Origin of the sequence: Corynebacterium sp. HMSC064E07 (assembly GCF_001815745.1) — a bacterium.
Taxonomy (GTDB): domain Bacteria; phylum Actinomycetota; class Actinomycetes; order Mycobacteriales; family Mycobacteriaceae; genus Corynebacterium; species Corynebacterium jeikeium_D.
Genome location: NZ_KV821828.1, coordinates 286,418 through 342,928 on the forward strand (window position 1 = coordinate 286,418; position 56,511 = coordinate 342,928).

Genomic DNA, 56,511 nt, shown 5'->3' on the forward strand with positions numbered 1-56,511 from the left:
TCGCCGACCGCGAGTGCCGTAGCCTCACCGTATCGGCAGCCGGTTCCCACAAGGAACAACACAAGGGAGGAGTAGCCCACCTGGTCGTTGTAACGGCTACGCCGCAGCTCCTCGGTAAACGAGGTGATTTGCTGGGGAGTCAAGATATTCTGCTGCTTGGCACGGGAACCACGACCACGCCACCGAAGCCCCCGCGCGGGGTTAGAGTCAACAGCCCCCGCCTCTCGCGCGTACTCCAACAGGTTGCCGAGAATACCGACTACATCTTTCGCAGACCCCTCGGTGAGGTCGTCGAGGAGACGGTCACGCCACATCACCACCTGTGGGGTTGTAATGGAGCTGCACAGCCGCGTGCCCCACTCCGGCTCAATCCGCTGCTTCCAGAACCGGAGATACTTCCGGCGGGTTTCCCCCGAGGTCGATAGGTCAGCCTCCCATTGGGAGTAGAAGTCGGCGACGGTCGCGCGAGGGATAGCTGACCCAGTAAGGCGAGCTTTGGTTTTTGGTAGCTCGTGGTCTCGCCAGGCGCGAGCCTCCGCCAGCGTGTCAAAGGGGTGCGGGCCGTACTGTGTCGCTCCTGCCGCCTTGTAAATAACGAGGTATCTAGCCTCGCGGGGCTTGTCCTTGGGAACCCATATGTAGATGTTGCGGTCTATGCGCGTCCTACCGGGCGGGTAGCGTTTTGCCATGTGCGACCTCCTGGGCGTGAGGTAAAAGTGGTGATTTTACCAGGTGTTGACACTTGTCAACAATACTGGGACGTTAAGGGTCACTGAAAACCTGCCCCCGGTAGAGGGTGTGCTTACTAAGATTGGCACAAGCTTTACCTAAGCGTTTATCAGGATTACCGCTTCCTGTGGCAGTGACCTGCGGAAACAGTGATTCTCCGTGAAGCAGGGTGCCCGGTCGTGCTTAGGGTCATATCCATGACAAAACGCAATGACAAAACAACTGGTTTACACGAGCGGCTACTCACTCCCGAGCAGGCAGCCGCGCACCTCCATCTCAACCCGCGGACGTTGGCGAACTGGCGCAGTCGCAGGCAAGGGCCGCCGTATATCCGCTGCGGGCGAATGTGCCTCTACGACCCTGCCGACCTGGACTCGTGGCTGTCGAGGCAGCGGGTCGGCACTGTTGCCTAGCCGCACGCCCGCAGCCAGGAGGCGCTAGACGGGTGAGAAATGCTAAACGCCCTACCTATGGACAGGTAGGGCGTTTGCTCTATATTTTGCAGGAGTTTACTTGTCGCGCGACTCGCTACCGTCGTCCGGCATTTTGTCGAGTGCAGAATCGACGATGAGTTTGATGGTCTCCATCTCACCCTTGTACTTCACGAAACCGAGCAGTTCCTTGACTACTTCTTGAGGAGCGCGCTCAATCTGGGCGAGGGCAGCTTCTGGGTCATTCTTGATAAGTTCTACAAATGTCATGCCTCAAAAATAAACGGCCACAGTGTGGCTGTCTAGGCCAGATGGAAAAAGCTTTGGCCTGGCCAAGTTATCCACAGGCACGCAGCCAGGCGGCAGTCTCCACACACGCGGCGGCATGTACCCCGGCCAGCGTGCCAGCGGGCACGCCGAGCAGCGACTCCGCCTCGGCGGTGGAAATGCCGCGCGCGGCAGTGTGGACACCGGCCAGCGGCGCGGTGCCAGCGAGAATACTGCGGAGCTGGGATAAATCTGCCATGAGGAGGTCTCCCCGCCCCGGGCGCGGGGGAGGGGGGGAGTGCGCCCGGGGCAAAACTGAATATAAAGCCAAGTGGGTCAGGCCGCCCGACGCGGCTTACAGTTCCCTCGGCTAAATCTACAACGTACATTGTGGTCTCCCTGGGCATAGAAAACTTGTGTCAAAACTCCCCTCCTATTCTACTATTAGTGCAGGTAAAATAGGGCGCATGACAGAGAAAATCGCAATCAATATCGACACCACACGACACGCCGCGGAGGAGACCCGCGCGATTGCCGCCGACCTCCGGCGGCTCGCCGACGACACTGTGACGGAAATGCTCGCCGCAGTGAAAGCCGACTTTTCGCAGGGCAGCCAGGACGGCGGAGTCTCGCCGCTGTTCGTCGAGCCGCTGGCTACCGTCGAGGCCGCCTTGGAACGGTGGCGCGCAGGCCACTACGCTTACGCGGACAACCTCGACCGAGCAGCAGCGGGGCTGGACGCTACTGCCAACGGGGCAGAGGCAGCCGAGACGGACGCGGTAGCTGCTGCCGGGCGCGTGGAGCCGGGCACGGCGACCAGCCCTGACCGTGGCCCCGACTACACGCACCTCGTCGAGAGTGCGGTCAGGGAGCCGGACAGGGGGCCTGACCTAACTCATCTCGTCGAGCACAGTGTGCGGGAGCCTGACCGTGGGCCTGACCTTACCCAGCAGGTCGAAAGCCGCGTGTGGGAGGACGCAGACCCCGACCACACAGCGGAGGCGGAGGGCGCAGTCCGCGGGCCACTGAAACCCGGCGACGACACCGCCCACGAGTGGGAAAACCCCGAGGCGCTAGCTGCTCACGCCCGACGCGGTGTAGACACGTCCGAGGCTGGTAGCCGCGTCGGGCCGACCATCGACGGCAACGGCGAGAGGGTAGAGCCGTCGCGTCGGGCCGTGTCCTGGACAGAGGACGCGTTCGCCGTGCCGCTGCACACGAACTAGCCACAGCCCCGCGTTACTTGGCGCGGGGCACGCTTAGGGGACAAGGAAATCGCAGGTCAGGGGAGTGGGGGAGTGGGCCGAGCAGCACGGGGGAGGGTGGGAAGAAGCCGCGCCTGTCTACGCGGCGCGGTGGGTGCGTGGGGGCGGGGAATACCGTCCGCGCCAACCGTGGTCAAAATTTGGACAGTTAACCAAGAACGGTCTGTGAGCTTCTGCGTAAGCGGCTGCACAGTGGACGGAAGAGCACTACATGGAATTAGTAACCCTGTTTAGGGGTAGCGAATATACCCGTTTACTGTGGCGCGGCTCACATTTTCACGGGTTGGTACATGTCTTTTATGCACACTTTATGCCGTGTCCGTCCCACTTGGCAAGCCTGCGGGGGTGCTGTGACCTACAACAAAATGTTGACACCCCATGTAAATGACGGAGGTCTCCCATGAAGTGTTGACACGTGTCAACACATTAAGAAGCAGGTCACGCGCGTATTTAGCTATTGCGTAAAGCGCGTAAAGCGCGTTAAGTTGTCGGTATGAAACGAACATGTAACGCCACCCCCGCAGGGTGGCTCACAGAACCAGAAGCGGCCGCCCGCATGGGGTTGGCCTCCGCAACACTCGCCACGCGCCGTCGTGAGGGCGGTGATGTGCCCCGCCACATCACCACGGGGGCGCGCCGCCACCTCTACCGTGAGACTGATGTAGAGCTATGGCTGGCCGCCCGCACCACCGACCCGGCAGCCGACACAGTGGCTTCACTTATCGAGGAGTCGCGTACGCCTCGCAGAGACGTGCCGACACACTCCGATACTGCGACGGTCGGGAGCTTCACGCTCACGGCAGGGTCATCTGCCGAGTTACAGACCGCGCTGACCATGTGCCCGGAGTCGCTGACCGCTCTCGACCTAGCTGTCGCGCTGGCGCAGACCCAGAGCCTCGGCACCGTGACCTGGGAGGGGCGCATGCCTCGGCTGGCACTCCGCGGTGTTAGTACCTCGCTGCTGGCACACATGAACCGTCACCCGGCCACAGCGGCCAGCGCTGCCGCGCTGGCCGCAACCTGCAGAATTCACACAGCGCTTATCAACGGCGCTAACAACGACCAGGCTGCATAGCCGCAACAGACAAGGAGAATTGACATGGAAAATCTGGCATGGAAGAAAAACTTCACTGACCTGCTTCGCGAGTTCGAGCAGAATGGGACTGTGGAAATCCCTACACATCGGTTTCGTCGCAGTGACACGGTTCGCTACGCGGGTGAAGCGGTCGGCGAACTGCTGCGTCTGGCCGTAGCTGACTATCCCGGCGAGACTGCGCAGGTGCGGGTACGCGACTTTGAGGCGCTCATGCGCCGCCATTCAGAGGTAGATACAACGGGCATTCGCACGGAGGCAATTGAAAACCCCAAGCATAAGGCAGCGCGGGAAAAGCGTAAGCACGAACACGTGGAGGCAAGCCGTGCTACCGAGGAGATGAAAGCGTACTGCGAAAAGTGTGGGGTTACTGCGACGCGCGCAGAGTCGTCCGCGGCTATCGACTACCCGGAACCGGGTAGTGCTGAGATGAACACCATCAATTCAGAGGAAGAATTTTTCGAGGTGACAATCACGCACCCGGAACGTGAGGACTGGGTAGCAACCGTCGCTGTGCCGGGCGACGACCTGGAAGTTGTAGCGGAATTCTGGGCCATGGAGAAAGAGCCGCTGGTGCCAGACCGCGCAGTGTGGCCGCTTGTACAGAAGCTCGATGAAGCGCTCGCCGCCGCTAGGTAGCGAAAAGTTGGCCACATAAAGCCCCGTGCCACGAGGCGCGGGGCTTTTGCCTGCTCAGGAGACAAGCGCAGGCCAGGGAGTGGGGCGGATAGCACGGGGAGGGTAGGGGAGTCAAAGCAAAATTGGGCGCGGGGGTGGCTGATGGTGACGTGCAGTAAAGTGTTGACACTGGTCAACGCATGAAAAGACCTTGCGAAGTGGCCAACTTTGGCCATATAATTCGGGGGTGGCTAGAACTCGACGAGGTTAGGAGCACCCCCATGAGTCACATCACAGAGGCAGAGGCCGCCACCCGGCTCGGCGTATCCCGCCGGACACTGCGACGCTGGCGCGCGGCAGGCCGCGACGTACCTGCCCACGCCCGCCTACATGGCCGCATTATCTACGACCGCGAGGACGTGGAAGCGTGGGCCGCCCGCCAATTCACCCCGCGGATTGCCGCCTAGACAAAGAAAGAGGCCCCGGGCGGTCATCCGAGGCCCCTCACACACAATGCTGAAAAGGATTTGAACCTATGAACACAACTGTATCAGACAACGCTCCTGTTGTCTGCACTATCGACGACCCTGCCGCCCACGGTGAGCAGGTAAAAGCCACCGCGCGCGAGCTAATTGCCGCAGGTTTCCGCGTCATGCTGATTGAGGCACCGCAGTCACTGGACACGCCGCAGCAGCACCGCCTCGCCAAGGTCGGCGCGGAGAAGAAGCCGGGTGAGCCAATCACCTGGCGCAGCAACACTGGCACGGACGACCTGGAGCTGATTCGCCGAGGAGTAGAGCTACGGGGCGGCTACGTTAACCTGGCCGCGGTTCCTACGCGACTGTCGGCAATCGGTGACATCGACGGCGGGGTAGAGCGCGAGACACTGCTGGAGGCACTGGGGCTGGACGAGTCGGCACTCTACGAGACGACTCCGGGCAGCCAGCAGTACGTCAATGAAAAAGGCAAACTGTGCGAGGCGCACGACCGAGGCGCACATATCCTGATTCGTTTTGACGAGTCGGACGAGGAGCTGCTGGAAGCCAAGGACGCATTAGGCACCAGCTGGAGCTGGGACTCGGGTACCGGAGTCAAAGTACTGTTCCGGTCACAGGAGGGTGGCTACGCGCTGACCTATCCAACCGTCCGAGCTAACGGACAATTCGACGACGGGCAGTATATCCGCACGGGGCGGGTAATCGGCTGTCCGCCAGCACTACGCGCCTACATCATGGAGGTAGGTGGCGCGGCGCTGGAGCGTAAGCGGGCAGCCGAGCAGAAGAAGTCCGAAGCCCAGAACACGTCCGTCCTCGTAGAGGAGATGGACGCGGACACCACGCCGCGAGGGTTCGGTCGAGTGGGCTGGGGCTACGGCGACAACAACGCGGCGTTCGTTGCGGCATGGGAGATGGAACATACGGTCGCGGACGTGCTGGCGGACGAGCGCATTCCCGAGGACTGGCGCTTTACCGACGCTGGCACCGACAGCAACGGCACGCAGCAGTGGACAGCACCAGGAGTCCACGCCAGCGACCGGTCAGCAGTCACCGGGTTCAGCGACACGACGGGCAACGAGCTGCTGAACATCTTTTCACCGAACGTTCCCGACGATGTGGTCGACGCGTTCTACAAGGCGACAGAGGGGAAGAAGCCCTACGACGCGGGGCAGTCCTACGGAGCGTGGCAGCTGGCCTGTGCGCTTATCTACCGCGGCGACTGGCAGGCCGCGCTGGTAGGCGAGGGCATGGAGATTCCGCGATTCCCCAAGGAGAAATACTACGGGGCAATCCTGCACGCGGATAAGACGCTTGCAGAAAACTCACATTGGCTGCAGACGCTGCGACGTATCTACCTGCAAGCGGCAGGTTTCGAGTGGGCGGCAGACTATCCTGCACCGACTCGGTACATCGACGCTGTAACTGTGGACGGTGCGACAACGGTCTACGTCGAGACGACTGTGGCAGGCAGCACGGAGCATGAGGAGCTGACCGTTGCTACGGGGGAGGAGGTAGCCGAAACTCCTGCAGACACTACGGAGGAGGTAGCGACCCTGTACGCGATACAGCTAGACCAACCGTCTGGGTTCCTAACGATGGACATGGGAACAGGCGCGCTAACCGCCGCCCCCGCAGCAACAGAGCTGCCTCCCGCAGAGTCGCCCGAAACGGTTACCGCCGCAACATCTACCCAGCCCCCGGCAGCAGTGGGGCAGCCACAGGCACAGACACAAGTACAGACACAGCCGCAACCGCAGGCGCAGGTGGTAGAGGAGCAGCCGCAGGAGGCTACACACGAGCGCCTGCTGCGTGAGGTGGAGGAGGCCCTGGACGAGTGGGTGCCCGAGATTGAGGCCTCCCTGGGGCGTGCGCTGACACCCGAGCAGCGCGACGCACTAGGCCACGCGTTCTACCCGTCGTTCCGCCGGGAGCGCCGAGACCAAACCGAGCTTTTCACCGTGGTGGGTGCGCCAGGCGCGGATAGGGGGCGGCGGTACCCTCACGGTAGCCCTGTAGACCCTGCGGTGGTGACCGCGCTGTTCAACTACAGCGAGATAACGCGAGGTCTCTACTGGACGCATGTAGACACGCAGAGTCCGGGCACCCCGCTAGGCATGCTCGTCAACGTCCTCCTGGCCACCGCACGTCGCATTGATACCCACACGTCCGCTTCACCGTTCGGTATCGTACGGCAACCTCTAAGCATGTTCACTGTCTGTGTGGGACGGTCAGGTATGGGTAAGTCGTCGTCGAACGCGTTGCCTCCGGGGATAGCGTTCGCAGCTCCAGGACATGCCGGGCCTATCGCAGGTAGTACCGACAACCTGCCGAACTACGACGGTGACGTGAAAGTTATCACCCCTAAGGGCCTAGGTATGCACATGTGTGATGAGGTCGAGGGGGAAGAGGGCGGCAAGAAGACCGTGCTCCGCCACAAGGCGCACCCAGTAGCACGCATTAAGAGCGACGAGCTGTCCGGCTTCCTCACGCAGCTTGCTAAGCAACCTGCTGGTGGGCTGGCTATGCTCGCCGAAGCATTCTCGGGTGAGAACTTTGTACCCGCGTCAGCGCAAAACGGCCTGATGGTCGCGCCAGATAACTACACAGTCACGCTGGAGGCGAACGTGCAGCCGAAAATGGCAAGCCAGCTGCTGGAGTCCTCGAAACTCGGCCTGCTGCAGCGTTTCGTGTTCTACCCTGCTGCGTGGCCGTGGGCAAGCGTGTTTGACGAGCGCGACATTGCGCGCCCCCAAAAGCCTTTGCAGGAGCAGGAGCGGATTACCCTACCTGTCGTCGGGAAGAGCTTCACCTGGTGCCCGGAGATGATTGCGGAGTACCACAGCCAGCGAGAAATGCAGGGCGCTGAAATCGTCCCGGATTGGGTCGAAGACCGCGCACACGAGTTCGTCCTGTGCTTCCGTGTCGCGTGTCTCTGTGCCGCGCTCCATGGGCGTGCGGAGGTCACCAGCGGCGACTGGGAATGGTCGCGTCTCCTGGTACGGGTGGTCAGCTCCCGCACCCTCGACGGGTTACGTGCCGACGCAAGGGAGCAGAAGAAGCAAGACCACCGCGAGGTGGGCGTAGGACGCGCCTACGAGAAGCTAGGAGCCGAGGAGGAGCTGGCCGCGCAACGCCTGAGCACTATGCGGGAAGTCCTTGACCGCCTCGTCGAAGAGCTTGACCGAAAAGAGGGTAAAGCGGTTACCGAGAGCCAGGTCACCCGCCGGTTCTCCCGGGGTAGGCACCCGGCGGTTAAGGAGGCGCTAGCCACGCTAGTAGAGATGGGGAAGCTACATATGGAGGTCACAATGGGGCCGCGGCCTGGAAAGGCGTACACACTGCTGGATACCCAGCTATAACCCCGCTCAAACCCCTACACCGTGTGTAGGGGTTTTCCTCTATCTTGAGCACGTTCAACAGGTAAGTTGCTGGCCGTACGTAGGGGTACCCCGTTGGCTACTACCGACGAAAGTTAAAAGCGACGCAAAAACGACGGTAAAAGCGACGGTGAAAACCTACTCTGACCTGCAAAAGCAGCAAAAGCGACAAAAACGACATTTTAGTCGGTGACCGTGGGTACCTGCAGGTGGCCTCGCGCGTATAGGGGTGACGCTAATTTAGTTATATTTTTATACATACTTCTACCCGTAAGGGTTCCTGTGAGTAGATTTACACCCTCTCGGAGCAAAACCGTCGTTTTTGTCGCTTTTGCTGCTTTTGCAGGTCAGGGCATGAAAACAACCGTCGCTTTTACCGTCGTTTTTGCGTCGCTTTTAACCTTGCGTCGCCTTTAATCGCTTCGGTGGTCGCCACCCTCGCCGCCTCGCACGTTGCCGCCCGCGTCCTCCTGCCTCCGCGTCGGGCCAGGGTGCCCTTTCCCGCGCCTGTAGCGCGTCCCATGCCGCCTGTAGCCTGCTGCCGTGCATATCTGCCTGGCGTGAGTCGCAGCGCGTCAGCGCAGGCTAGGGGCGCTTTTAGGGGTACATACTGAATTGAGTACAGAGTCTACTATCACAGTGTCCGTCCCGTGTCTAGCGATTGTGGCAAATTCGTCACCCAAAAGGGTGGACAAGAGTGTCCGGAGGGGTTTATATTTAAGTCAGAGAGTCCGACAAGCGGACACCTACGACAGGAGTAGAACCCTTGAGAACCGACGAACTCATAACCCAAACAGCGGCAGCTGCCGCCCTCGGTATTTCCCAGCGCACCATGCAGCGGTGGGCAGCAGAGGGGCGCGGGCCACGAGTCCACTACGTGCTGGGCCGCCCCGGCTACAAGCAGGCGGATATTGACGCTTACCTGCGAGGAGGCAGCCATGCCTAACGTCACTTTCTCCGTTTTCGAGGAGCTAGGCGCGGGTAGCAGCCTCATGGTGACCGCCCGCGACGACTACATGACGCTCGGTACCGCCGAGCTGGATACTCGGCGCGAGGGCAGCCTGGCGCGTGCGGCCTGGTCGCTGCGTGCCCTCAACATGAGCGAGCAGCAGGTCGGCGACCACATTTACGCCGCCGTGCGTCGTGCAGGCCGCAACCTCGACGAGTACGAGGCAGCCGAGGGTCTGCTGGCCCGACTGGGCCTCATGCTCGACCTGAACATGACAGAGCAGGCCGTCACTGTCATCAGCGGCAGCGAGGTCACCTGGTGCGGCTGGCGCATTCGTGGCGACCGTGTGGCACTGCTGATTGACGACACCCTGCGCGGGGAGGCGTGGACACTGCGCCAGGCTATCGACGCTGGCCTCATGGTGCGCTACACCCTGGCAGCCGGTGACGAGCACCTGGCGCGCGTTGCCCGCGCCCAGGTGCTCCTGGACGAGACCGCCCCGCTGGCGCAGGTGGTAGAGGCTAGCTGCACTGGCTCCTCGCCGCGTGCCGAGGTGCAGGCCTACCTGCAAGGGTGGGCTGACAATTACATCGACGAACTGCTGGAAGAAAGCCGCTACACGTACCCGGACGCGGTGTACCGCGACGGCACCTTGACCCTCGGCTCATGGTCAATCGAGGAGGAGCGCACCGAACTAGCGGACGTAATCGACGGCGTGGAGACCGGCGAGCTGGACTCGCTGGCCGCGGCACTGACCGCGCTGTACGACGGTGGCCTCACTCCCGTGTGCGGCGACCTGCCGCAGGAGCCAGCGCTGCGCCGCGCGGTAATCGCAACCGCCGACGAGCGGACAGCTACAGGCGACATGGAGCCGGTCACCGCGGCTATCACCGAGCTGCTGGCAGCGCAGGAGTAGCCCCCATGTTGGATTATTTTGCTGACCGTCCCGGGTATCAGGCCGACTGCCCCGTCACTCCTGCCTGGGACGGCTCCCGCGTTATCAACGGCATTGAGATTGTGACGGGTACGGGAGCCGCCGACGGTATGAAAAGGTTGCTGGCGCGCAACGCCCCTCTGGCGGCTGACTGCGAGACGACGGGAACTGAGCCGTGGCAGCGGCGGCAGGTGAAAGTCGTCGTGTTTGGGCACGCCGACGATTACAACGCGCCACTGGCGGTGGCACTTGACCCACGCGACCCGGAGCAGCTGCAGCTAATCCGGCAGGGGCTAGCGGAAGCGCCGCAGCTGCTTTTTCACAACGCGTCGTTCGACGCGCCAGCACTCTACGAGTCGGGTATCTGCACCGACCTGGAATGGATTGACCGGCTGTTCGACACAGTGGTGGCCGCCCGTCTCGTCCGCAGGTGGAATGAGACACAGACCAAAACGTTGGCGGCGGGCTTGGAGCAGTCCTTGCACACGTACCTGCAACTCGGCGACCCGAGCGCCCAGACTTTCGCCCGGGTCAAAAAGACGCACGGTTTCTCCTCCGACGCTGATTGGTTCGCTTCTGCCGACATTGACATTGCCGCCTACCTGGTAGGTGCCGCCGCCGACGTGGTACACCTGCCGCGACTGGCACACGTCGTCGGTCAGTACGTCGAGCGCATGCTGACTAGCGCTGACAGCGTATACACCAACCCCGCCGTGTGCTCGCCGGAGCAGGCAGCGCACCTCATGGAGCGCGAGCAGGTAGTCAACCGCGTTCTGCTACGCGCCAACTTGCGCGGTTTCGAGATTGACGTGGACTACGCCGAGCAGTACCTGGAGGCCGCCCGTATCCGACTAGCGGAGCTGGCGGAGTACCTGCTGTCACTGGGGTGGGTGCGAGACGCACGACCTGATAATGAGCCGTGGAAGCGGTACTCACTCGTGGGCGAAGCAATCACAAACACTTTGGTCACCGACGGGTGGATTGACCCTGCAACCTGGCCGAAAACCGGTAAGGGTAAAGGAAAAGGTAAAGGAAAAGGTAAGGGTAAGGGCAAGCTGTCACTTGAGAAGAAGCACCTCAAGAAGTGCTGCGACCCTAAGACGGGAGAGCTGGAGCCACGAGTAGCCGCCCTCATTGAGTTCAAGGAGCTTGCCAAGACCGCGAGTGACTACGTAGTTAAGTCGCTCGCGTCCATGCATACCGACGGACGTATCCGTCCTAGTACCTCGGTGCTGGGAGCAGTGACAGGTCGAATGTCGTATAGCGGTATCCCGCTGCAGCAGTTCGACAACGCCGCCCGAGGCATTATCGAAGCCAACAACTGGGTTTCACTTGACTGGACAGCAGTGGAGCCAGTGATTGCAGCCGCACTCGCAGGGCAGTGGGATTACGTAGAGAAAATTGAAAACGGGGCTGACCCCTACATTCCGATTGGTCGGGAGGCTGGAGTAATCCCCGCGGATATTCCTGATACCCCGCCGCCCGGCCTCACTGAAAAAGAGGCCGAAGAGTTTCCGTGCGCCAAGAACCACAAGGGCAGGAAACAAGCGAAAACCATTCTGCTGGGTCTCATGTACGGGCAGCAACTACCGTCGCTGGCGAAGTCACTGAACCTGGACATTGCCGAGGCAGAAGCGCTGCAGCGCAAGGTGTTCGAGGTCGTTCCCCGCATGGCGGAGTACCTACACGGGCGAAAAACCTATGCCGAGCAGCACGGGTTTGTGTGGTCGGCCAGTGGCCGCCTCATGCCCATCGAGCGAGGGTACAACGGGGAATGGAAAGGGTACCTCGGCCAGAACTATACGTGCCAAGGGTCGGCCTACGACATGCTGGCGGAGACCATATACGAAGCCGAGCGGCGGGGGCTGGGCGACGCTATCCACCTCGCCATGCACGACGAGCTGCTGGTGGACGCGGCAGCAGTCGCCGAGTTCCAAGACATTATGGAGGCCGCCATGCACAGTCTGGTGCGCGTCGCGCCCGAGGCAGTAAACCACAAGTTCGTTACAGATAATCACGCGCTCCCGGAGCGCTGGAGGTCAGTGTAATCATGCTGGGAGCAGAGTCACTTTTCATGCCGCTTATGACGGTGCGAGACAACACGGTAGAGGCCGTAGAGTTCGTCGCACACTCCATGGCGGTAAGCGGGGTAGCGACCGTCCTGCTAGACCCCGAGGGGCGAGCGGTGGTCGATGGGCGCACGAAACCCATGCAGAAGAAACGACCGTCGCCGGTGCTGGAGCCGGGCAACGGTCGCGCGGCACAGACTGCACGCGAAGCGGTTATCCGGTGGTCGGAGACTAACGACGGGGCAGTACCCCAGATAGCCGCCGTCGTCCGCGACACTGACCCCTTTATCTTTCTCACGGGGGCAGGGCTAGAGCAGTGGTGGCAGGTCACGGGTGGCGGCACATGTCCACCGAGGACATTCGGCAGGTACCTGGTGGTGGAGGGGATAACTGCAGGGCTATCGCGGGGCAATCAGCTACTACAAGTCGCGGGAGTGGGTTCCATCGTCCCGTTACCGCCTAGCGGTGACGTGTACATGGCCGCGGGCACGCTTAACGCACCGCCAGCCCTAGAGGCAGCACTCATGCGGCTGCCGCAGCTATAGGTGCCAGGCAGAGAGGAAAACCCATGCATATCACAGAGAACGACGACGGCACGGTGACCGCTACATGCAGCGCGCGCAGCGGTGTAGTCACGTCGGTAACGTTCGCTCCTGACACTGCCGCACGGGTCACTGCCGCAGCCGAGTGCCTACCGGGCGACCCGGAGCAGGCCGAGGACGACCTGTACCTGGCGCTGTCGCGGGTGTGCCGGACACCTGCTACCTACGTCGCGGCGCAGCAGCGGGTCGCTGATTTGCTCGACGAAATGAACGACGAAGTACACCCCGCCGAGGTCGAGCTATCCTCGCTGGGTGACTTCACCTGGCGACAGTGGTGGTTCCACGGAGCGGGCACCCGCCGCCTCTACCGGCTACTGACCAGTGACGTGCTGACCCTCGGCCAGCTGGTCGAGGAGGCGCACCGCACCGGCGTGGAGCTGACTTACTCGGACGTGTTGGACGACGTAGATGTGTACAGGGTCGCGCGCCTCGGTGACTATTATGCGGGGCCGCCTCACTGGGCAGACCGCGCTGTGACCCGCTACGTGGAGAACGCCCTGGTGGTCGGCTGCGGTAATCTCGCAGCAGACGCTCCACTCTTCGCGCGGAAGACGGCGTAGCTGTCACAACTGGTCTGGTGGCCACGGCTTTCCATCGGGGAAATACCGGTCATATTTCCAGCCCAGGCGAAAGGGGAGGACGTATTTCTGGGGACTGTTGTTTGCTTCCCACATCGACTTTGGTTTTGTTGCTCGCTCGGCTTCTTCCCGGTCGGTGTACACCCCGTAACAGATAGGGTCCCAGAAGTTGCTATCGGTGATTTCGAGAGTGGGTGTGCCGGTGAACACTCCGTAAAGGAGTTGGTCGCGGCTTTCGACCTCGACCTCGAAGTCTTCCCAGGTGCCCCTCATGTCGCCAGGTTGTGCGCGCCACCAGTTGTCAATCGCGAGGGCGGTTTGTTCAGATTCGACGAACCCGCCGAGCGGTTCAGTGTTATCCGGGTAGCGGGGATAAACGACGCAGACGACAATTTTCATAGTCATGGTTCTACACCCGGCATGGGAGGTTGGCCACAGAGGAGTAGCTTCGGGCGTAGTAAGTTTTTCCGTGGTAGACAATTGTTCCCAGGGTGACACCGATAAAACGGGTATCTACCTTGCCGTTGCATGTGAAGGCCACGTTCTTTTGAGTGAGGGTATTTGTATTGTAAGCAGAAGCATGTACCCCGCTTAGGGCAAGCCTCCAAGCGGTGTAGTACTTGTACCGTAGGTCCGAGCTGTGCTTAATGCTGCTGACAGGCACACGGCAGTTGGTGTGTGCCTTGAAGCCTATGGTCCCCCAGTTACCCGACTTGCGAAAATGAATGTTGTCGAGTTTCAGCGTGCATGGCCCGTACTCCTTGACGGCTCGAACAGCGGTGGTGTCCTCGCCGGGTGGGGTGTCAGATAGGACGTAGGGTATCGAGATTGACCCAAGGTTTTCTTCTACTTGAGCCTGGGCGGGTGCTGCAGTCCCTAGGCTGGCGACGCTGATTGCCACCGCTGTGAGTAGGGATATTGTGCGTGTGCGCATGGTTGGAGCCTTCCGTGAGCATGCTTGCCAATCCGATGGTGACAGTCTGCCCCTTTGCAATTTATTAGCTGGGCAACCGTCACTTATAGCTTGGTTCACTTCCTGCCTCGATGGAAGCTCTGCGACTTTCGGCTACCCCAAGCCGAGCTAATTTGTGTCTACTCCTCTAGACGCGAGCAGCTTGCTTCACGAGACTAGGCGCATGGCTACATACACAGCAAAAGTAAAGCGCTCCGGCGACTGGTGGGCCGTCACCGTTCCCCAGGTACCAGGACTCTTCACCCAGGGGCGCACCCTCGCTGAGGTAAAAGATATGGTGCGCCGGGCGCTAGAGCTGTACCCGGAGATAGAGCCAGACCCGGACACCGCCGAAGTGGTCGTTCAGCTGGACACTCCCGCAGGGGAGGAGGCAGCCGCAGCCGTCGCCCGTAACCGCGCCCTCGCCGAGGAAAAGGAAGCAGCCGCTGCTGCCACCGCTAGCGCGGCCCGGCACCTTGTAGCCCAGGGGCTGACATACCGCGACACGGCGGTACTGCTCGACATATCCCACCAGCGGGTCGCGCAGCTCGTCTCCGACTAGCTCGTCACCTATCTCACCACCCCGCCCGACGCGACTCTGCACTGTCTCATGCAGCAGTGCCCTCGCGCCGGGCGTTTCCTATGTCTGACCTAGGAAAATGAGCCGCGCCGCCGAAAATGTATCCGCTTCTGCACCCTAGCCGCTGTCGCACATACGTGTTAGGATATAGTCAAGTGTCCAGAGTTGATTTAAGGAGCGTACACAGTGGATACATCGTTTTTCGAGCGTCAGCAGGAAGCAATGGCGCGGGTAGCAGAGTCGCAGGAGACCTACGACCGTGCAGAAGAGGCGTACCAAGCAGCCGTCGCAGAGCGAACCGATACGTACGACGCGGTGAAAGCGGAGCGTGAGAGCCGCATGGCAGCACTTGAGGAGGAGCAGGCCCGTGCCCGCGCCGCACTTAACGAGGAGATGGACTCCGACTACGCGGAGACCTTGGCCGAGGCAGACCGCACCGTGAACGCGGCGGTGGAATCGGTCAACGCCGCACAGGACGCGTGGCGCGAGACAATCACCGCCGAGGTGGAGTCCAAGACAGTCACCCGCCCGCAGATTGAGATGGCCGGGCTGACGCTGCCGCAGCGTCGCCACACGCACCGAAAGGCTGTTGCGTAGCAGCCTGCAACTAGCCCCCAGGTGATTTCACCTGGGGGCTTTTTCGTGCGTCAAAACACCCACGCTGCGGGGCACTGTGGCAGGCTACACGGAGCAGGGAGCAGGCCGCCTGCGGCAGGCCGCAGGTGGCGGGCATACCGTGCCCTGCACCGGGTTCTAGACCACCGTCTAGACCAAGAAAAGTAGACCCTGTATGCGGGGAATAAGCATAGACGCGGAGCGTTAAAGCCCTAGACATTTAGGGTTAAAGTCCTAGACATTCAGCGACAGAAAATCCGCCCCGAGCCAGGTTTTCCCAGGTTCGAGGCGGGTTTTCGGGGTCTAGGCCCGGGGAATTAGAGGGTCTAGTGGTCTAGAGCCGGGTACAACCGCCAGTCGGGCGGACATTACAGCGTCCGAGGTGCCCATCAAGCGGGCCACATCGGCCACGGCTAGACCGGCCATGCGGCACGCGCCCAGCCCCTTGGTGATAGCCAGCCGGTCTAGCTCGGTCAGCTTCTCGCAGGCCAGCCAGGAGGTCACGTCGCCCGCGTCAAAATGAGACCTGTTTTGGCTGCTCTGTAGCCCCGCGATACGCGCCTGCTGGGTGAAGTTTAGCTGTGCCAGCGACTGCCGCATGAGGCGCGTTGCTGCCTCCGTAGGGGCAGGCGGAGCAGTCACTGGCACAGTTTTCAGTCCCGGGGCGCGAGTAGTTACGAACTTAGACAATCGGTTTTGCGACACGCCTGCGAGGGTCGCCACTGCGCGCTTCGGCACTCCTAAATCGAGCAGCGCACCTAATGCGTCACGGTGCCACTGCAACGTGCCGAGCTGTCCCGCGTCCTCTAGGTCGCGGAGCAGGGCGGGGGCTGCCGCCCACATCTCCGAGTCGTCGGCGGTACTCGCTGCGGCCTGTAGCCGGTGCTCTAGCTCCGCGCGTGCGCGCCCTGCTGCATTGTAAAGTTTCTTGGTATCTTTCATGTCTTGCTCCTAGTGGTAAGTAGTGTGTTCGTCGCCCGTGACGCGTGCCTCGTGGCCACGATAGGAGGCCGAAAGAACGTCGTATTCTGCTGCCCAGGGCAACGGTTTCCCGGCTAGCTGCGACTCGGTGACACGCACCCAGGGAAGCTGTGCAAGCTCGTCACACGTATAGTCCTGCCACCTCGGCGGCAGCTCCTCACCCTTTTTCCGTCCCGCAGGTTCCACCGCCGCGTCGAACATCGGAGCAAGTCGCGGAGTCACGCGGGGAATGGATTTGTAGACCCGCTCGACGGTATGCCACACCTTGCGCACGTCCGGGTTTTTCTCCCCGTCCAAGCGGCCAGGCACATAGCCATAGGGTGCCGCCACGCGCTGCGCGGTGACTTCTCCGCTCGGCAGGGAACTCATAGCGATACCCTGCCCCGGAGTGCCGTGAGGTATCGCCGCCGAGAGTTCTTTGGCTGCCTCTGCCGCGTCGCCCGCGACAATGCTGAGGGTGTGTGCCTCGGGCACACCGAGCGAAAGGCGAGCCTTTATGTTGCCCCTCATGTCGCCCGGGAAAGTGTCCACGTACAACGTCTGCGCCACGAAAAGCATGTGAATGCGAACGGCGCGGGCTTTCTGCAAAACAGTGGTGAGCTTCGCCTGCACACCTGCCCAACCTGCATTTTGCGGGTGACTTTTCACGTTGATGGACTTGGCGAACGCGCCATACTCGTCGAACAAAACCACCAGCGGGCGAGGCTCGTACACCTCCCCGGAAATGGCTGCCGCTGTCTGCTGCGAGTAGCGCTGCTCCATCTCGGCATGCACCCACTGGATAAGCCGCACGTGCTCCGCGTCGGTCGATGTGTACATGGCGACGTTAGGTAGGTGCTGGACAAGTGGCACGTAGTCCGAGCTACCTTTGCCGTCCGCTATCATGACATCTGCACCAGCCAGCACACAGCTGGTGAGCAGCCAGCTCGCCCAGAATGACTTACCCGAGCCGGTGCCGCCACCGACGAGTGCGTGAGGTGTTGTCGCCATGGCAGCCGACAACACCTCACCGTCGGCAGTGCGGCCCTGCACCCAGGACAGGCGCGGGTACGCGGCAATCGACGAGGCGTAGAACTCTTCCAGCGACTTAGTGCCAGTCACATGTAGCTGTTCGTCCGCGCCTGGCACCCACGGGGTCATGCGGGCAGCCCTCGGCGGGGTCACGATAGCCACGCGGTCAGCGGCGAGGCGGCGCAGTTCAACGTCGCACTTCACGACACCGCGCAGCTTTTCGACGGTGCGGTTCCACACATCAAAGCCGACAGTCGGCGGAGTTTTCACAACGAGGTACCCGCGACCGTCACCTGTCACGCCCCAGCCCTGCGGAGTCGGGCAGAGGTAGTTGGTCACGCCGTCCGCGCGTTTAGTTACGTAGGCTAAACCCAACTTGTGCATAGTCTGATTCCAGTGTGCCAGGGTCGTGGACTGCACCAGTTCCCACAGCTGCCGCGCGTCACGCTTTACCAGTTGGTAGCCGCGCGTGGCTTGCATATCGTGGCCCGCAACTTGTGCCGTGAGGCCGGTGCCAGTCACATCATAGAACCCGGCAGAGCGCAGAGCTTCCACCGCGTCGCCCGCGTCCAGTTCCAGAGTCAGCCCCACGCTGTCAGGCTCGAAACGCACCACGTGGTCGTGCCACGGTTGCGGAGAGAACACCGCTCCGTACACGCGCAGCAGGTCGCGCACCGAGTCGGCGGGGAGCTTGCCCACGCCCGGCTCATGGAAGCTGCCGCCCTTTACATGCTGCGCGAGTTCCGCGTACTTGCTGCGGTATGCTGCGAGGTCTGCGACAGCCTCCTCAATAAGCGCCGAGTCACAAAAACCCTCGTCGATACTGTCCGTCTCTGCCGCCTGCTCCGTGTCGCCGGTAACCTGCGGCATGAGGTCGTCACCGAGTCCGGCGAAGAAATCTTTAGCCATTTTTAACTCCTTAAACGTTCGTCCATGACTCTGTTGCGACCTCTGCGTCCGGGCGGTCAGCAGTGGTCATGGTGAAAACGAAATTTCCGTTCGCCTGGTCAATGTGGAAGTCGAAAAGGTCTTTGACATTGAGGCGGCGACGAATACGCTCCTCGTTTTTCTCCAGGTCACCCAGCTGGTACTGACTAGGCGCGTAGATACGTGCTTCAACGTCGCCTGTCTCTGCTATCGGTGTCAGCGCGACCGTGTAGCAGCCAGTCCGGAACGGCTTGCCGTTTTCGTCGTAAGTGGTTTTCGCCATGCCGCCCGCTTCCAGCGCCTCGTCCATATCGGCGAAGCGACCTCGCCCGGTTTTCTGGTCGAACACCACGGTGACGGCACTGCGGGGTGGTACTTGCAGCTCGTACCTGCGACCTTTGAACCATGCCACGAGCCACACGGCAATGGCCGCCACCGCCGTGTAACCTGCGGCGGCGTTGTGCAGCAGCACGGAGACGATATACAGCCCCGCGAGGATTGCCAGCCAGCGGAGCCACCGCCTGCGCCAGGTCGGCTGCCACAGCCACCGCGGGGTGTTGACACGCGGCAGACTCCACTGCGGGCGGGGCAGCCCCAGCCGGTCGAGCAGCCCGGCGCGGCTGTCCGTCTCCTGTGGCTGGGCAAAATCAATATCTGGGTCGGCGACCGGCTGCATAAGTGCGGTCTCGGTATCGTCTATCGGGTAGAAAGCGCGAGTTTCGTCAGTCATTGGAACCTCCACAAATCATGCCGTAGGCAATGAGATAGGTAGCGTACGGCTGTTTGACGCGCCCCTCGTCCAGCGCCTCGTTGTAAATCGAGTAGCGCTTTGAGTCGCTAACCTCACCACATACCCACGACTCTTGTGGCAGCTCCTCGCGCCAACCGGAGTCGCAGCCGTCGGGTACCAGATATGTGTCAGCGTCGGGGTCAGAGTTCACCTGGAACGCTGGCGGGGTGCCAGTGCCCAACCACTGGAAGCAGGCCTTGAGAATGTCCGGGCGATACGGGCGCACCTGCCCCAGGTCGTCTACCAGCTGCTGGCCGCGCTCATACGGCGACGAGGTGGTAGACGGCGACGGCTGGGGGTAGCGGAGCTAGTCACAGCTGGGCTAGCGGTCACCGCCTCGCGGCTGCCACTGGTGCCGTGGGGCAGCCACAGCCACACGGTGAGCAGCGCGAGCACGGTACAGGCGGCGTATGCCAGGCGCGATACATCACGCGGGTGCGGGCGAACCCCGCCGTACTTGGCCGTGACCGGCTCCGGGCCGGGCAGCGTCGAGGAGAACTCTTCAAACTCACGTTGCGCCCCGTCGCTGTGGAACGGCGGTACATCAAGAATGACCGACTTCACGGCGCTACCTCCAATCTAACTGTCACTGTGACAAATTGACGTGTGCTCACAGCAAGCCTCCCAACAGGCGGATTAGCTGCCAGGGGTCAACTCCCGCAGCCGCTCCGCCGCCACCGGCCAGCAGGAACCCGAGGGCAACATAGCTGAGTTTCTTTTTCATGCCCCTGCTCATTTCCCAGCCCCCAGCCCCAGCGCCTCGCGCAGCGGGCGGGCAGGCCACCGCAGCACGCGACCAACTTGCACGGCGACAATTTTCTTATCGCCCACGACGACGCGCCTGGCGCGTGTCAGTGTGCGCGGGTCAACGTGCAAGAGGTCGGCGACCTGCTCCGTGGACAGGGTGGAGGGGGTGGGTTTCGACATTTCCGTTTGCCTTTCACTACATTATCGGGTATCTGACTACATCTTACTACCGCCCGGGACGGTAAAGTCAAGTGTTTAGACTTAACTTTCTTGTTAAGAAACCAGGTGAGGTTTAGAATGGAGGCGTGGCAGGACATTTCCGCAGGTCACCGGCAAAACATGCAGGTAACAGTGGCGAGGTTCTGACACAGTGAAAATCAGCTAGAGACTTGGAGGTTTTGACTATGACCACGGGATTACCCCCGGTCACCTATGGCGACGACACGTTGCGCTATCTCCGCACAGCGCCGCCCGAGGCAGTGCAGCAGTGGGTACGCGAGCAGGCGGCAGTAATCCGCGACCTGGACTTGCCTAGTAATCAGCGCGGTTGGGTTATGGACGAGGGGCCAGTGCCGCTAGAGCTGGCACCTTACTGGGCCGTGCGTCGCGCGCTGCGAGGGCGTGGCCGCGACGAAGAAGTGACGCGGGCGCTCGACAGTCTGCGTCACCCCGCCGAGGAGGTGCCCGACGGTTACGGCACTGCGTTCGTGGCACGCTGCTCTATCTGCGGCAAGCCGCTGACCAGTCCGCGCAGCCTGGCGCGCGGTATAGGCGACGAGTGCTGGGGAAAGGTCGGTGTCAAGTGAGACCGCGACTGATTACCGAGGAGCGCACCGACCTGGTGCGGTGGCTCGACGAACGGGGAAAAACGACTGCGGAAATCGCGGACATTCTGCGCGTTAGCCCATCTACCGTGCAGCGAATGAAAAGGAGTCTTTAAAAAATGGAGAATTTCAACAAGCCACTTGCGGCAGTAATCGCACTGGTCGCAGTAACATGCCTCGCTATCGCGGGGCTGCTGACCGTCGTCGTGTACCAGGCGCAGGATACGGCGCTGCCGCCAGGCGCGGCGCGGGAGGTAGATACGAGCGGCGAGGACTACGTGACCGTTCCCGCGCAGGGTGTCGCACCCGACGACGCGGGGAGCCTGTAGCTGTAGCCACTGCCGAGTAGGGGCTGGGAAATTTCCCGGCCCCTTTTCTATGCGTGGAGTAGGGGAGACGGTCGCTGCAACCCCACTACAACCTCACTGCAACCTCGGGGTTGTAGTGGGAGTGATTGGCAGTGACCTAGAATGGGTATAAGCGCAGGTAAGTAAGGTTCTGTCACCCCGCACCTGGGGATATCGGGGAGTTCAAGTCTCCCCAGGCGCACACATAAATACCCCGTGACTATGCAGGTCACGGGGTATCTTCGTTCTCCACCCCGTCAGATTTTCCGCCCTCATTAGGCCGCGTGCCCAAAATCTGGCCCATTTCCCGCCCGAAGCTATTCCAAGGTCGCTAATCTCCCGTGCACGGTGTAGAACCATGACTATGAAAATTGTTGTCTGCGTCGTTTATCCCCGCTACCCAGATAACACTGAACCTCTCGGCGGGTTCGTCGAGTCTGAAGAAACCGCCCTCGCGATTGACAACTGGTGGCGCGCACAACCCGGCGACATGATTGGCACCTGGGAAGACTTCGAAGTCGAGGTTGAAAGCCGCGACCAGCTCCTCTACGGAGTGTTTAGTGGTACCCCCACTCTTGAAATCACCGATAGCAATTTCTGGGACCCCATCTGTCACGGGGTGTACACCGACCGCAAGGTGGCTGAACACGCGGCAAAACCCAAGACAATGTGGGAGGCCAACAACTGCCCGCCAAAGTTCGTGCTCCCCTTCCGTCTGGGCTGGAAATTTGACCGGTATTTCCCCGATGGAAAACCCTGGCCGCCAGACCAGTTGTAGACCTGCGACAGTCCTGCCTCTTTTAGCGGGAACGCAAGACGGGGCAGTCGCACAGCGCGCGTGAGTGCCATTCTGGGAAACCTTTGTTCGCTCATTCCACTGCGTAGGGCAATCGAATCTGTCGATACAATGACGCTGATCGAATCGTATCTTGAATCGTAAGGTGGAAGCAGGGAGGCAACATGAGCATCTCGATGCATCTGGATGAGTACATGGCGCGTCGTGGCATAGTTCCCGACGACACTGTGGTCAACGATGATCCCTGCGCAATCTTCGACGGCAAGGTCGAGCGCGATGGTAAGTCGCAGCAGGATCTTGAAGAGTCAGAGCGGCGCTTAGAAGAAGCGGAGTCCACAATTCTGGATATGCTAGGCGATTAATCGAGGAAAGATTGAGCGTTCTCGGCGCCCATTGACACGCATTCCGGGTGTGATGTTCATCACCGATTGGGCATAAATTGGCTCGGTCTTCCGCGTTTTATTTTCCACCGCCGGCGCTGCCAGGGTGGTGAAGCGCAAGCAACTTTTCGACAGGGGAACACTGTTTCCTACCTGCGAAGTTCTTGCGCTTTCGAAGCGTTGTACTCGCTGATTTCGCAGCCGTGTTCAGCCTCTCGTTTTGGGGCTGCAAATTATCTTCGCGTTGATGGCGCCGCGAAACTGCGCGAGAAAAACATGATGGATTCCTCATGATTTATGGCATAGTGTCCTGGCAAGGATTTGGAAACAAAAGATGTTTTCATTTCGTACTCCACAAGACAAGGACCTCAGCCACGTGAAATACGAAAAACTCGCCACTTTGCAGACCAACGTCGTAACTGCTCCAGACCTGGGCACTTTTGCAGTCACTTTCGCCGGTCAATCGCAACCATGGCTGGACACTCTCTCCAGCGTCATGGCCAGTGGCAACTCAAAGAAACTACGGGAAGTTTTCACTCGCGCTGAGGAACTGCTCACACCGCTTGACGACGATCTCATCGGCCAGCTTCCCGCAGGTTTCGACCCCTTTGGCTGGGCAATCTCACTCGTTACAGACGAGCCATTTACCGGAGATACAACCAACCCTGCGGTCAGCGTCCCGGGCATCGTCTTGGCACAGTTGGGCATTGTCGAGTTGCTGGAAAAGCAGGGAATTAATATCACCGAAGCGGTAGCGGTAACCGGTCATTCGCAAGGTGTTCTTGCCGCTGAGATTGTCGCTCGCCCAGAGAAGGCAGCAGAGCTTCTGGCGCTAGCTCGCCTCATCGGTGTGGCGTGTGCGCGCGGAAGCCGAGTAGCCGGATTTGGGCACGCGCCGATGATGAGTATCTCTGGCCTGACGGTCGAGGAGTTGGAGCCTTTCCTCCCCCAGGGCTGTGTCATCGGTCTGAAGAATACGCAGACTACCAGCGTAGTTATCGGCAAGCAGGATGAACTAGACCAGCTGGCAGAGCAGCTCACAACGCAGCAGCCGAAGGGTCGGAAAGTCGAATGTACAGTTCTGCCAGTTAGTGGCGCATTCCATCACCCAGCGCTGGTACCTGCTGTGGCATGGGTAGTGGAGCGAGCTGAGCGCATTGGGCTAGATGCGGAAACGGCGGACCGGCTTGCGCGTGCAATCTTGGTTGACCCCAGTGACTGGAGCGCCGAGGTACGGGGGCTCATCGACCAAGGAGCAACCACCATTTTGGATCTGGGGCCGAACACAGGCGTCGTCAAGCTGACAGAACGCAACGCTGAAGGCTATGGCGTGGCGGTGATTCCTGCGGCGACAGCTGCGGGGAGGGGCGTCCTGTCTGAGAGCGACATTGAGCACCCGACATCGTGGCTGGAGTTTGCGCCGCGTCTGGTCACTGGAGACAAGCCCCGTGTCGAGACGAAGTTCACCAAGTTGACCGGGCGCTCGCCAATTCTGCTCGGCGGTATGACCCCGACAACCGTTGACCCTGAAATTGTGGCGGCTGCTGCGAATGCGGGGTTCTGGGCGGAGCTGGCCGGTGGCGGCCAAGTCACGCCGGAAATCTTCGAGGCTAATGTGGCGCGACTCTCCGATCTGCTCGAGGAGGGCCGCAGTGCACAGTTCAACACCATGTTTTTGGATCCGTACCTGTGGGGTTTGCACATTGGAAGCCGCCGTTTGCTCCCGCGCGCAGTGGCAGCGGGGCGACCGATTGATGGCGTCACCATCTCCGCGGGAATCCCCGAGGTGGACGAGGCAGTTGAGCTAGTAAAGCAGCTGCGTGAGGGCGGGATTCCGCATATCTCCTTCAAACCGGGCACAATCGCTCAAATCGAGTCGGTGCTCGAAATTGCAGACACCTTGGCGCAGCAGGGCACGCCGTATCCAATCATCATGCAGGTTGAAGGTGGGCGTGCCGGTGGCCACCACTCCTGGGAAGATCTCGATGACCTGCTAATTAACACCTACGCAAAGATCCGCAAGCGAGATGTGGTGCTTGCTGTTGGCGGCGGTATCGGCAAGCCAGAGCAGGCCCGTGATTATCTGATGGGCACGTGGTCGACACGGTGCGGATTGGCGCCGATGCCGGTAGATGCTGTCATCATCGGCACAGCTGCGATGGCAGCAAAGGAGTCGACCGCCTCCGAGTCCGTGAAACAAATGTTGGTCGACACCGTCGGCACTGACAACTGGATTCCCGCTGGTAGCGCCATGGATGGCATGGCGTCGGGGCGCAGCCAGTTGGGTGCTGATATCCACGAAATTGATAACGCCGCAGCACGCGCAGGCAGATTGCTTGACGAAGTCGCAGGTGACCTCACTAAGGTGACTGAACGACGCGCAGAGATCATCGAGGCGATTAACGCCACCGCGAAGCCGTACTTCGGAGATGTCAGCACCATGACGTATGCCGAGGTGCTGAACCGCTATCTCGAACTGTGTGCGCCCGAAGGGACGTTCCTCGATCCAACGTGGTCGACGCGCTTCGTCGCACTCGTCGACCGCGTAGAGGCACGACTGAATGCAGTCGACGCGGGCACGTTTGACGCGCTTGCCGACGGCGACAGCTTGCACACCCAGCCGCAGAACGAAATCTCGCGACTGTCCGGCCTGCTGGATCTGGATACCCAGCTCCACCCAGCAGATGTCACCTTCTTTATCTCTGAGCTCTGCCGCACACCTGGCAAACCTGTGCCATTCGTTCCGGTTATCGATGATGAGGTTCGTCGCTGGTGGCGATCGGACTCCCTATGGCAGGCGCATGACTCTCGCTACGATGCGGATCAAGTCTGCATCATCCCAGGGCCGCAGGCTGTTTCGGGCATTACCCGCGCGAATGAGCCAGTAGCGGAAATTCTGGGTCGGTTTGAAAAAGCTACTGCACAGGCATTGACGGATACCGGCTACCTGCCGGAGGCACCTGTTGACGCCCTCAGCCGGATGCTCGCAGCACCTGTGATTTGGTGGGCTGGTCGACAGCAGCCGAATCCGGCGCTGGCACTTGGCGCGGAACATGAGTGGGTATGTGTATCTGACGCAAGTGATGTCTCTCGTTCACAACGCCTGGAGCACCCAGGTACTGGTGCCATTTTGGAGACCATTGGAGCTGATGGCAGCAATGATGAGGGCGGGGAGGAGCTCGTCTGGGCACAGCTGACCGTTCCGCTGCCCGATGCTGCGGGGGAGAATACGCAACTGCGAATTCGCCTGTGCCAGAGTGCAGCGGTGGGCGCAGTGCCCGTCGTCAAGCATGAGGATGCGGCAGCCGCGATGCGGGAGCTGACGCGAATCGCGGCTGGCGGTGAGCTTGCAAACATCGTCGATGGGGTCGCGGAGTGGGAATCCGTGTGGGATCCGATGGCGATGGCTGACTACGATGCGGTCACTATTGCAGCTGCCGGCGATGAGTCACAGGCGACGGTGCCGGACGCGTTGGTCGGGCATGCTTGGCCAGCGATTTTTGCGGCAGTCGCGCAGGCGCGTACTGAGACCGGCATTGATGTTGTTGAGGGCATGCTCGCGCTTGTTCACCTTGAGCATCACATTCGTATGATTGGAGCTCTGCCGCAGGAAACCACAACGTTGCGGATTAGTGCGCGTGTCGACGAGGCCGTTGATACGGACTTAGGGCGACTAGTTGTGGTGCGCGCGGAGGTTCGTGATGGCGATACGCTGCTCGCCACCTTGAGTGAACGCTTTGCCATTCGTGGCCGAAACGGCGGCGAGACAGCGCGGACCAATACTGTGCCATTTCCAACGGTCACGGATACGCCACGGAGTTTCCGCGGTGCCTTGACCGTGGAAGCGCCTAAGGCGATGGAGCCATTTAGCTGTGTCACGGGCGATCGCAATCCTATCCACGTCGATTCCCGGGCAGCAGCGCTAGCTGGTCTACCAGGGGTTATTGTCCATGGAATGTGGCTGTCGGCGATGGCCGAGCATGCGGCTGTTGCCACGTCGGATGCCGGCATTGGCAATCGGGTGATTGAGTTCACTGCGACTATGCTGAGTCCGGTTCTACCTGGTCAGGAAGTGAAATTCTCTGTCGAACGCCGTGGTTTTGATGACCGTCCAGGCGCCGGTGAAGTCCGTGAAGTCACGGCCACAGTAGAGGGCGAGCTGGTACTGACTGCCACTGCTGTAATTGCCGCACCGACGACTGCATATGTCTTCCCTGGCCAGGGGATTCAATCACAGGGGATGGGGCTGTCTGCCCGGACTCGCAGCGTAGCGGCCCGCCGCGTGTGGGACCAGGCGGATGCGATGACCCGAGAGAAGCTTGGCTTTTCCGTACTGGCTATTGTTCGGGACAACCCGGTAGAGGTGGTTGTGGATGGTGTGCGCTATTTCCACCCAGAAGGTGTCCTGAATCTGACTCAGTTCACCCAGGTTGCGATGGCGACGTTGGGGCTGGCGCAGGTTGCGGAGCTCCGTGAAGCAGGGCTGCTGGATGAAACAGCTCACTTTGCGGGACACTCTGTCGGTGAGTACAACGCGCTGGCGGCTTTCGCTGGTGCGCTTGACGCAGATGCCGTGTTGGAGGTTGTCTACCGCCGCGGTTTGACCATGCATGAACTGGTCGAACGTGATGAGCAGGGGAGGTCCAACTATGGTTTGTGCGCCCTGCGTCCGTACAAGATCGGCGTACGCGAGGACGAGGTCACTGAGTTTGTTAATCGGTTGTCGCAGGAAACCGGTGAGTTCCTCGAAGTCGTAAATCTCAACCTGGCAGGCAAGCAGTACGCCGTCGCCGGCACCGTCGCGGGCCTTGCGGCACTGGCTGAACAGTGCGAGCGCCGCAGCTCGGACGGCAAGGGATACGTGCGTATCCCAGGTATTGATGTGCCATTCCACTCCAGTGTCCTACGCGACGGTGTGGATTCCTTCCGTAAACACCTGGAGCGGCTGCTGCCAGCGGAAATCGCTCCAGAACGCCTGGTGGGACGCTATATCCCGAATCTCACCGCGACCTCTTTTGAGCTGACCGAGAAGTTCGTCCGCCAGATGGCTGCAGTCGTCGACTCAGACATTCTGGAAAACATCCTTGCCGACTTTGATACTGCTGCTGAAAACCCGGCGCGCCTGGCCCGCATGTTGCTGGTCGAGTTGCTGGCCTGGCAATTCTGCTCACCGGTGAGGTGGGTCGAAACTCAGGATCTGTTGCTTGAGGATCTCGGTGTCAGCCGCATTATTGAAGTCGGTGTAGGTACAGCGCCCACACTGGCAAACCTGGCTGCCCGTACCTGCCAGTTGCCCCGCCACCGAAGCCGTGACATTCGAGTGCTCAATCTCGAGCGTGATGCTGATGCAGCGTTTATGCGCGACCAAATTCAGCCGGAAAAGACTGAGCCCGAGTCGGAGGTGACACCAGAGCAGGACGCGGCGCAGACCCTATCTGGAGCAGCAGGAGCATCGGGAGAAGCAGGATCAGCGGCGCCGGCGGTATCCGCAGACCAATCCGCGGCGACCGAACAGGCAACCACGATCACGAGTGCTGCCACTCCGGCTGCCGAAGTTGCTGATATCGCAGTCAGCCCGGCAGAAGCGCTGGAAGTTCTTATTTGCCAATGGACGAAGGTGCGCCCCGACCAGCTCGGCGCCGCCGACTCCATTGAGACTCTGGTCGATGGAGTCTCATCTCGACGCAATCAACTGCTGCTCGATCTCGGAGTGGAATTCGACCTCGGTTCAATCGAAGGGGCCGCAGATGCGGAACTGGCTGATCTAAAGGACAAGATTGATAGCTTGGCCAGTGGGTATTCGGCATTCGGTCCGATTCTCTCCGAAGCCATTGCCGACGGTATTCGCCGGATTACCGGTCCTGCCGGTGCAGGCGCGAATTACATCGATGACTATGTGGTCGATGAATGGCAGCTCGGCAAGGGGTGGGCAACCGCAGTTAGCGCCGAGATGATGCTCGGTACTCGCGAGGGCGCATCCCTGCGCGGCGGTGATCTTGCGCATCTGGCACCGGCCGCCCCAACCAGTACTGCTGAACTCAACCAGCTGATTGATGAAGCAATCCTTGCGGTCGCCGCGCAGCGAGGTGTATCTGTCGCTAAGCCGTCGGCAAGCGACAGTAGCGCTGGAATGGTCGACTCGGCTGCACTCACTGAGTTTGCAGATAAACTGACAGGCCAGCAAGGTATTCTTGCCACCGCTGCACGCACGATTCTGGAGCAACTCGGCCACGAAATTACCGGTGCCACTGACTTCGATGCCGAAGACGCCGACAGCAACCTGGTAAATCTCGTCACCGCTGAACTCGGTGCGGACTGGCCGAAGCTGGTCACCCCGACGTTTACGCCCACCAAGGCAGTGCTTCTCGACGACCGCTGGGCCACCTCCCGCGATGACCTAGCACGCCTTTGGGCAGCCGCTGATGAGGGCGTGGCTGAAACCGCGCCGGGCAGTATCCATGAAACCGCAGTCGAGCAGGCACAGTGGTGGGCTGCCAAGGCAGACGCGGCAGGGCGAACACAGTTGGCGAGTATCTACCGACAGCTGGCGGATGAGGCCATCACGAATGTGAACGAACTGTCGATGAATGCCGACATCGCTGTTGTTACCGGTGCATCGCCAAATTCGATTGGCTCCGCTGTGACTGCACAGTTGTTGTCTCAGGGCGCAACCGTTGTTGTCACTACCTCACGCCTGGGACATGAGCGCCTGAGCTTCTACAAGCAGCTCTACCGTATGCATGCGCAGGGCGAAGCGAAGCTGTGGGTGGTACCGGCGAACCTGTCCAGCTTCCAGGACCTGGATTCCCTTATCGACTGGATCGGAACCGAGCAGACTACGACGATTGGTGCGGAAGTGGTTGTGACCAAGCCTGCACTGTCACCGACGCTGCTATTCCCGTTCGCGGCGCCTACGGTCTCAGGCTCGCTTGCCGATGCCGGTCCTGCGTCCGAGACCCAAATGCGTCTGCTTCTGTGGTCGGTGGAACGACTCATCGCAGGGATGTCAGCACTCGGCGGGGACAATAATCTGCAGCATCGTTTGCATGTGGTGCTGCCGGGTTCACCGAACCGTGGTCGCTTCGGCGGTGATGGTGCCTATGGGGAAGCCAAGGCCGCACTCGACGCCGTGGTGGCGCGCTGGAATGTGGAGGACGCTTGGCGCACCCGCACCACTCTGGCTCATGCACAGATTGGGTGGGTTCGAGGCACCAACCTGATGGGTGGAAACGACCCATTCGTTGCTGCAGTGGAAGCAAAGGGAGTACGCACCTTCTCCACCGAAGAAATGGCAGCTGAACTCATTGAGCTGGCGAGCTCGGAGGCTCGGAAGAAGGCACAAACCCGCCCGATTCAGGCCGATCTCACCGGCGGATTGGGTGACGTCGACCTCAACATTGCGCAATTGGCACAGGAGGCTGCGCAGGCGGCTGGCCCAACAGCTCAAAGCTCCGAGGTCGCTAGCGGGGCGCGCTCGCAGGAGCCGTCGTCAAGCCGTGTTTTGAGCGGCCTGCCAAGCCCACGCCGACCAATTGCGCAGACAACACCGACCTTTGGTGACATCGCAGCGGCTCTGGAGGACATGGTGGTCATCGTGGGCGCCGGTGAGCTTGGGCCGTACGGTTCTTCCCGGACGCGCTTTGAGGCTGAAGTTGATGATATCTCTGCAGCAGGAATTGTGGAATTAGCCTGGTCAATGGGGTTGATTTCGTATGAGGGTGGCTGGCGTGACGCCGATGGGCAACCGTTGGCAGAAAGCGATATTGCTACGCGCTACCGCGATGAAGTGCTGGCGCGAGTTGGTGTGCGTCGTTACGCCGATGATGGCGATTTGGTTGATAATACGATGACTGAGCTGACCACGGTCTACCTGGATCGTGCGTTGAGCTTTGCTGTGCGTGACCGCGCGGCAGCGGAGACTTTTGTCAGTTCCAACCCGGACAACACCACTGCGAGCTTCGATGCCGAGACAGGGCAGTGGCTTGTGACACGGGCTGCTGGCACACCAGTGCAGGTTCCGCGCCGAATGGCGATGAGCCGCTATGTTGGCGGTCAAATTCCGCAGGGCTTTGACCCGGCACGATACGGTATTCCGGCAGACATGATGGACAATCTGGACCGCGTGAGCTTGTGGAACATTGTCTGTACTGTCGATGCCTTCTTGTCATCGGGCTTCAGCCCAGCGCAACTGCTGGAAGCGGTCAACCCGGCGCGAGTGTCGTCGACCCAGGGCACAGGTATTGGTGCGATGGAGTCGCTGCGCAGTCTCTACATCGACGGCCTGCTGGGGCAACCGCGAGCCAATGACGTCCTGCAGGAGGCATTGCCAAATGTTATTGCCGCCCACGTTATGCAGTCTTATGTCGGTGGCTACGGGCAGATGATTCACCCTGTCGCAGCCTGTGCGACGGCAGCGGTGTCGGTGGAGGAGGGCGTCGACAAGATTGCCCTGGGTAAGGCAGATTTCGTTGTCGCAGGTGGCTTCGATGACCTATCCACAGAGGGAATTACAGGTTTCGGCGACATGGCCGCCACCGCTGACTCCGCCACCATGGAAAACAAAGGCATCGACCAAGCGTACTTCTCCAGGCCGAACGATCGTCGACGCGGAGGTTTTGTGGAATCGCAAGGCGGTGGCACGGTGCTGTTGGCTCGCGGAGACATCGCTCGTGACATGGGGCTCCCCGTGCTCGGTGTCGTCGCATACGCCCAGTCCTTCGCCGACGGCGCGCACACATCCATTCCGGCGCCGGGTTTGGGTGCGCTAGCGGCCGCTCAGGGCGGCGAGAAGTCTCGGTTGGCTCGCGCCCTTGCAGCACTCGATGTCACTGCGGATCAGGTCGCGGTGTTGTCCAAGCACGACACCTCGACCAATGCCAACGACCCAAATGAGTCCGAACTGCATGAACGCATTGCAGATGAACTCGGTCGCGAGCGCTCTAACCCGCTGCTGGTGGTCTCTCAGAAATCGCTGACCGGACACGCTAAGGGTGGAGCTGCAGCGTTCCAGATCATTGGTCTGACCCAGGTATTGCGCAGCGGCATTGTGCCAGGTAATCGATCGCTGGACTGCGTCGATCCCGCATTGGCTGCGCATTCGCGTCTGGTATGGCCAACGAAGGCAGTCAATTTCGGCAATACGTTGCCGCTGAAGGCTGGCTTTGTTACCTCGCTCGGATTCGGACATGTCTCGGCACTGGTGGCAGTCGTCCATCCGGAAGCTTTCTACCAAGCGATAGTGCAGCATGATGGCGCTGAGGCTGCGGAGCGTTGGCGGTCCGCGGCGCACAACCGCGAAGCGGCTGGTCTGCGTCGCATTGATGAGGCTATTTACGGTGGGGAAGCTCTCTACGAGCGTCCACGCGAGCGAAACCTCGCGGACGGTGGTCGGTTCGGTTCACCCGCTGCATTGGAAAAGGCAGTTCTGCTTTCCGACGGCGCCCGTCTGATCGATGGTGTCCTCCAGCCATGATTGGCGTAGACCTCGTCTATATTCCGGGCTTCGAAGAGCAGCTGAATATGCCAGGAAGTCAGTTCGCGCAGGCTGTTTTCACACCTGCGGAGCTACTGGTAGCTAGGCGCCGCGGAGCAGTCGGCGGCGCGCTGGCGCGTCACTTAGCGGGCCGCTGGACTGCGAAGGAAGCCTTCATCAAGGCCTGGTCGCAGACTCTCTTTGGCAGCCAACCGCCGATTGCGCGAGATCAGCTGGACTGGCGGGAAATAGAGGTTCAGCCGGATGCCTACGGTCGCGTGAGCATCAGTCTCCACGGAGCTGTGAGCCGCCATTTCCACGATCAGGAGTGGCAGCTGGGGCCGTCGTTAAGCATCTCGCACGACGGCGACTACGCAATCGCCGTCGTACGCCTGGACTAGTCCGGCGCCGCGCTAATCGACGGACTTTTGACGGCGACCGACCAGGATGCCGGCACCGAAGATTAGCGCGCCCAGGATTGCGCCGGTTCCGGCGACTGCGGCGGTTTGGAGCGGAGAGTTGGTCGCAGCCTGCTGAGTCTGCACATCAACTTCGTCGAGCCCATTACCGGAAGCATTGGACTTTGCGGAAGCCTTGCCAGATGCCTTGGATGAGCCGCTGGCCTTGGACTCTCCGGTCTTGGAGGCACCGGCCTTCACAGCTTCTTCGCGTTCCTTGGCGGAGCCGCCGACGCTGAGGTTCGTGGCCGTGTCCTGGCTGCGGTCGGAGGAACCGTGAGCAGCAAAGGTGTAGAGCGCGCAGTCATTTTCGACGCAGTTGGCGGCCGAGGTGACGGCCTCGACATTGAGCGTTGTGGAGAAGCTGCCGTCGGAGGACATCTGGGAGGTGCGGACAAACTCAGCGGCGGAGAAAGCATCAGCGTTGGTGGTGGAGAACTTGTTCTTCTCAGCCACTGCGACGTAGATGCCGTTGCCGCTGGTCTTGAATCCGCTGCCGGAGACGGTAATTGCGGTGCTGCCCGACGGGTTCAGTTCCGTGGTGGACAGGCTTACCGACGGGGTGCCGGTCGAGGAGCTGCTGCCGTTGGAGCTGCTGGAGCCGCTGGAAGCGCTGGTGCTACTCGTTCCACTAGACCCTGTGCTGCCACTGGTGCCGGAGCTTGCGCTGCCTGCGGACTGTGAGGAGCCACCGCCGGAGGGCAGGGTAGCGTCCTGCTTGGCAGCTCCGCCGGCAAACGATACCGAGGTCGCCGTGTCCTGGCTGCGGTCGGAAGAACCGTGAGCAGCAATGGTGTAGACCGAGCAAGCGTTCTGCATGCAGTCTGCCGTGCCGAACTTCGCGCTGACCGGAAGATCCACGCTGAAGCTGCCGTCGGACTTCAGGTTGCCGCGAGAAGTAGACACAAACTGGGTATCCGGGCCGAAGGAATCGGCGTTGGTCACATCCATCTGGTCATTTTGCGCGATACCGACGTAGATGCCCGGTCCAGAGGTCTTGAATCCCTTGCCTTCGACTCGAATGGTGTCGCCGCTCGGGTTCAAGTCTGAGGTCTTGGACAGGCTCACCGATGCGTTACCTCGTGACTGGGACGGTGACTGTGAGCCCGACTGAGAGCCCGAACCAGTGCTCTGGCCACCGCTCGGCGCCGCGCCGGTGGAACCCTGCGATTGAGCAGCCTGGGAAGTAGCACCCGCCTTGAAGGTGATGGGGACCCACTGGTCATTGCTGCGGTCAGAAAGATTAGGGAACGCGGTAAAGGAGGCTACGTAGCACTGGGTAGAGGTGCAGTCGACATCGCCAAAGCTGGTCGTGACCTTCATCTCCTGCGTAAAACTTCCGTCCGCGCCAACCGTGACCTTGGCCGCTTCGCCGTAGGTCGAGGGGTAGCCCGACTTTGGCTTCTCGATTGTCTGGGCCAGGTAAATATTTGCGTTAGCGGGGTAGCCGACTCCCTTGATGGTCACGGTGGCGCCGTCGGACAGATCGGTGGCAGGGGTCACGGAGAGCTGGCGCTCAGACTGATCGGTGCTGCCGCCGAGAAGGTCGCCGATGCCGGGGAGCGAACCGCCGAGCTGTCCAATCGATGGCAGTGACTGTGCCGATGCGGGGACTGCGGGTAAAAATCCCGTACTCACTACGATTGCCGAAGCTAGAACAATAGAGCGGGGAAGCAGGCTCCGTCGGAAAGCGCCCTGCGTCGTGGACATGTGAACCTCTGATTCTGTCTGGGAGTTCCGGCGCAGGCGCGGCGAAAAACAGGGAACCCCACCGCGCTGACCAGAGTAAAGCGTAAACTAAGGCAAGCCTACCCTCCGCGTATTGATAAGGGCAATAAATGCCCCTGCCGAGGTGGGCGAGGGGTGCTCTCTAGTCTGCGGCCTCCGCGACGCTCATGAGATAAGAGATTGTCATGCGTTTGATTTCCTGCACCGTCAGCTCGTAATGAGCTTCCCGCTCAGCATCGCTTCCCGGATGGTCCACCGCATAATTCAGCAGGGCGTACGTGGCGTTAATCATGAGGTCGGAGATGAAGTTCAGTTCCGCATCGCTTGACGACGGCACCAGCGGGCGCAGCACCTTTGAAATCTCGGTGACCAGGCGTGACTTCGTATCTTCTGCGGTTGCGCGTGTGGCGGGCGTTGATTGAACAGCCAGCCATACGGCTCTTCTGGAAACGTCCTCGCGCCAGAGTTTTGCCAGGTGATCGATGAACTCCGAGAGAAACTCCGGCCATTTCAAGGTGGGGACTGTTTCGCCGAAGCGTGAGACTTCCTCGATGACGGCCTCGGTGTCCTGACGGTCGAGCTCGCAGATCATCACATACTTGTTTGCGAAGAATTGGTAGAGCGTGCCAATGGGGATATCTGCGATGCGAGCGACTTCGTCGAAAGTGAAAGACTCAAACCCGTGCTCGATGAGCACTGTGCGTGCCGAGCTGAGCATGCGTGCGTACCGCTCTCGGCTGCGTTGCTGAGCCGGAGTGCGACGGGGACGAAGAATATTCGGTGCGTCCTGGGATTGAGTCACTACTACGAAACCGTCTAATCGGGATGATGTGGGAGGAGAGTTTGGGGCCAGGGTCAAAGTAGGCCTTGCGGCTAGTTAGCTTTCGGAAGCCTGTGATTCCACGCCCAAGTCACGCAGTACGCGCTGGACGTGCCCCTTGGCGCGAACGTTGTACCAGGCCTTTTCAATTTCTCCTTCGGCATTAACCAGGAAAGTCGAGCGGATGACGCCCTGGACAATCTTGCCGTAGTTCTTCTTCTCGCCGAAAGCGCCGAATGCGGTCATGGTTTCCTTGTCCGGATCGGACAGAAGGGTGAAGTTTAAGCCGTGGTCCTCGCGGAACTTTGCGAGTTTCGCCGGCTTGTCCGGAGAAATACCTACGACAGGAATGCCGGCATCGTTCAGGGCAGCGGATTCATCGCGGAAGTCGCATGCCTCAGTGGTGCAACCTGGGGTGTTGGCCCGCGGGTAGAAGTAAATCAGCACGGGCTTGCCCGCGTAGTCCGACAGAGAAACCTGCTCTTCGGCGTCGTTGAGAAGAGTAAACGCTGGGGCAGGGTCGCCAGCTTCCAGACGGATGTTGTTCTGGCCGTATTCTTTGTCGCTGGAGGAAGAAGTAGTCATGGCTTCATCGTATCGACTCTGGAGCGGTGCGTGTCGACTCTGAAGCAATGCGTTGAGTTTTTCCCCGTGCTCGCCCACGTTGCTGTAGTGGAAGTGTTAGTCTTTTAGGCGAACAATCACTTTAGATATTCAACTTTTTAGGGAGTTTACGTGGCTCGCAGCATTGAAGATATCCAGCGCGATATTGAGCGTAACCGTAACCAGCTCGCCCGTACTCTGGATGAGCTAACCGTGCGAACGAATCCGAAGAACGTTGCGGATGACGCAAAGACCCGTGTTTTCGATGCTCTGAATGAGCCGAAGGTGCAGGCAGCACTGGGCGTCGTTGCCGCACTTGTTGTTGGTGGCATCGCAATGGGCATTCGTCGCAACCGCAATCGCAGCAAGGAAATTGACCGCATTCGCGAGATGATTGAGACTGCTGCTAAATAGTTTTTCGGTAATTAGCGCACGCGCTTCGGGTGGTTGCCTGGGGTCGTGCGCTTTTGCGTATCTAACCCTTGTTTGAGTCAGGCGTGGGGTGCGAGCGAGGGTTGCAAGTTGGCGCCTACGCTTGTTATGCAACAAAAAGACCGGGAGGGTATTTCTACCTTCCCGGTCTGTATTGTGCGCCATCAGGGACTCGAACCCCGAACCCGCTGATTAAGAGTCAGCTGCTCTGCCAGTTGAGCTAATGGCGCTTACTGTTTCCTGCTTGGTGCTCTCTGTGTGAGCTCCTCGCCGGCAACGAGAAGATATATAACCAGGTTTCTGATTGTTTGTAAAATCGGCTGGTCAGATGCTGTTTTTGAATTGATGTTTTTGCATGTTTTTTGAAAGGTTTTGCGCAACCGTTTGAAAAAAGTTCAAAAAAAGTTTGGAAATCCTCAAAGTGGGGTAGGGCCTGTATCAATGCCATCGACGTTGGGAGTGTGCATAGATGTCGGAGTTACGTTCGACAGTGTTCAGTAACGTCCGGAAGCGTCCGGTGGCACTTTTGAATAGCGAACTGATTACTTTTCGGTAACGCAGCTTCAAGGGGGCGCTGTTTTCCCAGGTCGGTTGAAGTGCCCCGGTTTTTTGGGGTTGCACAGCAATTTTCCAGAGGGTTAACTGTAGGAACCGTTGGGCTACTTTGCGTGCTGCGCCCTGTGAGGGGTTGATGACTGCGATTGGGCAGTCAATAAGGCTTTTCAGTTAGGGCGAGCGTTTTATCGGTGGCTAGTGCCGCTGCAGGGCAGTCTGACCTTTTTCGAGGGCGCACCAGGGGCTGTAGCAGGACTCCGCTGTGTGTCGCAGTGTGTCCCCGGGACTTACTACTTAATAATTGCACTGTTGGAGTGAAGCACGATCATGCGGCAATCTTTTAAGCGCCTGTCGATGGCGGTGGTGACATTTGCGACCACCATCTCGCTAGCTGCTTGTACCGTCGGCGGAGATAATGCCGAGCAGCAAGAGGCGGAGAAGCCAGACGTTGGTCTTGTCGCCAGTGTGAAGGACGACGCCACCGATGTTTCGGTGGTTGACCCGATTTCGGTTCAGGTGGAAGAGGGACATCGCCTGGACAAGGTTGTTATGACCAACCCTGAGGGCAAAGAGGTCAAGGGCAAGCTCGACTCCAGTGGTACCAAGTGGACCACTGCAGAACCCCTGGGCTACTCAAAGACCTATGAGATTAACGCCACCTCGGGCACAGAAAAGCTGGCTACTTCTTTCACCACCGTCGAGCCGACTTCTCAGGTAAATGGTTACCTGTCCCCGCTGGATGGTTCCACCGTGGGTGTCGGTCAGACTATTGCTGTGAAATTCAGCGCGAGTATTTCGGACCGCAAGGCTGCTGAGGAAGCAATTAAGGTGACCACCGAGCCTAAGGTGGAAGGCGCTTTCTACTGGCTGAATAACAGTGAGGTGCGCTGGCGTCCAAAGGAGTACTGGAAGCCGGGGACCAAGGTTACCGTGAAGTCCGATATTTACGGCACGGATCTTGGTGACGATATGTACGGTGCGGAGTCCGCCGAAACCAGCTTCACTATCGGTGATGAAGTCATTGCTATCGCTGATGACGCGACGAAGACCATGGTCATTAAGAGGAACGGTGAAGTCGTAAACTCCATGCCTATCTCTATGGGGTCGAATGTTCACCCGACTCCGAATGGCCAGTACATCATCGGTGATCGCAACGAGACCATGGTGATGGACTCTCGTACCTACGGCCTGTCTCTGGAAAACGGTGGCTACGTCACGCCGGTTAACTATGCAACGCAGATGTCTTACTCCGGTATCTACGTCCACGGTGCACCGTGGTCAACGTGGGCACAGGGCAGCGTCAACCAGTCTCACGGCTGCATCAACGTCACTGACGCCAACGCTAAGTGGTTCCTGGACAACACTAAGCGCGGTGACATCGTGATTGTGAAGAATACGATTGGTGAGACGCTCTCCGGTGTTGATGGACTCGGTGACTGGAACATCCCGTGGGAGACCTGGAAGAAGGGCAACGCCGACGAGACCAGCTCTTGGTAGTCCATGTCCTCTAAGTGAGGCCATCATTTAAGCCACGCGGGTTAGTCCGTTTCCTAATCACCCAACATTCCCAGCTCCTGCGCCCGAGCAACAGCCGCGGTGCGGGAGCTGACGTCTAGCTTGGTGAAAATATGTACCAGATGCGATTTCACAGTCGCTTCGGTGAGCACCAGCTGTTCTGCAATTTTTCTATTCGACATACCCCGCGCGACCAACTCGAGCACTTCGAGTTCGCGCGGGGTTAGTGCTGTATTGGGGTTGCGCATCCGACCCATCAAGCGCCCGGCCACTTGTGTGTTCAGCACGGTCTCGCCGCGAACGGCACGACGGATACCATCGATGAGCTCCTCCGGAGCGGCATCCTTCAGCAGATAACCAACTGCGCCTGCGGTGACAGCGCCGAGCACATCGGAGTCCGAAGAATAATTGGTCACCACCAACACTTCTGGAGCCTTTGCGCCGCGCCCGGCCAGTGCGCGGATGGCTGCGGTGGCATCAACTCCGCCTGCGCGGGTAGCAGTGCCAGGGGCCTCACCAAAGCGAAGGTCCATGAGTACCAGATCGATGTGGTCGCAAGAGTCGTCGTCAAGCGATGCGCGCACCTTCTCGACCGCCTCGTCACCGCTGGCCGCCTCGCCAACCACGACGATATCCGGCGCCGATTCAACGACTGCGCGAAGACCAGCGCGGACGATGGGGTGATCGTCGGCGATGAGGACTCCGATGGGCTTGGTCACCTGGCTAACTCCTCGGGTGATGTGAATGGTCGTTTCCTACCTGCATACCAGGCGCGGGACTTTAAGAGGCGAGCTCGTGCGGGATGCTGACGCTGACACCGCAGCCACGCCCCGGTTCCGACTCGATGGTGAAGGTGCCGCCGAGCTTCTCCACGCGTCGGCGCGCGTTGGCGATCCCCACGCTGTCGTCGTTAGTTGGTGCGGTGGGGTCGAAGCCGATGCCGTTGTCGACGCAGTCGAGCAGAATCTCGTCGGGCTGGTAGGTCAGGGTGACACGGCAACGCGTGGCGTGTGCATGCTTGACGACGTTCGCCAAGCTCGCCTGGGCCACCCTGATGATGGTTGCTTCGACGGTGGCCGGCAGCCGCGTGGGTGTGCCGTCGACGCAGAAGCTGACAGCATCGCCCAGCACCGTGGAGGAGCAGACTTTCTCCAACGCGCCGGATAGGTCTGCGCCTTCGAGGGGAGCCGGCTGAAGTGCTGCGATGATGCGCCGGGTCTCGGCGAGATTGTCGGCCGCAACCTTGCGGGCGAGCTGTAGCGAATCCACCGAGGTCTGGTCATGCTGAGTGGGAGCACTTTTCATGCGGGACTCCACCGAATGCAGCAGCAGCTGGATGGAGGAAAGCCCCTGCGCCACGGTGTCATGAATATCGGCTGCGAGGCGTGCGCGTTCGTCCAGCTCACCGGCACGACGGGACAGTGCTTCCGAGTGGGCGCGGGCAGCTGAGAGCTCCTCCAGCGCCTTGGTCTTTTCGATAGTCTCCTTCTGCAGGAGCCGGAACCCCAGCCCCACCGTGAGTACAAACGTCCCACCCAGAATGGGGCCGAGGACACCACCAAATGTCAGCGGAGTGTGGACGGCGATAGCACCGATTGCCGTCGCCGTCGTTGCCACCACCATAACCACGGCCATTAGGCCACCGGTGACCTGCAGAATTACGAAAAACAGCGGGAAGACCAGGAAAGAGGCATCCAGCGTCGCAAACGACATTGCCGCCCAGCACAGCAGCAGAATCACAAGCCAGCCCAACAGCAGGCCACGCGGCTTAGTCAGCGCGACCTCGTTGGCTACGTTGCCATGCCGAGCCCGACCAATCGGCCCGACCGAACCTGCGATGTACACCGCTAGAAAACACGCCGCATAGGTGATGATTCGCCACTGCGGATCCGGAACCACGCATACCGCCAGCAGCACCAGCACCAAAACATCCAGGGCAAACCGCAGTAATTGCCAGCTGCGGTTCAGGGTCTCAGGAGTATCCACGCTCTCGAGCTTAGGGCAGTTCCGCCTGCCAAAACACCGCTGACGAGCCGGAATTGTCAACATCAACCGAAAGTTGGAGACGAAGTTCAACCTCCATGGCGATTAAATCCGCCTTTGAATCCACGACCATAATGAGTATGTACCAGTCAATGAAAGAACTTCGAGCCGCTCCAGGCCGTGCCGCACTGATCACCATCACCGTCGGGATGATTGCTGTGATGGTCACGTTCCTCTCGGCTTTGGCCGCCGGCCTGTCCGCCCAGTCCGTCTCCGCACTGGACGAGGTCTACGACAAAAACGACGCCGTCGTCATCTCGGAGGGGGCCACGTCGCTGTCGTCGTCAAGTATCGGCGAGACGGCGCGAAAGAGCGTCCAGACGTGGGCGAACGATAACAACGCCACCATCCGCGATGTCTACGTCAGTCGTGCGCGCGTCGATGAAACGCCCGTCACCGTCATCTCCGACTTTTCGCTTAACGACGACCAGGTGGCCGTCACCGACGGCGTCAGTGAAACCGCCATTGCGGAAGGTGACTCGCTGACCCTGTCTGGCGCGATGGGCGAGCACGAGACCACCGTTGCGCGCGTGGCGGGGGATAAGTGGCTGGATCACCAAGCGGTCATTTATGCCGGGCGCGGCGTGATGGAAGACCTGACGCCGGGGCAGATGGTGCCAGCGGCGATGGTTGTCGACGAGTCCGCGGCGCAGCTGCCGAATGTCCCGGAAGGAACCATTCTGCGCGACGGCGAGCGCAATAACCTGTCGGCTTCCTACCAGGGTGAGCAGACTTCGCTGAACGCGATGACCTCGATGCTGTATGTGATTTCTGCGCTGGTGGTAGGCGCGTTCTTCACCGTGTGGACTGTTCAACGACTGCGTGGTGTGGCCATTTCCTCGGCGCTCGGTGCGTCCCGCTCCGTGCTGGTGGCTGACTCTCTGGCGCAGGTCCTGGCCGTGCTGGCAATCGGAGTCGGCGGCGGTGTTGCGGTGACTGCAGCGGCGGGCTGGGCTCTGCAGAGCGGCGACGTCATGCCAATTGTGGTCGATGCTTCCACGACCGTCGTACCGGGGCTCATTCTGGCCGTGACCGGCGTAGTTGGTGCGCTGCTGGCACTGGTGCCGGTATTCCGCGTCGATCCGACCACCGCATTGGCGAATGCGTAGTGGCTCGTTAGTACGGCCTAGCACGGCGGCTTCCCACAGAACACTCACATCGCGTTAATCATGCACAACCTGCAACTGAGGAATTGAGGAATTGAGGACAAAATGACTACCTACATCGACAACCAGGCTCCCGTGGCACTCGCTCTAAAGAACATCTCGCTGACCGTCCAAGATGGCGACAACAAACGCACCATTTTGGATGACATCTCGCTGAAGATCCGGGCAGGCGAGGTAGTGGGACTGGTCGGACCATCGGGTTCCGGCAAGTCGACTCTGTTGACCATCGCAGGTTGTTTGAAGAGTGCCGATACCGGACATGTCACGCTGTACTCCAACAAACAGGACGCGAACGGTGCAGGCGCGGACGAGAGTGCGGAAAGGAAGGCCATTGATTTGAGCGCTCGCGGCGCGGATGCTGCCAAGATTCGTCGCGAACACATCGGTATTGTTTTCCAGCAGCCGAATCTTCTGCCAGCGCTGACGGTTAAGCAGCAGCTCATCGCAATGCGGCGACTGGGCCGTGTTTTCGGGTGGCCCGCGGGTGGCCGTCGTGAAGCGGAGAAGCGCGCGGATGAGCTGCTAGAGGCAGTCGGACTGGCTGGGCTGGGAGAACGTCGCGTGAGCCAGCTTTCCGGTGGTCAGCAGGCGCGCGTCAATGTTGCGCGCGCACTGATGAATGAGCCGGAAGTGCTGCTAGTCGACGAACCGACCGCGGCTTTGGATCAGAAGAGTGCAGGGGCGGTGACGCGACTGATTATGGATGTGACGCGGAAGATGGGTGTGGCCACCCTGTACATCACCCACGACCTGGGGCAGCTCCACGGTGCCGACCGAATCGTGGAGATGGTTGACGGCAAGCTGCAGTCCGCGGATGCAGGCTTGGTGGCTACTCGGTAGTGACTATGGGGGGGGACTTAGCAGCAAAAAGGCCCACCCCGGCGACGCGCCGGGCGGAAACACAAAAACCCTCGGCCCGGAAAAACCTGGCCGAGGGTTCTACTTGGGGTGACTGACGGGACTCGAACCCGCGACACCCAGGATCACAACCTGGTGCTCTACCAACTGAACTACAGTCACCATTACCGCATTAAAGGAGCTGTATTCTCAGCTCATCTCTGCAGCGAACTATATGGTAGCCCACAGTGGGCTGGAAACAAAAACAGCAGGTCAACCCGGATAAATTTGGGAAAGGGTGGGGTTTGGGTCGTCGTAAAGCGAGCTAGCCGCGAATCTCACCGTACTTTTCCGTCGATTCCTTGCTTGCGGCAGAAATAGCGTCGCCTTCGGGGCCGGGGTGGGGCAGAAGCATGGCGCGGCGGTAGTAGTCCAGCTCGCGGATCGACTCCTTGATATCTGCAAGAGCTCGGTGAGCGAGACCCTTTTCTGGAGCGCCCTTGAGGACCTGGGGGTACCAGCGGCGGGCAAGTTCCTTGAAGGAAGAGACATCAATCATGCGGTAGTGCAGGTGCTGGTCGAGCTCTGGCATGTAGCGGTGGATGAACTTGCGGTCGGAGGCAATCGAGTTGCCTGCCAGTGGGGCGGTGCGCGGCTCGGGAACCCACTGACGGATGTAGTCCAAAACAGCCTGTTCGGCGTCGGCGACATTAGTCTTGCTGTCGCGAATTTCCTGATCCAGGCCGGACTTCGCATGCATCTTGGTGACGAAATCATCCATCTGCGCCAATTCGGTCTCGGACGCGTGCACGACGATGTCCACGCCTTCCCCGAGGACGTTGAGGTTGGCATCGGTGACGAGAGCCGCGATTTCGACAATGACGTGGCGCTCGGGTTCGAGGCCCGTCATCTCACAGTCAATCCACACGATGCGGTCGAGCTCAGGGGAGAGCTGGAGGTCGGGATCGGGCTGAGCCATGATTTCACCTTTCGCTGAGATTCGGCATGATTCTGCAGTGCGCCTTATTTTGTGCCCGGACTGGGCTGTGGGGCACACGCTGACTACGCCCAGCTTAGCGATGTGGATTGTGCTGTGGTCGGGCGTGTGGATTGCCGTGTGGTTTGTGGAGCGAATTGTGGGGGAAACGAAATTAACTGGAAAGTAAGATCTTAGAATTGGACAACGGGGCATGAACTAAATCGACCTATTTGCCTGATAAAATTACTTCTGAGTTCGGATTCCAACGGGAGAAATAGTTACATGGATGAGACGAGGCGTGTTGGCGACGCTGCTCAAAGCACCACTGCGGCACAGAAACCATCCGTCGATGATGTCATCATTGCCGCTGCGCGCGAAAGCGTAATGACTGTGGGCTTGCGTAGGACTTCGATTGCAGAAATTGCTCGCAAGGCAGGAGTTTCGCGTCCGACCGTATATCGTCGATACGCTGACATTGGTGAGCTTCTGGGGGAAGTGACCAACCGCGAAATCCTGCACATGCTTGAGGGGCTCCGCTATGTCCCTGGCGATTCGCGCGCTCGCATGTTGCTGCGTATTCGAATCGTCGTTCAACGCATCATCGAAAGTGACTTTTTCCCTGGCCTGGTCAAGACAGATCCCGACCGTGTCTTAGAAGCGCTCACTGGAGAGATGAGCGATACACAGCTGGAAATTGTGGAGAAATTCATTCTCCCCGGTGTCCGTCACGGGCAGGAAGACGGCACTATTCGCGAGCACGATCCATATCTGCTGGCGCGCAACATTTACCGTCTGATTCAGACGATGGTGCTGGTGTGGCGCCCGGATGGCAAGGACGCGACGCTAGACAAGGAATCTGTCGAAGAGGTCGTCGACATGGTTGACCGCTACTTGCGCCCGGATCCTGCGGATAACAAGAAGAACTAAGAAGTAAAAACCCGCCTGCATCTGGTATAAAACCAGTTCAGGCGGGTTATTTTTGCGCCCCCAGAAGGATTCGAACCCACCCATGAAGACGCTATGAACAGCAGAAACGCATGCAAAAACCGGGAAACCGCTGCATTTCCGCTGCATTAAATCACGCCACGCAGCTGCTCATCCATCACGTCCGCCACCGCATCCAAATCACCATCAAACAAATCCGCGTAGGTATCAAGAGTCATTACCGCACTCGCATGCCCCAACTGCGACTGCACAACCTTCACCGACGCACCAGATCCCACCATCAATCCTGCCGCCACATGCCGCAGACCATGCGGCGTCACATACGGAAACCCCTTATTCGCCTTCATTACGCGTTCAAGGTTCCCGTAGTACCAATCCGGCTTCGAAGGTGTCGGAAGTGGCCCACCATTGCCTGCCGGCCACAACAGCGCATCCGGCAGCTTATCCTTCAGCAGTGGCTCGAGCATCCGCATGACCTTCTTCGGCACTGCCACCGTGCGCTGCTCGTGTGTTTTCGGCGTGCCGATAATGACTCTGCTGCCGACGGTGACAGCGTTCCGTTCCACGTGTACACGGCCGCGCAGAACGTTAACGTCACGGACTCGTAGCGCTGCGGCTTCGCCCCACCGCAGCCCGGTGATAGCGAGCAGCCAGATGAGCTCAGGGCGCTTAGAATCCTTGGCTAGGGTCTTGACCTGCTCGGCGGTCAAGTACACCTTTTTCGCCTTCGGTTTGCGGGGTAGACGCACACCGCGCGCCGGGTTGGAAGCCAGCACCTCGTCACCAACAGCGACATCGAGAACCTGCGCGAGACAAGCGTGCGCCTTCCTTACCGTCGACGCGCCAGCGCTGAACTCGGCCAGCCAGGCTTGCACATCAGAGCGTTTAATCCGGCCAATCCGCCACCCACCCCAGTACGGCTCCACATGCAGCGGCATCCTGGGGCGTTCCCTGAATTGGTGTCGGGTCGAGCGCCCCTATCATTATTTTTATGTCTGCTGCGCCATTGGCGTTACTGATCGCGAAGCGCTATACAGCGCTCGCGAAGAAGCTGCGCATGCTCGTAAATCTCATCAACCGCACCGAGGTCAAATACTTGTTCAGTGCGCGACGCATCGAAGATACCGATACGTGGAACGCGCCGGTCGAAGTACAAACGAGCAATCGGATTCCGGTTGTTATCGCGGTACAAAATTGCGCAATATGATTTCGCGTCACGCATGGTCACATCAGAAACAGAGACTTCGCTGCAGCAAATTGCGCGGATAATTCCAAATGCCTGCAACTCTTCTTCCGTTGTCACGATTCCGGAATCATCAGTTTCCTCCGGTTCGGCAGGGGAGGCGGTAGCAGCCGACGGTGCCGGTGTCGCACCTGGGACTTCATCAAAATCCTGGGCCGAACGCAACCGACGATTCGCCTCATCTTTAAGAAACTGAGATTGAGCTGTCGAGACAAGTTTGGTGAAAATCTCAAGGTTTTGCGCTGTCATGCGGCGCGATGTCACTCGAGATGCGATGAGCCTAACCCAATCAGCATCTGGTTCCTTGAACTGTGATGCCAGAACCTTGCGAATTTCAGAAATGTATTTGAGTTGCTCAGCGCTTGCCGCAATCGTTTCAGAATCGAAGCGAGTCTTTGTGCACATCTCGAGGTGCGGGAAGACACGCGCATCGATGTTAGCGAGGTCGATTGTCATGAATGGCTTTTCGTCCATTCGATTCGCTGCGTCTAGCTGTGCATAGAATTCGTACACTTCACCGTTGGTAAGAATCGCAAACTCGGTATCTGTGACATTGAAGTATCGGACAAGCTGATTCGCGTGATCTAGTCGGAGCGGTTCTCCGATTTTCTTGCATTCGATAAGGAATCGGAAGTCATCACCTGATTTGATGGCGAAGTCTACTTTTTCTCCCTTTTTTACGCCCACGTCCGCGGTATATTCCGGGATAACCTCACGGGGGTCTGTGACGTCGTAGCCGAGGACGGTGCTTATGAAGGGGATGATAAAGGCCGTTTTTGTGGCTTCTTCCGTTTCGATAATTGGCTTTAGTTCTCGAACCTTGGCGGCGAGACTCTGGACTGCTTGGTCAATGCTCATGGTTATTGCCTTTCTTTGGTGGCTCGGCAGACGGTGAAGAAAATGAGTCGGCGTGAATGCCCTATTTTCCGAGTTCGCTTACTCCGATTCTCGAATATCGACGAACTCGAGATCGTCATAGCTAACATCTGGGTTTGTGAATCCAAATACTCCAAGCTCGGTGTCCGATGGAATCTGGTACACCCAAGTCATTTGTGTCTCGAACCCCGGGTTTAGGCTGTCATTGCATTCCGGGTTATCGATAATGCGGTAGAGACTGTCGATGGGGTCGTAAACCTGATTTTCGGTGTTGATTAGTAGTGCTCGAACGGCAAATCCGCATGTGAGATCCATTGGGGACTGTCCGGTGTTCTTCACGTCAGTTTTGACGATGGCGTATTCACCTTTGTCAGCGTTGAGAGTTTCATTTGGCATGTAGCCGCGTTTGTATCCGTCAGCGTAGAGCTCGATACTGTCTGAACGTGTGACTGATTCGACAGTGAGGGTGACTCCAGGTGCTTCGATTGGTTCTCCAATTGGGTGCAGGGTGATCTCTTCAGCAACGTCACCTGAGTCTGTCGGAGCACTTTCTTGAGCTGGGGTGAAGATTAGTAATGCTAAGAAGAGTACAAGCAGAAAAGACGCGGCGATGAACCACCAGCGCTTATAGAACGGCTTCCTTGCGGCGGCTTGCGTAGTGCGGTCTTCGAAAGTCATTGCGTTTCCTTTGTTTATTGAGAGCGCCAGCGGGCTTGGCCGTCCGGGCCGGCGGAGCAGGTCATAGGTGTGCCGTTCTTACTGACTCCTGTTCCTCCTCCTGAACAGTAAGCGCCTGGGGTTACGTAGGATTCCTGCTGTTCAGGGGCCGGCGCGGCGGGAGCTGGAGCTGGTTCTGGTGTCGCCGCCGGCTGCTGCGCCATCATCCGGGAGGCGCACTGCTGCGTCCAGCCGCTTGAACCGTCGGTGAAGAATGTTGTCCCGGTCTCATGCAAAGCGGGGTCGCCGCAGGATGCCACGGTTTTGTTCATTTCAGATGGTTCTGCCTGGCCTGGGGCTTCGGTATACCCTGTTGTGCGTGCGGACGTGGACTCACCTCCACGGGGTGAAGAGGTAGGTTCGGTGGTGTGCTCTAGGGTGGGGTTGGGGCTGTTCTTTGGGCTTGATGATTCAGACGGAGAATCAGTGGTGGATTCAGTGGACGTGGTGCTTGACGGCGAGGACGTTGATGTCGAGCTGGTCGACATGTTGCTGCTTGATAGGGAGGGGGCGTTGTTTGATCCGCAGGCAGCGGCGAACGGAATTGCAACACAGGCTGCGATGATGAGGACTCGTTTGGCGGTGTGGGCGGCCATCGCATGATTCCTTTCTTGGCGTTCTTTATGACTGCCCTTATTCTGCGTTAAGGTGAATGGTTTTCAATCTTTGACCACTCGACGGGGGTAAATTTGACCTCAAAACCTACTGTAAAACACCCCCGATACATCGCCCGCCGCATGTCCGTGTCCTCTCGAGCAATTCCCGCCACACTGGCAGTAGCTGAGTGGCGAAATCAAATTCCCGGGCTATGGCCCCAGTGGCTGGTTCGTAGATTGCTTCCGCTGCAGCGTACTTGGTATGAGAGATGAGTAGCCCGGCAGTTGTCTGGGCTGCGGAATGTTCTGCTCTGGTGTCGAAATGCGGATTACCAGAGTGGGGTGCGTGAGCCAGTTCACGGGCTCGGCTGTAGAGCCGGTTTGCGGCGCCAAGTGTGGGGGATTTTGCATGCGTTGCCGAATGCCTGGAATCCACCGACCGAGAACTAACCAAGAGCCGTTGCTTCGTTGGTTTGAGTTGTTCGGGATTTCCGAACAGCTGACCGGCGGGGCGTTTTTTCATGCCCAAAATCCGCTGCATTTCCGCTGCATTTAAACCAACAAGAGCCAATCTGAGCCTACATTAGCGGGGTAGTCAGATAGGGTAAACCCCCGCCTGAACTCGAAAAACACCAGTTCATGACGGGGATAGAAAACGCGCCCCCAGAAGGATTCGAACCCTCGACCAATCGGGTAGAAGCCGACTGCTCTGTCCACTGAGCTATGGAGGCTAGCTAAGAAAAGCATTGTAGCGTCTCTAATGTAGCCAATCACAACCGGTTCTGTTCTAGGGACTTTGGTCGCTAAGCTTAGGGCTATGACTGCCACGACCAAGGCCGAGACCTCTCCGCCTGTTAGCAAGGATAAGAAAGTCCGTAAATCTGCTGGTTGGTACGTTGTTTTTGTACTTATCGGCGGCGTTCTAGCTGGTTTGCTCTCGATGGCGTTCAACATGGATTCGCGCGCCACGTTGGGTATTCCCGATCCCGGCACAATCACCACCTTCGGGTTCCCGTTCGCGAAGGCGGCCGGTGAGCTGCTCGCCTGCCTCGGTGTCGGTTCGTTTATGCTCGCCGCTTTCGGTACGAAGCAGCGTGCCGACGGCACTTTGGGCCTCGACGGCTACACGGCATCCCGCACGGGTATGTGGGCCATGCTCGGCTGGGGCCTCATGGCGCTGATGGAGATTCCGCTGGTGCTCTCCGATGTGTCGGGCCAGCCGCTGTCGACGACGATTCAGCTGAGTAACTGGGCTGTGTCGTTGGAGCAGACCAAGGAGGGCTTGGCGTGGCTGTGGGTAGCTATTTTTGCGGGCATTGTGGCGCTTGGTTCATCGCTGACTCGTAAGTGGATTTGGCAGCCGGTGTTCTTCGCCATCAGCTTGGTGTCGATGATGCCGCTGGCGGTTGTAAGCCACAATGCCTCCGGTGGTGCCCATGACTACGGCACTAACTCCTACATCTGGCACTTGACCTTCACTGTGTTTTGGGTCGGCGGTTTGATGGCGCTGGTTGGCCACGCGCGTCGTCGCGGTGAATGGATGCCAGAGGTAGTGAAGCGCTATTCTTTCGTGGCGTTGGTGGCTTTCATCGCCATGTCTGCCTCCGGCTTCATTAACGCAGCCATCAACATTGACTGGTCTGACCTGGTCAGCAACAACTACGGCATCATGGTGCTGGTCAAGGCCGTTCTCACTATCTTGCTGGGCCTATGCGGCTATGTGCACCGCAAGATCACCATTCCGGAGATTGAGCGCGCTCAGTCGAATCGTCCATTCTGGCGTCTGGCCATTGGCGAGGTCATCATCATGGCGCTGACAATCGGCGTTGCCGTAGCTCTGGGCCGTACTCCGCCGCCACCGAATTTCTCTGAGCAGGCCGGCGGTGAGGGCCTGCCGTCGATTACGCAGATGCAGGTCAAGCTAGGTTACAACCTGGAGATCCCATTCGGTTGGGAGGCCATGTTCACGCAGTGGCGCTTTGACATCTTCTTCGGCTCTGCCGCCATCATTGCCGCGTGGATTTACTTGTACTGGCTCTACTTGCTGAAGAAGCGCGGCGGTACCTGGCCGCTGTCCAACACCCTGTGGTGGCTCGCCGGCTGTGCCACGCTGCTGTTTACTTCGTGCAGCGCGCTGGGCGTGTACATGCCGGCTCTGTTCTCGGTTCACATGATCGCCCACATGCTTTACTCCATGGGCATTCCGGTCATGCTGGTCCTGGGCGGCCCAGTTACGCTCGCGCTGCGTGCGCTGAAGCCGGCCGGCCGCGATGGTCTGCCTGGTATTCGTGAGTGGCTGGTGGTCTTCATCAACAACCCGGTGTCGCGTTTCCTCACGCACCCGGTTGTGGCAACGGTGCAGTTCGTCGCGGGCTTTTACCTGCTCTACATGACACCGATTTACGACTTCCTGGCTGATGAGCACGCGGGCCACGTGTTCATGAACATCCACTTCTTGATCTCCGGTTACATCTTCTACTGGGTCATTATCGGTGTCGATGCTGCACCACAGCAGATTGAGCCGTCGGTCAAGCTGGTCACGCTGATGGGGTCGTTGCCGTTCCACGCTTGGTTCGGTATTTCGCTGATGCAGTCGCAGCAGGTGCTTGCCGAGACCTACTACGCCAGCCTGGATCTCCCTTGGGCAGTGAATCTCCTGGAAGATCAGAACGTTGGTGGTGCCGTCGCGTGGGCTGCCGGTGAGGTTCCGCTCTACATCGTCACCGTTGCGCTGTTTGTACAGTGGCGGCGTTCCGATGAAAAGGATGCAGCCCGCTACGACCGCGTCGCGGACCGCAACAATGATGAGGAGTTGGCCGCTTACAACGAAATGCTCGCTCGCATGAGCCAGCAGGTCGGTGTTGGCGGCGAGGATGAGCGCGATTACTACACCTCGGAGGTTGACGCGCAGCATCCGGTGCACATGGATAATCCGATTGATGCCTCGAAGAGGCGCGGAAGGTAGCGTCGTTAAGCTGATTTTGCATGCTTGACGACGAGGATTGCCGCGACTTCGCCCCTCAACTTCATACGTAGCCTGTGGATAGTTGTCTTTTCGACAAACTTATCCACAGGCTTTTTATGTACCTCTTTCATTTGTTTCTCGAAGCCGGAAAAGTAATTGGCACGGCACGAATGAGACACCTTCGAATTATTCGGCCGCAGTAGGTAAACGCTTTCTTTGGGGGAGGAGCCCGATGTCTGAGGCAGTTATTACCGTGGTGGGCAATGTGGTCCATCATGTGGAAAATCGAAATACCAATTCTGGGGCAAAGGTCTGCAAGTTTTCTGTGGCATCCAGCAAGTCATGGAAGGGGGAGAATGGTTGGGAGCAGTCGGAGACGTCATATTTTGATGTTGAATGTTGGGGCAAGCTCGCCGAGAACGTGAATAACACGGTGTGGAAGGGCCAAGCCGTCATTGTCCACGGTCACGTTCGTACGGATCGCTGGGAGGGCGATGATGGTACGAAGCATCAGCGCCAGAAGATCATTGCTAAGGCGGTAGGTCCGAATCTGCGCCGTCACCTGGCAACGGTGAAGACTATGACTGAGAAGCCGCATGAGTCGCCGACTGGTCTTGGTGAGTCATCGACTGGGGATTCGGAAGCTTCGGTTACTGAGACAGTTGCGTCTCAGGCCGGGGCCGTGCGCACCTTCACTGCTAGTACGGGCGGCGCTGGTGAGGCGGGGAACACAGGTGCAGCTAGTTCGGAGCAGCGAGAAATGGCTGATGCAGGAGTCAGTGCGCCGTTCTAACCCAGGAGCCAGTACATCGTTGTAGAGCGGAATGAGGGGGAGCCGCTGAAAGAGCGGAAAGAGGGGAGGGGTAATTACTGCACGTGAGGTGACGCTGCTGAGAAAGGGGAGGGATCGCATACGATTCGGCAGCGTTATCTCGCAGCTAGTTTTGCTAGGAGCCTGGCAGAGATTTTGGTGGGAAAGGATTGCGGGTACGCCCATGTAGATTGTGCCTTTTGGTTCCTATGCGTAACCTCTACAGGGATTGCTTATTTCCTTTCTACGAGGGGACGAAATTCCACCATGGGTGAGTTCATCTACCAGATGAAAAACGTGCGCAAGGCGCACGGCGATAAGGTTATTCTCGACAACGTCACCATGGCGTTTTACCCGGGCGCAAAGATCGGCGTGGTCGGTCCGAACGGCGCAGGTAAGTCGTCGATTCTGAAGATTATGGCTGGCCTTGATCAGCCGAGTAACGGTGAAGCTTTCCTGGAGCCGGGCGCCACTGTCGGCATCCTGCTGCAGGAGCCTCCGCTGAATGAGGAGAAGACCGTTCGCGGCAACGTCGAGGAGGGCCTCGGCGACATCTTCGAGAAGAAGGCTCGTTTTGAAGCCATCGCCGAGGAGATGGCCACCAATTACACCGACGAGCTCATGGAAGAAATGGGCAAGCTCCAGGAGGAGCTCGACGCCGCTGATGCTTGGGAGCTGGATTCCAAGATTGAGCAGGCAATGGATGCGCTTCGCTGCCCGCCGGCGGACGAGCCGGTTACTCACCTCTCCGGTGGTGAGCGTCGTCGTGTAGCACTGGCAAAGCTGCTGCTCTCCGAGCCGGACCTGCTGCTTCTCGACGAGCCGACTAACCACCTGGACGCCGAGTCTGTGCTGTGGCTCGAGCAGCACCTGGCTAAGTACCCGGGCGCTGTCCTGGCCGTGACTCACGACCGTTACTTCCTGGATCACGTCGCTGGCTGGATTTGTGAGGTCGACCGCGGCAAGCTCTACCCGTACGAGGGCAATTACTCGACTTACCTGGAGAAGAAGGCTGAGCGCCTTGAGGTTGCAGGTAAGAAGGACGCCAAGCTGCAGAAGCGCCTGAAGGATGAGCTGGCGTGGGTCCGCTCGGGGCAGAAGGCTCGCCAGGCCAAGAACAAGGCCCGTCTGGAGCGCTACGAGCAGATGGTGGAGGAAGCCGAGCAGTACAAGAAGCTCGACTTCGAAGAAATTCAGATTCCGACCCCGCCGCGCCTGGGTAACCAGGTTGTTGAGGTCAAGGACCTGGAGAAGGGCTTTGATGGCCGCGTCCTGATTAAGGACCTGTCGTTCACCCTGCCGCGTAACGGCATCGTCGGTGTGATTGGCCCGAACGGTGTGGGTAAGTCCACCCTGTTCAAGACCATCGTGGGTCTGGAGCAGCCGGATTCCGGTGAGGTCAAGGTCGGTCAGACTGTTCAGCTCAGCTACGTTGACCAGGGTCGTGAAAACATCGATCCGGAAAAGACCGTCTGGGAGGTTGTCTCTGATGGTCTCGACTACATCGTGGTCGGCCAGAACGAGATGCCGTCTCGTGCGTACCTGTCTGCATTCGGTTTCAAGGGTGCGGACCAGCAGAAGCCGTCGAAGGTTCTCTCCGGTGGTGAGCGCAACCGTCTGAACCTCGCGCTGACCCTGAAGCAGGGCGGTAACCTGATCCTCCTGGATGAGCCGACTAACGACCTTGACGTCGAAACCCTGTCTTCGCTGGAAAACGCACTGCAGAACTTCCCGGGCTGTGCCGTGGTCATTTCCCACGACCGTTGGTTCCTGGACCGCACCTGTACCCACATCCTCGCATGGGAAGGCAACTTCGAAGAGGGCAAGTGGTTCTGGTTCGAGGGCAACTTCGAGGGCTACGAGAAGAACAAGATTGAGCGTTACGGCGAGGAGGCTGCACGCCCGTCGCGCGTCACGCACCGTCGCCTGACCCGATAATCTGTTTCGCGCGAATCTGATTTTTGCCAACGGCAAAGTCCGGAACCTTGTGGACTGGCTCGCACCAGTGCACAGGTCCCGGGCTTTCGCGTATTCGCAGGCTCGTAGCTCCAGAAAACGCCTATAGTTCTGGGTATGACTGAATCAGCACCATTTCGTACCAACGTCGCTATCCGCTGGTCTGATTTCGATCAGTATGGCCACGCCAACAACACCGCTTTCCTGGAATACGCCCAGCAGGCTCGTCTGGACTTTGTGATGCGCGGTCTCGGCGGCGGGGCAGGGATGCCTGCGGCAGTGGTGCGTCGCCTGGAGATTGACTACGTCCGCGCTATTTTGCCGGACACCCAGGAAGTTGTGGTTGAGACCGAGATCATCAACTTCGGTCGCACCTCTTTCACACTTCGCCAGACAATCTCCGACCAGCATGATCACATCGTTGCTGTGCTCGAAACCGTGATGGTGATGTTTGATCTCAAGACTGCGAAGGCAGTCGAGCTCTCCCCGTCTGCCCGCCGTGAACTGGAGCGTTTTGCAGCTCCCGCAATCGAAGACAACAAGGAAGACCAGGACAAGTAATTCGCCGTGACCACTTCTCATCCCGCTGCCGAGCTGACCTTCGGCACTCCCGATGCCCTGAAGAACCTGGGCGTCCTGGCCCATAAGGCCTACGCCCTCGACGAGAGCACGTTGCTACGCATCCGAGTACGTAAGACCGCCGCCGCTGGTATCAGTTCCTCGTCCGCGCCTAACGCTGCGCCCGCAATGTCGCAGGTATGGGTGAAGACCCCAATCGGCCCGCTCGCCATGCGCACGATTGCGCTGCACGCGCTTCCCGACGACATCATCGTCACCGCCGCGGAGATTAAAGACATCGCAGTGCGTGCCTTTGCGCAGGCAAAAACTGCTGAGGACGGAGAGGAGAAAGAAGCTTCGCTCACCGCGATGCCATACCGCGTGCATGCGCAGTCGGCGTCCTCCTGGCCGGGATTCCTGCCAGTGCCGGAAGGATGGCAGGTTGTCGACTATGTTCCAGCCACTGCCTTCCGGACTCTCGAGAAGCAGGGGCGCGCGGTCGCCGTCGAATCTTCCGGCCCGATGGGCATGCCACCGTCTCTGCTGGACCAAAAGGTTCTCACTGTCAGCGGCGGTACCGGTGAAGCCACTGTTGATACAGGGGAAGGGCAGTCGCAGGAGACGTCGAAAAGCGTGGTGGACGTGACCATGCGGGACGTGTTTGCGCTGTGCACGATGGGCTTTATCCCGGAGCAACCGGATGAAAAAGAGCCGGTGCGCGTGTCCACAAAGGGACGGTGGCACCGGCTGGATGGGCGGTTTGGCTCGATCTTTACGCTCGAGTCCTTTGGCGTGCTGCCGCTGCTGAACTAGCGGCGCAGGGCCTAATTCCTACTGCGCGTCGAAGCGGTTGATGAGCATGTCAGCAACCTGCACCATGTGGTTCCACATGGCTTCGCGCTGGGGGCGGGGGAGCTCGTCATCGGAAATGTCTGCGAGTGAGGCACTCATGATCTCCAGCCAGCGGTCGCGTTCGGCTTCGCCGATGGAAAACGGCATGTGGCGCATGCGCAGGCGCGGATGACCACGCTGTTCGCTGTACGAACGCGGCCCGCCCCAGTACTGGACGAGGAACATGCGGAGTCGATCCTCGGCGCCCTCCCAGTCATCGCTGGGGTACATCGGGCCGATGAGGTCATCGGAACGCATGCGCGTGTAAAAACCATGGACGATGCGATTGAAGACATCCTCGCCGCCGACGGAGTCAAAGAGCGTCTGAGAAGTTGTCATGGCACCAAGTCTATCGACTTGATGCCACGAAAACGATAACGGCCAAAGTGCCGGCCGAAATCACTTGTTACTTCGCGTCGAACTCGCGGGCGCGAAGAGCGAGCTTCACCAGGAACTGCTGCTCAGAGATGATGCGCTTGACCGGCGATGCAGTCTCGTCGCTGTCGAGCAGACGTTGAGCGGCTGCAATTGCCTCATCACTGATCTCCCAGGTGGGGTAGAAGCCCTCGAGCAGCGTCTGTGCCGTCTCGGATGAGAACTGCTTCCACCAGCTGTTGGCAACAGCGAAGAAGTGCTCCGACAGTGAGGTTGCCGACTGCTCCGCGTTGATGGTGGCGCGGGAGTCGTCGTCAAGCGCCTGCGCGAGCACTGCACCCGAGCCCGGCGCGTTGAAGCCGGCCAGCAGGTGGCGAATGACAAGGTTCGATGGGGCGTCGTCGCCGGAGACAGTCGCCTCAGCCCAGACGCGGGACTTGTTGGCGAGCGTCGGCACGGAGGCGCGGCAGGCGATGGCGGCCTGTGCGCCGAGTGCTGAATTGTCGGTCTTTTCAAGCTCTGCGATGGCCTCCTCGCCTTCGAGACCAGCGGAAACCAGAGCCTTCAAGGCGCGCCACTGCATGTCGGTGTCGACAGTGACAGCGGGGAAGCCAGCCTTGTCGGCGTCGCCGGCGTAGATGGCGCGCAGTGCGTCGGCGACGTCGCTATTCGACGAGCCCACGGTAGCCAGAGCGTTAACGAAAACCAGGGCGCGGTCGGCGTCGGTTTCCTTCTTCGCGTAGTCCAACAGACCCTGAGCCAGCAGATCGCGGCCGGTGGACTCGGCCCACTGAGGATCGGCGTAGACGTTGACGGCGCTGACCGCCTGAGCGATGACGCGCTCCAAGACGGAGAGCTTATCCTCGCCCGGGATGCCGCGAAGCACCAGGTTGACGAAGTCGCGAGCGCGCATCTGGCCTGCGCGAACCATCTGCCAGGTGGCGGACCAGCACAGTGTGCGCGCCATCGAATCGGTGAAAGCGCCGATGTTGTCGATGACGGTGGCAAGCGAGCCTTCGTCCAGGCGAATCATGCTGTAGGTGAGGTCGTCGTCGTTAACCAGCACGACGTCGCCAACTGGTGTGTCGACCAGATCTGGGACATCGGTGCGGGCACCGCGGACGTCGATTTCCACGCGCTTGGTGCGCTCAAGTACAGCGTCCGCGCCGGTGCCGCGCAGGTTGTAGATGCCCACTGCGATTCGGTGATCACGGAGTTCACCGGCACCCGGCTCGGCGCCTTCCTGCGTGACTGCGAAGGAGGTGTACTTGCCGTCCTCTTGATGGAACTCTGGCGCCAGGGTGGTGATGCCGGTGGTGGTCAGCCACTGATCGGCCCAGCCAGACAGATCGCGACCGGAGGCCTCGGAGAGCGCCTCCAACAGATCCGCGAAGGTGGCGTTGCCAAAGCGGTGGCGGGAAAAGTGAAGACGAGCACCGGCGAGGAAGGCGTCCTGACCAACGTAGGCGGCCAGCTGCTTGAGGGTGGACGCGCCCTTGGCGTAGGTGATGCCGTCGAAGTTCTGCTCGACGGTGTCAATGTCGCTGGCATCGGCGGCAATCGGGTGCGTCGACGGCAGCTGATCCTGCTTGTAGGCCCAGGCCTTCTCTA

53 protein-coding genes and 3 tRNA genes (2 of these 56 only partly in view) are annotated in these 56,511 nt (G+C 59.6%); 32 read left to right on the top strand and 24 right to left on the bottom strand.

Annotated elements, in window-relative coordinates:
* Window positions 1-689, bottom strand: the 5' portion of a protein-coding gene (locus HMPREF3053_RS09870; protein WP_070767631.1) for a tyrosine-type recombinase/integrase. Its footprint begins 520 nt before the window's first position; 689 of the gene's 1,209 nt are visible here — the first part of the coding sequence; the start codon lies at window positions 687-689; its stop codon lies off the left edge, out of view.
* A 237-nt stretch (window positions 690-926) separates the two neighbouring features.
* On the opposite strand from HMPREF3053_RS09870, the gene HMPREF3053_RS10930 reads away from it, so the two are divergent.
* On the top strand, window positions 927-1,142 hold the full coding sequence (locus tag HMPREF3053_RS10930) for a helix-turn-helix domain-containing protein (protein ID WP_080969570.1): 216 nt from the start codon (window positions 927-929) through the stop codon (window positions 1,140-1,142).
* A gap of 96 nt (window positions 1,143-1,238) precedes the next feature.
* Here the strand turns inward: HMPREF3053_RS10930 and HMPREF3053_RS09875 are convergent, their stop codons facing one another.
* Together HMPREF3053_RS09875 and HMPREF3053_RS09880 are read right to left on the bottom strand one after the other, a co-directional pair.
* Window positions 1,239-1,430, bottom strand: coding sequence for a hypothetical protein (locus tag HMPREF3053_RS09875; protein WP_049189747.1), 192 nt, complete (start codon window positions 1,428-1,430; stop codon window positions 1,239-1,241).
* A gap of 67 nt (window positions 1,431-1,497) precedes the next feature.
* Entirely contained in the window at window positions 1,498-1,686 is a 189-nt protein-coding gene (locus HMPREF3053_RS09880; RefSeq protein WP_070767632.1) for a hypothetical protein, read from the bottom strand.
* A 208-nt stretch (window positions 1,687-1,894) separates the two neighbouring features.
* Between HMPREF3053_RS09880 and HMPREF3053_RS09885 the strand changes: the two genes are divergently transcribed.
* The 10 genes from HMPREF3053_RS09885 (at window position 1,895) to HMPREF3053_RS09925 (ending at window position 13,391) form a co-directional block, all read left to right on the top strand.
* Window positions 1,895-2,653 carry a hypothetical protein gene (locus HMPREF3053_RS09885; protein WP_070767633.1) on the top strand — a complete coding sequence of 253 codons (759 nt, stop codon included), beginning with the start codon at window positions 1,895-1,897 and terminating at the stop codon, window positions 2,651-2,653.
* A 532-nt stretch (window positions 2,654-3,185) separates the two neighbouring features.
* Complete coding sequence (locus tag HMPREF3053_RS09890; RefSeq protein WP_141758953.1) at window positions 3,186-3,767, top strand: helix-turn-helix transcriptional regulator; 582 nt, start codon at window positions 3,186-3,188, stop codon at window positions 3,765-3,767.
* A 24-nt stretch (window positions 3,768-3,791) separates the two neighbouring features.
* Window positions 3,792-4,424, top strand: a complete 633-nt coding sequence (locus tag HMPREF3053_RS09895) for a hypothetical protein (RefSeq protein ID WP_070767635.1) — start codon at window positions 3,792-3,794, stop codon at window positions 4,422-4,424.
* Window positions 4,425-4,684: 260 nt separating this feature from the next.
* A complete protein-coding gene (locus HMPREF3053_RS09900) occupies window positions 4,685-4,870 on the top strand; it encodes a helix-turn-helix domain-containing protein (RefSeq protein WP_246819396.1) in 186 nt (61 codons plus the stop codon).
* Window positions 4,871-4,938: 68 nt separating this feature from the next.
* A complete protein-coding gene (locus HMPREF3053_RS09905) occupies window positions 4,939-8,259 on the top strand; it encodes a hypothetical protein (protein ID WP_070767637.1) in 3,321 nt (1,106 codons plus the stop codon).
* A 784-nt stretch (window positions 8,260-9,043) separates the two neighbouring features.
* On the top strand, window positions 9,044-9,223 hold the full coding sequence (locus HMPREF3053_RS11035) for a helix-turn-helix transcriptional regulator (RefSeq protein ID WP_141758954.1): 180 nt from the start codon (window positions 9,044-9,046) through the stop codon (window positions 9,221-9,223).
* On the top strand, window positions 9,216-10,142 hold the full coding sequence (locus HMPREF3053_RS11100) for a hypothetical protein (RefSeq protein WP_070767638.1): 927 nt from the start codon (window positions 9,216-9,218) through the stop codon (window positions 10,140-10,142). Before HMPREF3053_RS11035 ends, HMPREF3053_RS11100 begins: the two co-directional genes overlap by 8 nt.
* Before the next feature lie 5 nt (window positions 10,143-10,147).
* Entirely contained in the window at window positions 10,148-12,208 is a 2,061-nt protein-coding gene (locus tag HMPREF3053_RS09915; protein WP_070767639.1) for a DNA polymerase, read from the top strand.
* A gap of 161 nt (window positions 12,209-12,369) precedes the next feature.
* Window positions 12,370-12,774: a hypothetical protein gene (locus HMPREF3053_RS09920; RefSeq protein ID WP_141758955.1), complete on the top strand. Its 405-nt coding sequence runs from the start codon at window positions 12,370-12,372 to the stop codon at window positions 12,772-12,774.
* Window positions 12,775-12,797: 23 nt separating this feature from the next.
* Entirely contained in the window at window positions 12,798-13,391 is a 594-nt protein-coding gene (locus HMPREF3053_RS09925) for a hypothetical protein (RefSeq protein ID WP_070767641.1), read from the top strand.
* A gap of 3 nt (window positions 13,392-13,394) precedes the next feature.
* Here HMPREF3053_RS09925 and HMPREF3053_RS09930 read toward each other — a convergent pair whose 3' ends face one another.
* The gene (locus tag HMPREF3053_RS09930; RefSeq protein WP_246819397.1) at window positions 13,395-13,808 is read right to left on the bottom strand and encodes a hypothetical protein; all 414 of its coding nucleotides are present in this window, start codon (window positions 13,806-13,808) and stop codon (window positions 13,395-13,397) included.
* A 737-nt stretch (window positions 13,809-14,545) separates the two neighbouring features.
* On the opposite strand from HMPREF3053_RS09930, the gene HMPREF3053_RS09940 reads away from it, so the two are divergent.
* Window positions 14,546-14,923, top strand: a complete 378-nt coding sequence (locus HMPREF3053_RS09940) for a type II toxin-antitoxin system HicB family antitoxin (protein WP_070767644.1) — start codon at window positions 14,546-14,548, stop codon at window positions 14,921-14,923.
* Between the two features lie 204 nt (window positions 14,924-15,127).
* The gene (locus HMPREF3053_RS09945) at window positions 15,128-15,538 is read left to right on the top strand and encodes a hypothetical protein (protein ID WP_070767645.1); all 411 of its coding nucleotides are present in this window, start codon (window positions 15,128-15,130) and stop codon (window positions 15,536-15,538) included.
* 321 nt (window positions 15,539-15,859) lie between these two features.
* Here the strand turns inward: HMPREF3053_RS09945 and HMPREF3053_RS09950 are convergent, their stop codons facing one another.
* The 6 genes from HMPREF3053_RS09950 to HMPREF3053_RS09975 all read right to left on the bottom strand — a co-directional run bounded on the left by HMPREF3053_RS09950 (window position 15,860) and on the right by HMPREF3053_RS09975 (window position 20,192).
* Window positions 15,860-16,498, bottom strand: coding sequence for a hypothetical protein (locus HMPREF3053_RS09950; RefSeq protein ID WP_070767646.1), 639 nt, complete (start codon window positions 16,496-16,498; stop codon window positions 15,860-15,862).
* A gap of 9 nt (window positions 16,499-16,507) precedes the next feature.
* Window positions 16,508-18,457, bottom strand: coding sequence for an FtsK/SpoIIIE domain-containing protein (locus HMPREF3053_RS09955; RefSeq protein WP_070767647.1), 1,950 nt, complete (start codon window positions 18,455-18,457; stop codon window positions 16,508-16,510).
* Between the two features lie 10 nt (window positions 18,458-18,467).
* Complete coding sequence (locus tag HMPREF3053_RS09960; protein WP_070767648.1) at window positions 18,468-19,205, bottom strand: hypothetical protein; 738 nt, start codon at window positions 19,203-19,205, stop codon at window positions 18,468-18,470.
* On the bottom strand, window positions 19,198-19,491 hold the full coding sequence (locus HMPREF3053_RS09965) for a hypothetical protein (protein ID WP_070767649.1): 294 nt from the start codon (window positions 19,489-19,491) through the stop codon (window positions 19,198-19,200). Before HMPREF3053_RS09965 ends, HMPREF3053_RS09960 begins: the two co-directional genes overlap by 8 nt.
* 14 nt (window positions 19,492-19,505) lie before the next feature.
* Complete coding sequence (locus HMPREF3053_RS09970) at window positions 19,506-19,829, bottom strand: hypothetical protein (protein WP_070767650.1); 324 nt, start codon at window positions 19,827-19,829, stop codon at window positions 19,506-19,508.
* Between the two features lie 168 nt (window positions 19,830-19,997).
* The gene (locus tag HMPREF3053_RS09975) at window positions 19,998-20,192 is read right to left on the bottom strand and encodes a MerR family transcriptional regulator (RefSeq protein WP_070767651.1); all 195 of its coding nucleotides are present in this window, start codon (window positions 20,190-20,192) and stop codon (window positions 19,998-20,000) included.
* A 224-nt stretch (window positions 20,193-20,416) separates the two neighbouring features.
* Here HMPREF3053_RS09975 and HMPREF3053_RS11105 point away from each other — a divergent pair, with 224 nt between their 5' ends.
* The 7 genes from HMPREF3053_RS11105 (at window position 20,417) to HMPREF3053_RS10005 (ending at window position 32,232) form a co-directional block, all read left to right on the top strand.
* Window positions 20,417-20,818, top strand: coding sequence for a DUF6011 domain-containing protein (locus HMPREF3053_RS11105; protein WP_070767652.1), 402 nt, complete (start codon window positions 20,417-20,419; stop codon window positions 20,816-20,818).
* Window positions 20,815-20,952, top strand: a complete 138-nt coding sequence (locus tag HMPREF3053_RS11310) for a helix-turn-helix domain-containing protein (protein WP_168166702.1) — start codon at window positions 20,815-20,817, stop codon at window positions 20,950-20,952. The genes HMPREF3053_RS11105 and HMPREF3053_RS11310 overlap by 4 nt, the downstream gene beginning before the upstream one ends.
* Before the next feature lie 3 nt (window positions 20,953-20,955).
* On the top strand, window positions 20,956-21,165 hold the full coding sequence (locus HMPREF3053_RS09985) for a hypothetical protein (RefSeq protein ID WP_070767653.1): 210 nt from the start codon (window positions 20,956-20,958) through the stop codon (window positions 21,163-21,165).
* Window positions 21,166-21,547: 382 nt separating this feature from the next.
* The gene (locus HMPREF3053_RS09990; protein WP_224783804.1) at window positions 21,548-21,961 is read left to right on the top strand and encodes a hypothetical protein; all 414 of its coding nucleotides are present in this window, start codon (window positions 21,548-21,550) and stop codon (window positions 21,959-21,961) included.
* Between the two features lie 182 nt (window positions 21,962-22,143).
* Entirely contained in the window at window positions 22,144-22,341 is a 198-nt protein-coding gene (locus tag HMPREF3053_RS09995; protein ID WP_016422270.1) for a hypothetical protein, read from the top strand.
* Window positions 22,342-22,693: 352 nt separating this feature from the next.
* Entirely contained in the window at window positions 22,694-31,831 is a 9,138-nt protein-coding gene (locus HMPREF3053_RS10000) for a type I polyketide synthase (RefSeq protein WP_246819398.1), read from the top strand.
* Window positions 31,828-32,232, top strand: a complete 405-nt coding sequence (locus tag HMPREF3053_RS10005) for a holo-ACP synthase AcpS (protein WP_070767655.1) — start codon at window positions 31,828-31,830, stop codon at window positions 32,230-32,232. Before HMPREF3053_RS10000 ends, HMPREF3053_RS10005 begins: the two co-directional genes overlap by 4 nt.
* Before the next feature lie 12 nt (window positions 32,233-32,244).
* Here HMPREF3053_RS10005 and HMPREF3053_RS10010 read toward each other — a convergent pair whose 3' ends face one another.
* The 3 genes from HMPREF3053_RS10010 to bcp all read right to left on the bottom strand — a co-directional run bounded on the left by HMPREF3053_RS10010 (window position 32,245) and on the right by bcp (window position 35,422).
* A complete protein-coding gene (locus HMPREF3053_RS10010; RefSeq protein WP_070767656.1) occupies window positions 32,245-33,999 on the bottom strand; it encodes a neocarzinostatin apoprotein domain-containing protein in 1,755 nt (584 codons plus the stop codon).
* A 160-nt stretch (window positions 34,000-34,159) separates the two neighbouring features.
* Window positions 34,160-34,819 carry a TetR/AcrR family transcriptional regulator gene (locus HMPREF3053_RS10015; protein WP_049172878.1) on the bottom strand — a complete coding sequence of 220 codons (660 nt, stop codon included), beginning with the start codon at window positions 34,817-34,819 and terminating at the stop codon, window positions 34,160-34,162.
* Between the two features lie 75 nt (window positions 34,820-34,894).
* A complete protein-coding gene (bcp, locus tag HMPREF3053_RS10020) occupies window positions 34,895-35,422 on the bottom strand; it encodes a thioredoxin-dependent thiol peroxidase (protein WP_049172881.1) in 528 nt (175 codons plus the stop codon).
* Window positions 35,423-35,572: 150 nt separating this feature from the next.
* Here bcp and HMPREF3053_RS10025 point away from each other — a divergent pair, with 150 nt between their 5' ends.
* Entirely contained in the window at window positions 35,573-35,854 is a 282-nt protein-coding gene (locus HMPREF3053_RS10025; RefSeq protein ID WP_038628049.1) for a DUF3618 domain-containing protein, read from the top strand.
* A 175-nt stretch (window positions 35,855-36,029) separates the two neighbouring features.
* Here the strand turns inward: HMPREF3053_RS10025 and HMPREF3053_RS10030 are convergent.
* A tRNA-Lys gene (locus HMPREF3053_RS10030) sits at window positions 36,030-36,102 on the bottom strand.
* Between the two features lie 652 nt (window positions 36,103-36,754).
* On the opposite strand from HMPREF3053_RS10030, the gene HMPREF3053_RS10035 reads away from it, so the two are divergent.
* Window positions 36,755-37,924, top strand: coding sequence for a L,D-transpeptidase (locus HMPREF3053_RS10035; RefSeq protein WP_049172917.1), 1,170 nt, complete (start codon window positions 36,755-36,757; stop codon window positions 37,922-37,924).
* A 53-nt stretch (window positions 37,925-37,977) separates the two neighbouring features.
* Here HMPREF3053_RS10035 and HMPREF3053_RS10040 read toward each other — a convergent pair whose 3' ends face one another.
* Window positions 37,978-38,661, bottom strand: coding sequence for a LuxR C-terminal-related transcriptional regulator (locus tag HMPREF3053_RS10040; protein WP_080969579.1), 684 nt, complete (start codon window positions 38,659-38,661; stop codon window positions 37,978-37,980).
* A 61-nt stretch (window positions 38,662-38,722) separates the two neighbouring features.
* Window positions 38,723-39,928 (bottom strand): sensor histidine kinase, encoded by a 1,206-nt coding sequence (locus HMPREF3053_RS10045; protein WP_065421673.1) that lies wholly within the window; start codon window positions 39,926-39,928, stop codon window positions 38,723-38,725.
* Between the two features lie 149 nt (window positions 39,929-40,077).
* Here HMPREF3053_RS10045 and HMPREF3053_RS10050 point away from each other — a divergent pair, with 149 nt between their 5' ends.
* Both HMPREF3053_RS10050 and HMPREF3053_RS10055 read left to right on the top strand, forming a co-directional pair.
* On the top strand, window positions 40,078-41,094 hold the full coding sequence (locus HMPREF3053_RS10050; protein WP_239272274.1) for an FtsX-like permease family protein: 1,017 nt from the start codon (window positions 40,078-40,080) through the stop codon (window positions 41,092-41,094).
* 102 nt (window positions 41,095-41,196) lie between these two features.
* Window positions 41,197-41,991, top strand: coding sequence for an ABC transporter ATP-binding protein (locus tag HMPREF3053_RS10055; RefSeq protein ID WP_049172923.1), 795 nt, complete (start codon window positions 41,197-41,199; stop codon window positions 41,989-41,991).
* A 104-nt stretch (window positions 41,992-42,095) separates the two neighbouring features.
* Here the strand turns inward: HMPREF3053_RS10055 and HMPREF3053_RS10060 are convergent.
* Window positions 42,096-42,171 (bottom strand) — tRNA-His (locus HMPREF3053_RS10060).
* 142 nt (window positions 42,172-42,313) lie between these two features.
* Window positions 42,314-42,967: an oligoribonuclease gene (gene orn / locus HMPREF3053_RS10065; RefSeq protein ID WP_016422281.1), complete on the bottom strand. Its 654-nt coding sequence runs from the start codon at window positions 42,965-42,967 to the stop codon at window positions 42,314-42,316.
* Between orn and HMPREF3053_RS10070 the strand changes: the two genes are divergently transcribed.
* Together HMPREF3053_RS10070 and HMPREF3053_RS10075 are read left to right on the top strand one after the other, a co-directional pair.
* Window positions 42,966-43,154 (top strand): hypothetical protein, encoded by a 189-nt coding sequence (locus HMPREF3053_RS10070; protein WP_042388509.1) that lies wholly within the window; start codon window positions 42,966-42,968, stop codon window positions 43,152-43,154. The two genes, orn and HMPREF3053_RS10070, sit on opposite strands and share 2 nt — an antisense overlap.
* Window positions 43,155-43,249: 95 nt before the next feature.
* Entirely contained in the window at window positions 43,250-43,894 is a 645-nt protein-coding gene (locus HMPREF3053_RS10075) for a TetR/AcrR family transcriptional regulator (RefSeq protein ID WP_016422282.1), read from the top strand.
* A gap of 146 nt (window positions 43,895-44,040) precedes the next feature.
* Here HMPREF3053_RS10075 and HMPREF3053_RS10080 read toward each other — a convergent pair whose 3' ends face one another.
* The 3 genes from HMPREF3053_RS10080 to HMPREF3053_RS10090 form a co-directional block, all read right to left on the bottom strand.
* Complete coding sequence (locus tag HMPREF3053_RS10080) at window positions 44,041-44,850, bottom strand: tyrosine-type recombinase/integrase (RefSeq protein WP_049189880.1); 810 nt, start codon at window positions 44,848-44,850, stop codon at window positions 44,041-44,043.
* A 74-nt stretch (window positions 44,851-44,924) separates the two neighbouring features.
* Entirely contained in the window at window positions 44,925-46,013 is a 1,089-nt protein-coding gene (locus HMPREF3053_RS10085; protein WP_069359323.1) for a type I restriction enzyme HsdR N-terminal domain-containing protein, read from the bottom strand.
* Window positions 46,014-46,091: 78 nt separating this feature from the next.
* Entirely contained in the window at window positions 46,092-46,709 is a 618-nt protein-coding gene (locus tag HMPREF3053_RS10090) for a DUF4352 domain-containing protein (RefSeq protein ID WP_049189877.1), read from the bottom strand.
* Between the two features lie 402 nt (window positions 46,710-47,111).
* Here HMPREF3053_RS10090 and HMPREF3053_RS11115 point away from each other — a divergent pair, with 402 nt between their 5' ends.
* Complete coding sequence (locus tag HMPREF3053_RS11115; protein WP_070653404.1) at window positions 47,112-47,351, top strand: hypothetical protein; 240 nt, start codon at window positions 47,112-47,114, stop codon at window positions 47,349-47,351.
* A 651-nt stretch (window positions 47,352-48,002) separates the two neighbouring features.
* Here the strand turns inward: HMPREF3053_RS11115 and HMPREF3053_RS10100 are convergent.
* Window positions 48,003-48,075, bottom strand: a tRNA-Arg gene (locus tag HMPREF3053_RS10100).
* A gap of 86 nt (window positions 48,076-48,161) precedes the next feature.
* Between HMPREF3053_RS10100 and HMPREF3053_RS10105 the strand changes: the two genes are divergently transcribed.
* The 5 genes from HMPREF3053_RS10105 (at window position 48,162) to HMPREF3053_RS10125 (ending at window position 54,447) form a co-directional block, all read left to right on the top strand.
* Complete coding sequence (locus HMPREF3053_RS10105; RefSeq protein WP_070767657.1) at window positions 48,162-50,309, top strand: bifunctional copper resistance protein CopD/cytochrome c oxidase assembly protein; 2,148 nt, start codon at window positions 48,162-48,164, stop codon at window positions 50,307-50,309.
* A 232-nt stretch (window positions 50,310-50,541) separates the two neighbouring features.
* Window positions 50,542-51,102 carry a single-stranded DNA-binding protein gene (locus HMPREF3053_RS10110; protein WP_049170979.1) on the top strand — a complete coding sequence of 187 codons (561 nt, stop codon included), beginning with the start codon at window positions 50,542-50,544 and terminating at the stop codon, window positions 51,100-51,102.
* Between the two features lie 285 nt (window positions 51,103-51,387).
* Complete coding sequence (gene ettA, locus HMPREF3053_RS10115) at window positions 51,388-53,058, top strand: energy-dependent translational throttle protein EttA (RefSeq protein ID WP_016422285.1); 1,671 nt, start codon at window positions 51,388-51,390, stop codon at window positions 53,056-53,058.
* Between the two features lie 135 nt (window positions 53,059-53,193).
* Complete coding sequence (locus HMPREF3053_RS10120) at window positions 53,194-53,637, top strand: acyl-CoA thioesterase (protein ID WP_016422286.1); 444 nt, start codon at window positions 53,194-53,196, stop codon at window positions 53,635-53,637.
* A gap of 6 nt (window positions 53,638-53,643) precedes the next feature.
* A complete protein-coding gene (locus tag HMPREF3053_RS10125) occupies window positions 53,644-54,447 on the top strand; it encodes a DUF8185 domain-containing protein (protein WP_049189871.1) in 804 nt (267 codons plus the stop codon).
* An 18-nt stretch (window positions 54,448-54,465) separates the two neighbouring features.
* Here the strand turns inward: HMPREF3053_RS10125 and HMPREF3053_RS10130 are convergent, their stop codons facing one another.
* Window positions 54,466-54,864, bottom strand: coding sequence for a globin (locus HMPREF3053_RS10130; RefSeq protein WP_049189869.1), 399 nt, complete (start codon window positions 54,862-54,864; stop codon window positions 54,466-54,468).
* A 67-nt stretch (window positions 54,865-54,931) separates the two neighbouring features.
* Window positions 54,932-56,511, bottom strand: the 3' portion of a protein-coding gene (pepN, locus tag HMPREF3053_RS10135; protein WP_049193748.1) for an aminopeptidase N. Its footprint extends 1,123 nt past the window's final position; the window shows 1,580 of its 2,703 coding nt (coding positions 1,124-2,703); its start codon lies beyond the right edge, outside the window; the stop codon is at window positions 54,932-54,934.

What these genes read in the sequence shown, in the direction of transcription:
- HMPREF3053_RS10930 (WP_080969570.1), top strand. Translation starts at nt 927, where the DNA reads ATGACAAAACGCAATGACAAAACAACTGGTTTACACGAGCGGCTACTC.
- HMPREF3053_RS09875 (WP_049189747.1), bottom strand. Translation starts at nt 1,430, where the DNA reads ATGACATTTGTAGAACTTATCAAGAATGACCCAGAAGCTGCCCTCGCC.
- HMPREF3053_RS09880 (WP_070767632.1), bottom strand. Translation starts at nt 1,686, where the DNA reads ATGGCAGATTTATCCCAGCTCCGCAGTATTCTCGCTGGCACCGCGCCG.
- HMPREF3053_RS09885 (WP_070767633.1), top strand. Translation starts at nt 1,895, where the DNA reads ATGACAGAGAAAATCGCAATCAATATCGACACCACACGACACGCCGCG.
- HMPREF3053_RS09890 (WP_141758953.1), top strand. Translation starts at nt 3,186, where the DNA reads ATGAAACGAACATGTAACGCCACCCCCGCAGGGTGGCTCACAGAACCA.
- HMPREF3053_RS09895 (WP_070767635.1), top strand. Translation starts at nt 3,792, where the DNA reads ATGGAAAATCTGGCATGGAAGAAAAACTTCACTGACCTGCTTCGCGAG.
- HMPREF3053_RS09900 (WP_246819396.1), top strand. Translation starts at nt 4,685, where the DNA reads ATGAGTCACATCACAGAGGCAGAGGCCGCCACCCGGCTCGGCGTATCC.
- HMPREF3053_RS09905 (WP_070767637.1), top strand. Translation starts at nt 4,939, where the DNA reads ATGAACACAACTGTATCAGACAACGCTCCTGTTGTCTGCACTATCGAC.
- HMPREF3053_RS11100 (WP_070767638.1), top strand. Translation starts at nt 9,216, where the DNA reads ATGCCTAACGTCACTTTCTCCGTTTTCGAGGAGCTAGGCGCGGGTAGC.
- HMPREF3053_RS09915 (WP_070767639.1), top strand. Translation starts at nt 10,148, where the DNA reads ATGTTGGATTATTTTGCTGACCGTCCCGGGTATCAGGCCGACTGCCCC.
- HMPREF3053_RS09920 (WP_141758955.1), top strand. Translation starts at nt 12,370, where the DNA reads ATGCAGAAGAAACGACCGTCGCCGGTGCTGGAGCCGGGCAACGGTCGC.
- HMPREF3053_RS09925 (WP_070767641.1), top strand. Translation starts at nt 12,798, where the DNA reads ATGCATATCACAGAGAACGACGACGGCACGGTGACCGCTACATGCAGC.
- HMPREF3053_RS09930 (WP_246819397.1), bottom strand. Translation starts at nt 13,808, where the DNA reads ATGAAAATTGTCGTCTGCGTCGTTTATCCCCGCTACCCGGATAACACT.
- HMPREF3053_RS09940 (WP_070767644.1), top strand. Translation starts at nt 14,546, where the DNA reads ATGGCTACATACACAGCAAAAGTAAAGCGCTCCGGCGACTGGTGGGCC.
- HMPREF3053_RS09950 (WP_070767646.1), bottom strand. Translation starts at nt 16,498, where the DNA reads ATGAAAGATACCAAGAAACTTTACAATGCAGCAGGGCGCGCACGCGCG.
- HMPREF3053_RS09955 (WP_070767647.1), bottom strand. Translation starts at nt 18,457, where the DNA reads ATGGCTAAAGATTTCTTCGCCGGACTCGGTGACGACCTCATGCCGCAG.
- HMPREF3053_RS09960 (WP_070767648.1), bottom strand. Translation starts at nt 19,205, where the DNA reads ATGACTGACGAAACTCGCGCTTTCTACCCGATAGACGATACCGAGACC.
- HMPREF3053_RS09975 (WP_070767651.1), bottom strand. Translation starts at nt 20,192, where the DNA reads ATGTCGAAACCCACCCCCTCCACCCTGTCCACGGAGCAGGTCGCCGAC.
- HMPREF3053_RS11105 (WP_070767652.1), top strand. Translation starts at nt 20,417, where the DNA reads ATGACCACGGGATTACCCCCGGTCACCTATGGCGACGACACGTTGCGC.
- HMPREF3053_RS09985 (WP_070767653.1), top strand. Translation starts at nt 20,956, where the DNA reads ATGGAGAATTTCAACAAGCCACTTGCGGCAGTAATCGCACTGGTCGCA.
- HMPREF3053_RS09990 (WP_224783804.1), top strand. Translation starts at nt 21,548, where the DNA reads ATGAAAATTGTTGTCTGCGTCGTTTATCCCCGCTACCCAGATAACACT.
- HMPREF3053_RS09995 (WP_016422270.1), top strand. Translation starts at nt 22,144, where the DNA reads ATGAGCATCTCGATGCATCTGGATGAGTACATGGCGCGTCGTGGCATA.
- HMPREF3053_RS10000 (WP_246819398.1), top strand. Translation starts at nt 22,694, where the DNA reads ATGTTTTCATTTCGTACTCCACAAGACAAGGACCTCAGCCACGTGAAA.
- HMPREF3053_RS10005 (WP_070767655.1), top strand. Translation starts at nt 31,828, where the DNA reads ATGATTGGCGTAGACCTCGTCTATATTCCGGGCTTCGAAGAGCAGCTG.
- HMPREF3053_RS10010 (WP_070767656.1), bottom strand. Translation starts at nt 33,999, where the DNA reads ATGTCCACGACGCAGGGCGCTTTCCGACGGAGCCTGCTTCCCCGCTCT.
- bcp (WP_049172881.1), bottom strand. Translation starts at nt 35,422, where the DNA reads ATGACTACTTCTTCCTCCAGCGACAAAGAATACGGCCAGAACAACATC.
- HMPREF3053_RS10035 (WP_049172917.1), top strand. Translation starts at nt 36,755, where the DNA reads ATGCGGCAATCTTTTAAGCGCCTGTCGATGGCGGTGGTGACATTTGCG.
- HMPREF3053_RS10050 (WP_239272274.1), top strand. Translation starts at nt 40,078, where the DNA reads ATGAAAGAACTTCGAGCCGCTCCAGGCCGTGCCGCACTGATCACCATC.
- HMPREF3053_RS10055 (WP_049172923.1), top strand. Translation starts at nt 41,197, where the DNA reads ATGACTACCTACATCGACAACCAGGCTCCCGTGGCACTCGCTCTAAAG.
- HMPREF3053_RS10070 (WP_042388509.1), top strand. Translation starts at nt 42,966, where the DNA reads ATGATTTCACCTTTCGCTGAGATTCGGCATGATTCTGCAGTGCGCCTT.
- orn (WP_016422281.1), bottom strand. Translation starts at nt 42,967, where the DNA reads ATGGCTCAGCCCGATCCCGACCTCCAGCTCTCCCCTGAGCTCGACCGC.
- HMPREF3053_RS10075 (WP_016422282.1), top strand. Translation starts at nt 43,250, where the DNA reads ATGGATGAGACGAGGCGTGTTGGCGACGCTGCTCAAAGCACCACTGCG.
- HMPREF3053_RS10080 (WP_049189880.1), bottom strand. Translation starts at nt 44,850, where the DNA reads ATGCCGCTGCATGTGGAGCCGTACTGGGGTGGGTGGCGGATTGGCCGG.
- HMPREF3053_RS10085 (WP_069359323.1), bottom strand. Translation starts at nt 46,013, where the DNA reads ATGAGCATTGACCAAGCAGTCCAGAGTCTCGCCGCCAAGGTTCGAGAA.
- HMPREF3053_RS10090 (WP_049189877.1), bottom strand. Translation starts at nt 46,709, where the DNA reads ATGACTTTCGAAGACCGCACTACGCAAGCCGCCGCAAGGAAGCCGTTC.
- HMPREF3053_RS10105 (WP_070767657.1), top strand. Translation starts at nt 48,162, where the DNA reads ATGACTGCCACGACCAAGGCCGAGACCTCTCCGCCTGTTAGCAAGGAT.
- HMPREF3053_RS10110 (WP_049170979.1), top strand. Translation starts at nt 50,542, where the DNA reads ATGTCTGAGGCAGTTATTACCGTGGTGGGCAATGTGGTCCATCATGTG.
- ettA (WP_016422285.1), top strand. Translation starts at nt 51,388, where the DNA reads ATGGGTGAGTTCATCTACCAGATGAAAAACGTGCGCAAGGCGCACGGC.
- HMPREF3053_RS10120 (WP_016422286.1), top strand. Translation starts at nt 53,194, where the DNA reads ATGACTGAATCAGCACCATTTCGTACCAACGTCGCTATCCGCTGGTCT.
- HMPREF3053_RS10130 (WP_049189869.1), bottom strand. Translation starts at nt 54,864, where the DNA reads ATGACAACTTCTCAGACGCTCTTTGACTCCGTCGGCGGCGAGGATGTC.